The sequence below is a fragment of the Ramlibacter sp. AN1133 genome (assembly GCF_037890035.1).
In the GTDB taxonomy this organism is placed as follows: domain Bacteria; phylum Pseudomonadota; class Gammaproteobacteria; order Burkholderiales; family Burkholderiaceae_C; genus Ramlibacter.
This window is the reverse complement of the sequence record NZ_JBBKTQ010000008.1, coordinates 224476-279013: the sequence shown is the minus strand read 5'-3', so window position 1 is coordinate 279013 and position 54538 is coordinate 224476. Positions and strand designations below refer to the sequence as shown.

55 protein-coding genes and 1 tRNA gene (2 of these 56 running past the window's edge) are annotated in these 54538 nt (G+C 70.4%); 27 read left to right on the top strand and 29 right to left on the bottom strand.

Going from position 1 to position 54538, the window contains the following annotated elements; translation table 11 throughout:
- Positions 1-2082 carry the 3' portion of an ATP-dependent Clp protease ATP-binding subunit ClpA gene (gene clpA / locus WG923_RS13975; protein ID WP_340351581.1) on the top strand. The gene continues 264 nt to the left of window position 1, outside the view, so the window shows 2082 of its 2346 coding nt (coding positions 265-2346); its start codon lies off the left edge, out of view; it ends in the stop codon at positions 2080-2082.
- A gap of 78 nt (positions 2083-2160) precedes the next feature.
- Here clpA and WG923_RS13970 read toward each other — a convergent pair whose 3' ends face one another.
- Positions 2161-2613, bottom strand: a complete 453-nt coding sequence (locus WG923_RS13970) for a fasciclin domain-containing protein (RefSeq protein WP_340351580.1) — start codon at positions 2611-2613, stop codon at positions 2161-2163.
- Between the two features lie 133 nt (positions 2614-2746).
- Between WG923_RS13970 and WG923_RS13965 the strand changes: the two genes are divergently transcribed.
- Entirely contained in the window at positions 2747-3658 is a 912-nt protein-coding gene (locus tag WG923_RS13965) for a MerR family transcriptional regulator (RefSeq protein WP_340351579.1), read from the top strand.
- Between the two features lie 16 nt (positions 3659-3674).
- Here the strand turns inward: WG923_RS13965 and WG923_RS13960 are convergent, their stop codons facing one another.
- On the bottom strand, positions 3675-5726 hold the full coding sequence (locus WG923_RS13960) for a M3 family metallopeptidase (RefSeq protein WP_340351578.1): 2052 nt from the start codon (positions 5724-5726) through the stop codon (positions 3675-3677).
- A gap of 107 nt (positions 5727-5833) precedes the next feature.
- Between WG923_RS13960 and WG923_RS13955 the strand changes: the two genes are divergently transcribed.
- A complete protein-coding gene (locus WG923_RS13955) occupies positions 5834-7189 on the top strand; it encodes a DUF1800 domain-containing protein (RefSeq protein WP_340351577.1) in 1356 nt (451 codons plus the stop codon).
- Positions 7186-8340, top strand: a complete 1155-nt coding sequence (locus tag WG923_RS13950; RefSeq protein WP_340351576.1) for a DUF1501 domain-containing protein — start codon at positions 7186-7188, stop codon at positions 8338-8340. The genes WG923_RS13955 and WG923_RS13950 overlap by 4 nt, the downstream gene beginning before the upstream one ends.
- Positions 8341-8445: 105 nt before the next feature.
- Here WG923_RS13950 and WG923_RS13945 read toward each other — a convergent pair whose 3' ends face one another.
- From WG923_RS13945 to WG923_RS13930, 4 genes are read right to left on the bottom strand one after another with little or no spacing between them, the layout of a single operon-like run.
- The gene (locus WG923_RS13945) at positions 8446-9207 is read right to left on the bottom strand and encodes a TSUP family transporter (RefSeq protein ID WP_340351575.1); all 762 of its coding nucleotides are present in this window, start codon (positions 9205-9207) and stop codon (positions 8446-8448) included.
- Positions 9208-9213: 6 nt separating this feature from the next.
- Positions 9214-9672, bottom strand: a complete 459-nt coding sequence (locus WG923_RS13940; protein ID WP_340351574.1) for an EVE domain-containing protein — start codon at positions 9670-9672, stop codon at positions 9214-9216.
- Complete coding sequence (gene eno, locus WG923_RS13935; RefSeq protein WP_340351573.1) at positions 9669-10952, bottom strand: phosphopyruvate hydratase; 1284 nt, start codon at positions 10950-10952, stop codon at positions 9669-9671. Before eno ends, WG923_RS13940 begins: the two co-directional genes overlap by 4 nt.
- Positions 10949-11959, bottom strand: coding sequence for a phosphotransferase family protein (locus WG923_RS13930; protein WP_340351572.1), 1011 nt, complete (start codon positions 11957-11959; stop codon positions 10949-10951). The genes eno and WG923_RS13930 overlap by 4 nt, the downstream gene beginning before the upstream one ends.
- A 62-nt stretch (positions 11960-12021) precedes the next feature.
- On the opposite strand from WG923_RS13930, the gene WG923_RS13925 reads away from it, so the two are divergent.
- Entirely contained in the window at positions 12022-12927 is a 906-nt protein-coding gene (locus tag WG923_RS13925) for a ketopantoate reductase family protein (protein WP_340351598.1), read from the top strand.
- 45 nt (positions 12928-12972) lie between these two features.
- The gene (gene rmuC / locus WG923_RS13920) at positions 12973-14718 is read left to right on the top strand and encodes a DNA recombination protein RmuC (protein ID WP_340351571.1); all 1746 of its coding nucleotides are present in this window, start codon (positions 12973-12975) and stop codon (positions 14716-14718) included.
- On the opposite strand, the gene WG923_RS13915 is transcribed toward rmuC, so the two are convergent.
- Positions 14715-15539 carry an HAD family hydrolase gene (locus WG923_RS13915; RefSeq protein ID WP_340351570.1) on the bottom strand — a complete coding sequence of 275 codons (825 nt, stop codon included), beginning with the start codon at positions 15537-15539 and terminating at the stop codon, positions 14715-14717. The two genes, rmuC and WG923_RS13915, sit on opposite strands and share 4 nt — an antisense overlap.
- Positions 15540-15614: 75 nt before the next feature.
- Between WG923_RS13915 and WG923_RS13910 the strand changes: the two genes are divergently transcribed.
- Complete coding sequence (locus tag WG923_RS13910; RefSeq protein ID WP_340351569.1) at positions 15615-16010, top strand: hypothetical protein; 396 nt, start codon at positions 15615-15617, stop codon at positions 16008-16010.
- A 15-nt stretch (positions 16011-16025) separates the two neighbouring features.
- On the opposite strand, the gene WG923_RS13905 is transcribed toward WG923_RS13910, so the two are convergent.
- Positions 16026-16373, bottom strand: coding sequence for a nucleotide pyrophosphohydrolase (locus WG923_RS13905; RefSeq protein WP_340351568.1), 348 nt, complete (start codon positions 16371-16373; stop codon positions 16026-16028).
- A gap of 215 nt (positions 16374-16588) precedes the next feature.
- Here WG923_RS13905 and WG923_RS13900 point away from each other — a divergent pair, with 215 nt between their 5' ends.
- Positions 16589-16960, top strand: a complete 372-nt coding sequence (locus WG923_RS13900; protein ID WP_340351567.1) for a collagen-like protein — start codon at positions 16589-16591, stop codon at positions 16958-16960.
- An 11-nt stretch (positions 16961-16971) separates the two neighbouring features.
- Here the strand turns inward: WG923_RS13900 and WG923_RS13895 are convergent, their stop codons facing one another.
- From WG923_RS13895 to WG923_RS13850, 10 genes are all read right to left on the bottom strand, one after another.
- Entirely contained in the window at positions 16972-18255 is a 1284-nt protein-coding gene (locus WG923_RS13895) for an amidohydrolase family protein (protein ID WP_340351566.1), read from the bottom strand.
- Positions 18256-18266: 11 nt separating this feature from the next.
- Positions 18267-18551 (bottom strand): hypothetical protein, encoded by a 285-nt coding sequence (locus tag WG923_RS13890; RefSeq protein ID WP_340351565.1) that lies wholly within the window; start codon positions 18549-18551, stop codon positions 18267-18269.
- Complete coding sequence (locus WG923_RS13885) at positions 18511-18813, bottom strand: BrnT family toxin (RefSeq protein WP_340351564.1); 303 nt, start codon at positions 18811-18813, stop codon at positions 18511-18513. The genes WG923_RS13890 and WG923_RS13885 overlap by 41 nt, the downstream gene beginning before the upstream one ends.
- Positions 18814-18881: 68 nt before the next feature.
- Complete coding sequence (locus WG923_RS13880) at positions 18882-20108, bottom strand: HupE/UreJ family protein (protein WP_340351563.1); 1227 nt, start codon at positions 20106-20108, stop codon at positions 18882-18884.
- Positions 20105-21247: a hypothetical protein gene (locus WG923_RS13875; RefSeq protein WP_340351562.1), complete on the bottom strand. Its 1143-nt coding sequence runs from the start codon at positions 21245-21247 to the stop codon at positions 20105-20107. The genes WG923_RS13880 and WG923_RS13875 overlap by 4 nt, the downstream gene beginning before the upstream one ends.
- Positions 21248-21356: 109 nt before the next feature.
- Positions 21357-21992, bottom strand: coding sequence for a uracil phosphoribosyltransferase (upp, locus tag WG923_RS13870; protein WP_340351561.1), 636 nt, complete (start codon positions 21990-21992; stop codon positions 21357-21359).
- Positions 21993-22003: 11 nt separating this feature from the next.
- Positions 22004-23266, bottom strand: a complete 1263-nt coding sequence (locus tag WG923_RS13865) for a URC4/urg3 family protein (RefSeq protein WP_340351560.1) — start codon at positions 23264-23266, stop codon at positions 22004-22006.
- Positions 23267-23271: 5 nt separating this feature from the next.
- Positions 23272-24519, bottom strand: a complete 1248-nt coding sequence (locus WG923_RS13860) for a GTP cyclohydrolase II (RefSeq protein WP_340351559.1) — start codon at positions 24517-24519, stop codon at positions 23272-23274.
- Between the two features lie 221 nt (positions 24520-24740).
- Entirely contained in the window at positions 24741-25280 is a 540-nt protein-coding gene (locus tag WG923_RS13855) for an REP-associated tyrosine transposase (protein WP_340351558.1), read from the bottom strand.
- A gap of 181 nt (positions 25281-25461) precedes the next feature.
- Positions 25462-26985, bottom strand: a complete 1524-nt coding sequence (locus tag WG923_RS13850; protein WP_340351557.1) for a helicase HerA-like C-terminal domain-containing protein — start codon at positions 26983-26985, stop codon at positions 25462-25464.
- Positions 26986-27049: 64 nt separating this feature from the next.
- Between WG923_RS13850 and WG923_RS13845 the strand changes: the two genes are divergently transcribed.
- From WG923_RS13845 to WG923_RS13815, 7 genes are all read left to right on the top strand, one after another.
- Entirely contained in the window at positions 27050-27775 is a 726-nt protein-coding gene (locus tag WG923_RS13845; protein ID WP_340351556.1) for a YebC/PmpR family DNA-binding transcriptional regulator, read from the top strand.
- An 82-nt stretch (positions 27776-27857) separates the two neighbouring features.
- On the top strand, positions 27858-29138 hold the full coding sequence (gene purD, locus WG923_RS13840; protein ID WP_340351555.1) for a phosphoribosylamine--glycine ligase: 1281 nt from the start codon (positions 27858-27860) through the stop codon (positions 29136-29138).
- 11 nt (positions 29139-29149) lie between these two features.
- On the top strand, positions 29150-30064 hold the full coding sequence (gene hemF, locus WG923_RS13835) for an oxygen-dependent coproporphyrinogen oxidase (RefSeq protein ID WP_340351554.1): 915 nt from the start codon (positions 29150-29152) through the stop codon (positions 30062-30064).
- Positions 30061-30660, top strand: coding sequence for a nicotinate (nicotinamide) nucleotide adenylyltransferase (gene nadD, locus WG923_RS13830; RefSeq protein WP_340351553.1), 600 nt, complete (start codon positions 30061-30063; stop codon positions 30658-30660). The genes hemF and nadD overlap by 4 nt, the downstream gene beginning before the upstream one ends.
- Complete coding sequence (gene rsfS / locus WG923_RS13825) at positions 30660-31565, top strand: ribosome silencing factor (protein WP_340351552.1); 906 nt, start codon at positions 30660-30662, stop codon at positions 31563-31565. The genes nadD and rsfS overlap by 1 nt, the downstream gene beginning before the upstream one ends.
- Positions 31566-31568: 3 nt before the next feature.
- Positions 31569-32036, top strand: coding sequence for a 23S rRNA (pseudouridine(1915)-N(3))-methyltransferase RlmH (rlmH, locus tag WG923_RS13820; protein ID WP_340351551.1), 468 nt, complete (start codon positions 31569-31571; stop codon positions 32034-32036).
- Positions 32033-32638: a Maf family protein gene (locus tag WG923_RS13815; protein ID WP_340351550.1), complete on the top strand. Its 606-nt coding sequence runs from the start codon at positions 32033-32035 to the stop codon at positions 32636-32638. Before rlmH ends, WG923_RS13815 begins: the two co-directional genes overlap by 4 nt.
- Before the next feature lie 8 nt (positions 32639-32646).
- Here WG923_RS13815 and WG923_RS13810 read toward each other — a convergent pair whose 3' ends face one another.
- Positions 32647-34080: a PAS domain-containing protein gene (locus WG923_RS13810; protein WP_340351549.1), complete on the bottom strand. Its 1434-nt coding sequence runs from the start codon at positions 34078-34080 to the stop codon at positions 32647-32649.
- A gap of 103 nt (positions 34081-34183) precedes the next feature.
- On the opposite strand from WG923_RS13810, the gene rng reads away from it, so the two are divergent.
- Complete coding sequence (rng, locus tag WG923_RS13805) at positions 34184-35662, top strand: ribonuclease G (protein WP_340351548.1); 1479 nt, start codon at positions 34184-34186, stop codon at positions 35660-35662.
- Here the strand turns inward: rng and WG923_RS13800 are convergent.
- From WG923_RS13800 to msbA, 3 genes are read right to left on the bottom strand one after another with little or no spacing between them, the layout of a single operon-like run.
- A complete protein-coding gene (locus tag WG923_RS13800) occupies positions 35659-36663 on the bottom strand; it encodes a hypothetical protein (protein ID WP_340351547.1) in 1005 nt (334 codons plus the stop codon). The genes rng and WG923_RS13800 overlap by 4 nt on opposite strands.
- Positions 36663-37772, bottom strand: coding sequence for a glycosyltransferase family 9 protein (locus tag WG923_RS13795; RefSeq protein ID WP_340351546.1), 1110 nt, complete (start codon positions 37770-37772; stop codon positions 36663-36665). The genes WG923_RS13800 and WG923_RS13795 overlap by 1 nt, the downstream gene beginning before the upstream one ends.
- Positions 37769-39574 (bottom strand): lipid A export permease/ATP-binding protein MsbA, encoded by a 1806-nt coding sequence (gene msbA, locus WG923_RS13790; RefSeq protein WP_340351545.1) that lies wholly within the window; start codon positions 39572-39574, stop codon positions 37769-37771. Before msbA ends, WG923_RS13795 begins: the two co-directional genes overlap by 4 nt.
- Positions 39575-39719: 145 nt before the next feature.
- On the opposite strand from msbA, the gene WG923_RS13785 reads away from it, so the two are divergent.
- Positions 39720-40982 carry an O-antigen ligase family protein gene (locus WG923_RS13785; RefSeq protein ID WP_340351544.1) on the top strand — a complete coding sequence of 421 codons (1263 nt, stop codon included), beginning with the start codon at positions 39720-39722 and terminating at the stop codon, positions 40980-40982.
- Here the strand turns inward: WG923_RS13785 and WG923_RS13780 are convergent.
- Positions 40969-41787 (bottom strand): glycosyltransferase family 2 protein, encoded by an 819-nt coding sequence (locus tag WG923_RS13780; protein ID WP_340351543.1) that lies wholly within the window; start codon positions 41785-41787, stop codon positions 40969-40971. The genes WG923_RS13785 and WG923_RS13780 overlap by 14 nt on opposite strands.
- Positions 41788-41857: 70 nt before the next feature.
- Between WG923_RS13780 and WG923_RS13775 the strand changes: the two genes are divergently transcribed.
- The 6 genes from WG923_RS13775 (at position 41858) to WG923_RS13750 (ending at position 46267) form a co-directional block, all read left to right on the top strand.
- Entirely contained in the window at positions 41858-42622 is a 765-nt protein-coding gene (locus WG923_RS13775; RefSeq protein ID WP_340351542.1) for a glycosyltransferase family 2 protein, read from the top strand.
- A gap of 58 nt (positions 42623-42680) precedes the next feature.
- Positions 42681-43967 (top strand): Tol-Pal system beta propeller repeat protein TolB, encoded by a 1287-nt coding sequence (gene tolB, locus WG923_RS13770; protein WP_445322927.1) that lies wholly within the window; start codon positions 42681-42683, stop codon positions 43965-43967.
- Between the two features lie 31 nt (positions 43968-43998).
- A complete protein-coding gene (gene pal / locus WG923_RS13765; protein WP_340351541.1) occupies positions 43999-44544 on the top strand; it encodes a peptidoglycan-associated lipoprotein Pal in 546 nt (181 codons plus the stop codon).
- Between the two features lie 5 nt (positions 44545-44549).
- A complete protein-coding gene (gene ybgF, locus WG923_RS13760) occupies positions 44550-45344 on the top strand; it encodes a tol-pal system protein YbgF (RefSeq protein WP_340351540.1) in 795 nt (264 codons plus the stop codon).
- Positions 45345-45361: 17 nt separating this feature from the next.
- Positions 45362-46150: a tRNA threonylcarbamoyladenosine dehydratase gene (locus WG923_RS13755; protein WP_340351539.1), complete on the top strand. Its 789-nt coding sequence runs from the start codon at positions 45362-45364 to the stop codon at positions 46148-46150.
- Between the two features lie 41 nt (positions 46151-46191).
- Positions 46192-46267, top strand: a tRNA-Lys gene (locus WG923_RS13750).
- 576 nt (positions 46268-46843) lie between these two features.
- Here the strand turns inward: WG923_RS13750 and WG923_RS13745 are convergent.
- From WG923_RS13745 to WG923_RS13735, 3 genes are read right to left on the bottom strand one after another with little or no spacing between them, the layout of a single operon-like run.
- Positions 46844-47362, bottom strand: coding sequence for a DUF4148 domain-containing protein (locus WG923_RS13745; RefSeq protein WP_340351538.1), 519 nt, complete (start codon positions 47360-47362; stop codon positions 46844-46846).
- Positions 47363-47371: 9 nt separating this feature from the next.
- The gene (locus WG923_RS13740; protein WP_340351537.1) at positions 47372-47941 is read right to left on the bottom strand and encodes a DUF417 family protein; all 570 of its coding nucleotides are present in this window, start codon (positions 47939-47941) and stop codon (positions 47372-47374) included.
- The gene (locus WG923_RS13735) at positions 47931-48095 is read right to left on the bottom strand and encodes a hypothetical protein (protein WP_340351536.1); all 165 of its coding nucleotides are present in this window, start codon (positions 48093-48095) and stop codon (positions 47931-47933) included. The genes WG923_RS13740 and WG923_RS13735 overlap by 11 nt, the downstream gene beginning before the upstream one ends.
- Before the next feature lie 199 nt (positions 48096-48294).
- Between WG923_RS13735 and WG923_RS13730 the strand changes: the two genes are divergently transcribed.
- From WG923_RS13730 to WG923_RS13720, 3 genes are read left to right on the top strand one after another with little or no spacing between them, the layout of a single operon-like run.
- The gene (locus tag WG923_RS13730; RefSeq protein ID WP_340351535.1) at positions 48295-48903 is read left to right on the top strand and encodes a cytochrome b/b6 domain-containing protein; all 609 of its coding nucleotides are present in this window, start codon (positions 48295-48297) and stop codon (positions 48901-48903) included.
- Position 48904: 1 nt separating this feature from the next.
- The gene (locus WG923_RS13725) at positions 48905-49684 is read left to right on the top strand and encodes a molybdopterin-dependent oxidoreductase (protein ID WP_340351534.1); all 780 of its coding nucleotides are present in this window, start codon (positions 48905-48907) and stop codon (positions 49682-49684) included.
- Positions 49685-49740: 56 nt separating this feature from the next.
- Positions 49741-51057, top strand: coding sequence for a cytochrome c biogenesis protein DipZ (locus tag WG923_RS13720; protein WP_340351533.1), 1317 nt, complete (start codon positions 49741-49743; stop codon positions 51055-51057).
- Positions 51058-51111: 54 nt separating this feature from the next.
- Here the strand turns inward: WG923_RS13720 and WG923_RS13715 are convergent, their stop codons facing one another.
- Positions 51112-52413, bottom strand: a complete 1302-nt coding sequence (locus WG923_RS13715) for a DcaP family trimeric outer membrane transporter (RefSeq protein ID WP_340351532.1) — start codon at positions 52411-52413, stop codon at positions 51112-51114.
- Between the two features lie 173 nt (positions 52414-52586).
- Here WG923_RS13715 and WG923_RS13710 point away from each other — a divergent pair, with 173 nt between their 5' ends.
- Positions 52587-52997, top strand: coding sequence for a VOC family protein (locus tag WG923_RS13710; protein ID WP_340351531.1), 411 nt, complete (start codon positions 52587-52589; stop codon positions 52995-52997).
- A gap of 9 nt (positions 52998-53006) precedes the next feature.
- Here the strand turns inward: WG923_RS13710 and WG923_RS13705 are convergent, their stop codons facing one another.
- Together WG923_RS13705 and WG923_RS13700 are read right to left on the bottom strand one after the other, a co-directional pair.
- Positions 53007-54494, bottom strand: a complete 1488-nt coding sequence (locus WG923_RS13705; protein ID WP_340351530.1) for a sensor histidine kinase — start codon at positions 54492-54494, stop codon at positions 53007-53009.
- A protein-coding gene (locus WG923_RS13700) for a response regulator transcription factor (RefSeq protein WP_340351529.1) crosses the window boundary here: on the bottom strand, positions 54491-54538 show its end. Its footprint extends 678 nt past the window's final position; the window shows 48 of its 726 coding nt (coding positions 679-726); its start codon lies off the right edge, out of view; its stop codon occupies positions 54491-54493. The genes WG923_RS13705 and WG923_RS13700 overlap by 4 nt, the downstream gene beginning before the upstream one ends.

The window sequence follows — 54538 nt, the reverse complement described above, 5'->3', positions numbered from 1 at the left end:
CGCGCGATCATGCACGTGCAGTCCACCGGCAACGGCAAGAAGGAAGTGACCGGCGCCAACGTGCTGGTGGCGATCTTCGGCGAGAAGGATTCGCACGCCGTGTACTACCTGCACCAGCAGGGCGTCACGCGCCTGGACGTCGTGAACTACATCGCCCACGGCATCAAGAAGACCGATCCGCCGGAGCCCACCAAGAGCGGCGAGAACCAGGGCTCGGAAAGCGAGGAGGGCGGCGAGAAGAACGAGAAGGCATCGCCTCTCGAGCAGTTCACGCTCAACCTGAACCAGTCCGCCAAGGAAGGCAAGATCGATCCGCTGATCGGCCGCGAGTACGAGGTCGAGCGCGTGATCCAGATCCTGTGCCGCCGCCGCAAGAACAACCCGCTGCTGGTGGGCGAGGCGGGCGTGGGCAAGACCGCGATCGCCGAAGGCCTCGCGTGGCGCATCACGCAGAAGGAAGTGCCGGAGATCCTGGCCGACAGCACCGTCTACTCGCTGGACATGGGCGCGCTGCTGGCGGGCACCAAGTACCGCGGCGATTTCGAGCAGCGCCTCAAGGGCGTGCTGCGGTCGCTCAAGGACAAGCCCAACGCGATCCTGTTCATCGACGAGATCCACACGCTGATCGGCGCCGGCGCGGCGTCGGGCGGCACGCTGGACGCATCGAACCTGCTCAAGCCCGCGCTGTCGCAAGGCACGCTCAAGTGCATCGGCGCGACGACGTTCACCGAGTACCGCGGCATCTTCGAGAAGGACGCGGCGCTGTCCCGTCGCTTCCAGAAGGTCGACGTGGTCGAGCCGAGCGTGGAGCAGACGATCGAGATCCTCAAGGGCCTCAAGAGCCGCTTCGAGGAACACCACAGCGTGAAGTACGCCGCGGGCGCCCTGCAGGCCGCCGCGGAACTCTCCGCCAAGTACATCAACGACCGCCACCTGCCGGACAAGGCCATCGACGTGATCGACGAGGCCGGCGCCGCCCAGCGCATCCTGCCGGTGAACAAGCGCAAGAAGACGATCTCCAAGCTGGAGGTCGAGGAGATCGTGGCGAAGATCGCGCGCATTCCGCCCGCCTCCGTCTCGAGCGACGACCGCGGCAAGCTGCAGAACCTCGAACGCGACCTGAAGTCGGTGGTGTTCGGGCAGGACAAGGCGCTGGAAGTGCTGGCGGCCTCGGTGAAGATGGCGCGCAGCGGCCTGGGCCGCGGCGACAAGCCGATCGGCGCCTTCCTGTTCTCCGGCCCCACGGGCGTCGGCAAGACGGAAGCGGCCAAGCAGCTCGCCTACATCATGGGCATCGACCTGATCCGCTTCGACATGTCCGAGTACATGGAGCGCCATGCGGTGTCGCGCCTGATCGGCGCGCCTCCGGGCTATGTCGGCTTCGACCAGGGCGGCCTGCTCACCGAAGCCATCACGAAGAAGCCGCACGCGGTGCTGCTGCTCGACGAGATCGAGAAGGCGCACCCGGACATCTTCAACGTGCTGCTGCAGGTGATGGACCATGGCACGCTGACCGACAACAACGGGCGCAAGGCGGACTTCCGCAACATCATCGTCATCATGACGACGAACGCGGGCGCCGAGACCATGAACAAGTCGGTGATCGGCTTCACCAACTCGCGCGAGCAGGGCGACGAGATGGCCGACATCAAGCGCCTGTTCACGCCGGAATTCCGCAACCGCCTCGATGCGATCGTGAGCTTCCGGGCGCTCGACGAGCAGATCATCCTGCGCGTGGTCGACAAGTTCCTGCTCCAGCTCGAGCAGCAGCTGGCCGAGAAGAAGGTGGAAGTCACCTTCACGGACTCGCTGCGCAAGTACCTGGCGAAGAAGGGCTTCGATCCGCTGATGGGGGCGCGGCCGATGCAGCGCCTGATCCAGGACACGATCCGTCGCGCGCTGGCCGACGAACTGCTGTTCGGCAAGCTGACCGAAGGGGGCCGCCTCACGGTGGACATCGAGGTCAAGACCGACGAGAAGGGCACCGAAACGCCGGACGTCAAGCTGGACATCCAGCCGCTGCCGCGCAAGGAAGGCAAGGCCAAGCCGGAGCCGGAGGAAATTTCCACCGACGGCCAGTAGGCTGACGCCACGCCACGAAAAAGCCGCCCTCGGGCGGCTTTTTCTTGTCCGTCATTCCCGCCTGCGCGGGGGTGGCGATCAGCGGGGCAGCACCACGCGATCGATCACGTGGATCACGCCGTTGTCCGCGACGACATCGGCCTTCACCACCCGGGCGTCGTTCACCATCACGCCGCCGGTCGTGCGCACCGTGAGCTTGCCGCCCTGCACGGTCGCGACGTCGCCGGCCTTGACGTCCTTGGCCATCACCCTGCCGGGCACCACGTGGTAGGTGAGGACGGCGGCGAGCATCGCCGGGTCCGCCAGCAGGGCGTCCAGCTGCTCCTTCGGCAGCCGCGCGAAGGCTTCGTCGGTCGGCGCGAAGACGGTGAACGGGCCCTTGCCCTTGAGCGTGTCCACCAGCCCGGCCTTCTGCAGGGCCGTCGCGAGGGTGTTGAACTGGCCGGCGGCGACCGCCGTGTCGACGATGTCCTTGGCCTGCGCGCCGGCGGCGGCGAGCGCGAAGGCGGCGATCAGCATGGCTTTTTTCATCTGGGAGTCCTTGGGCGAAGTGAGGTTGAGGGATCACGTCGTTTCGTTCTGGAATTTTGTCCATGACAAAACCGGCGTGCAGGCAGAGAATAGAGGGGTGCGCGAGAAGTGTCAATGATTTGTCCATGACAAAATGAAAGAAACCGAACCCCAACTCACCATCGCATCCGTCGAGCGCGAGGTGGGCCTCTCCAAGGACGTGCTGCGTGTCTGGGAGCGCCGCTACGGCTTCCCGGTGCCGGTGCGGGACCGGAACGACGAGCGCCTGTACCCGGCGGAGCAGGTCCGCCGCCTGCGGCTGGTGAAGCGCCTGATGGACCAGGGCCATCGGCCGGGCCGCCTGCTGCGCCAGTCGACCGAGGATCTGGAACGCCTGGCCCTGGCACCGGCCCCCGAACCGTCCGCGCCGGGCGCCGCGGCCCCGGGCGACGCCACGACGTCCGAACTGCTGGAATGCCTGCGCTCCCACGATGCCGCCGCCCTGGAGCAGCGCCTGCGGCGGCTGCTGGCGGCCCGCGGCCTGGAGCGCTTTGTCCAGGACATCGTGGTTCCGGTGGCGGTCGCCGTCGGCGAGGAGTGGGCGCGCGGGCGGCTGCAGGTGTTCGAGGAGCACCTGTTCTCCGAGGCCTGCGCGCGCGTGCTGCGGCAGGCGATCGCGGCCCTGCCGCCGGGGATCGCGCCGCGCATCCTGCTGACCACCGCGCCCGGCGAACCGCATGCGCTCGGCCTCCTGATCGTGGAGAGCCTGCTGACGCTGCACCGGGCACGCTGCATCAGCCTCGGCGCCCAGACGCCGGTGGGCGATGTCGCGCGCGCCGCCGGCGCCTGCGGCGCCGACGTGGTGGCGCTGTCCTTCTCGGCGGCGTTTCCGGCGCGCCGCATCACGCACGTGCTGCGGGACCTGCGCGAGGCGCTGCCGACGCGCATGGCGCTGTGGGCCGGCGGGGCAGGGGTGCAGCGCCTAGGCCCGGTCGAGGGCGTGCAGGTGCTGCCGGACCTCGCCGCCGCGATCGCCGCAGTGGGGGCAGGGCAGGCGCAGCGCTGAGCGCGCGCGAGTCGCCTCAGGCCGGTTGCAGCAGGCCCTTCTGCCGCAGCAAGGGCTCGATCGCGGGGTCGCGACCGCGGAAGTTCCTGAACGCCTGCCCGGGCTCCACGCTGTTGCCCGTGCCATAGATGCAGCGCTTCAGGCGCTCGGCCACCTGCGCATCGAACGGGCTGCCCGCCTCGATGAACGCCTCCCACGCGTCCGCATCGAGCACCTCGGCCCAGAGGTACACGTAGTACCCCGCCGCGTAGCCGCCGCCGAACAGGTGCTGGAAGTGCGCCAGCCGGTGGTTGATGCCGGCGGCCTGCGGCAGCCCGCGCTCGCGCAGCAGGCCTTCCTCGACCGCGGGCCAGTCGGTCACGCCGGCTGGATCCGGATGGCGGTGCACCGCCATGTCCACGATCGCGCTGCCGCAGTAGCGCACGGCCTCGTACGCCTCGCCGAACATCTGCGCGCTGCGCAGGCGCTCGATCAGCGCCTGCGGAATGGGCTCGCCGGTTTCCACGTGGCGCGCGTGCTGCCGCAACACCTGGGGCTCCGCCATCCAGTGCTCGAACAGCTGCGACGGCAACTCCACGAAATCGCGCAGCACCTGCGTGCCCGCGAGATCGCCGTAGGTGACGTTCGACAGCAGCCCGTGCAGGCCGTGCCCGAACTCGTGGAACAGCGTGCGCACGTCGTCGAAGCCGAGGAGGGTGGGGCTGCCCGCGGCGAAGTTGTTGGTGTTCAGGATCACCGGCAGCACCTCGCCGCCATTGCGCGCCTGCACGGCCAGGCTGCTCATCCAGGCGCCGCTGCGCTTGCTCGGGCGGGCGAAGTTGTCCTGGATGAACAGGCCCACGGCGCGCCCCTGGGCGTCATGGACTTCGTAGGCGCGGGCATCGGGGTGGTGCAACGAGAGGTCGGTGCGCGGCGTGAAGCGCAGGCCGAACAGGCGCTGCGCGCAGTCGAAGGCCGCCTGCACCATGGCCTCCAGCGCGAAGTAGGGCTTGAGCTGGGCGTCGTCGAGCGCGAACTCCCGCTGCCGCACCTTCTCCGCCCAGTAGCGCCAGTCCCAGGCCTCGATCGGCGCCGTGTCGCCGTCGGCGCGCTGTGCCGCTTCCAGGCTCGCGCGCTCGCGCTCGAGGGCAGCCTTCGCGCGCTCGAAGACATCGTCGAGCAGGCCGTCGACCGCTGCCGGCGTGCCCGCCATGCGGTCCACCAGTGCGTAGTCCGCGTACGTCGCGTAGCCGTGCAGCCGTGCCTGCTCGTGCCGCAGTTGCAGGATGCGGCCGATCAGCGGCCGGTTGTCGTGCTCGCCTTCGTGCTCGCCGCGTCGGACCCACGCGCGCCAGGCCTGCTCGCGCAGGTCCCGCCGCTGCGAAAAGGTGAGGAAGGGCACGATCAGGGACCGCGACAGCGTGATCGCGTGGACATCGCCCAGGCCGCGCTGCTGCGCCGCCGCTCGCGCGGCGCAGCGCACGAACTCCGGCAGGCCTGCCAGCTCGGACTCGTCGCGCAGCACCAGTGCCCAGGTGGATTCGTCGTGCAGCACGTTCTGCGCGAAGGCGGTCTGGCACGCGGCCAGCTCCTGCACGATCTGTCCGTAGCGCTCCTGCGCTGCCGGCGCCAGCCGCGCGCCCGCGCGCACGAAGTCCAGATGCGTGCGCTCCAGCAGCCTGCGCTGTTCGGCATCCAGGTCCAGTCGCGCGCGCTGCTCGTGCAGCGCATCGACGCGGGCGAACAAGGGCCGGTTCATGAAGATCGCGTTGCCGTGCGCGGCCAGCACCGGCGCCATGCGGCGCTGGACCGCCTGCAATGCGGGCGAGGTGTGCGACGCGCACAGGTTGTGGAACACCATGCCGAGGCGGCCGAGCCGCCGGCCGCAACGATCGAAGGCTGCCAGCGTGTTCTCGAAGTCCGCGGGCCGCGGGTCGTGCGCGATGGCCTCGATTTCCTCGCGGTGTTCCTGCAGCGCCTGCGCGAACGCAGGCTCGAAGTGCGCCGGCTCGATGGCGGCGAACGGCGCCAGCCCATAGGGGGCGGTCCAGGCGGCAAGGAGGGGATTCGTCGAGGGATCGGAGGGCATGGTCCATTCTAGGAACGGGGCGGCAACCGTGCAGGCGTGGGCGCATTTACACGGCCGAAACGAAGACGACATCGGCGCCCGTGGGCGGCGGATGTCCAATCCACCGCATGACCGCCGCCATCGCCCTCAACCGCTTCGGCCTCGGCGCCCGCCCGCAGGACGCCCCGCCGGCGGACCCCCGCGGCTGGCTGCTGGGCCAGTTCGAGCGCTACGAAGCCCTTCCCGCCGCGTGGCAGGCGCTGCCGCGCACCCCTGCGCTCACGCAGGCGCTGCTGGAGCGCCAGCGGTCGCTGCGCGAGGCCGCCGAGGGCGACCGACGCGCCGCGCGCCAGGCGTACCGGCGCGAGGCGCGCGCTACCTACGTCAGCGCCGCGGGCGCGCGGGCCGACAGCGCGCTGCGGACCGGCGCGCCTTTCGTCGAGCGGCTGGTGCACTTCTGGGCCAACCATTTCGCGGTGTCCATCGACAAGGTGGCCGTCGTGGGTCTGGCGGGCGCCTTCGAGGCGGATGCGATCCGTCCGCACGTCCTGGGCCGCTTCGAGCACATGCTGCTCGCCACCGCGCGCCACCCGGCCATGCTGCTGTACCTGGACCAGGCGCGCTCGATCGGCCCGGAGAGCCCGGCGGCCGTGCGCGCCGCCGGGCGCCGGCAGCGCCGCCGCGGCCTGAACGAGAACCTCGCCCGCGAGATCCTGGAGCTGCACACGCTGGGCGTGCGCAGCGGCTACACCCAGGCCGACGTGACCGAGTTCGCGCGCGCGCTGACCGGCTGGACCCTGCCCGCGGCAGATGCAGGCGTCGCGGAACCGTTCGAGTTCCGCCGCGCGATGCACGAGCCGGGATCGCGTACGGTGCTGGGACGCACGTACGCGCAGCCGGGCGAGGAACAGGCCCGCGCCATCCTGCACGACCTGGCGAACGCGCCGGCCACGGCGCGCCATGTCGCCACCAAGCTCGCGCGCCATTTCGTCGCCGACGAGCCGCCGCCGGCACTGGTGCAACGCCTGTCCGAGACCTTCCTGCGCACCGGCGGCGACCTGCCCGCCTTGTACCGCGAGCTGGTGAACGCGCCGCAGGCCTGGACCGCCGCCGTGCCCAAGTTCAAGAGCCCGTGGGAGTGGGCGATCTCGGCCCTGCGCGCCCTCGGCCGCAGCGAGATCGCGCCTCTGCAGCTGGCCAACGTGATGAACCAGCTCGCGCAGCCCGTCTGGCGTCCCGGCTCGCCGGCCGGCTGGGACGACGTGGCGCCGGCGTGGGCCGCGCCCGATGCGCTCGTGCGGCGCGTGGAAGTGGCGCAGCGCCTGGCCGCGCAGGCCGGTGCGACCGTCGATGCGCGGGCGCTGGCCCCGCGCGTGCTGCCCGGCGCGCTCGGCGAGGCGACCGCCACCGCCATCGCCCGGGCGGAAAGCCCCGGCAGCGGCCTGGCCCTGCTGCTGGTGTCGCCCGAATTCCTGAGGAGATGAACATGTCGCTCGCCCGTCGCGGCTTCCTCGCCGCTGCCGGCGCCATGCTGGCCGCGCCGCGCGTCGTGTTCGCGCAGGCGGCCACCGAGCGCCGCTTCGTGTTCGTGATCCAGCGCGGTGCCGCCGACGGATTGAACACGGTGATCCCCCATGCCGATCCGGCCTATGCCCGCCTGCGCGGCGAGCTCGCGGTCGATCCGGCAAGCGCCACGCGCCTGGACGGCAGCTTCGCGCTGCATCCGGCGCTGAAGGCCTTCGGCGAGCTGCATGGCGCGGGGCAGGCGCTGTTCGTGCATGCCGTGGCCTCGCCGTACCGCGACCGCTCGCATTTCGACGGCCAGAACGTGCTCGAAAGCGGCGGCAGCGCGCCGTACGAGCTGAAGGACGGCTGGCTCAACCGCCTGGTCGGCCTGCTGCCCCGTCGGCCCGGCGAGGCGATCGCCCTCGCGCCTTCGGTGCCGCTGGCGCTGCGCGGCGCCTCGGAGGTCGGCTCGTATGCGCCTTCGGCGCTGGCGCCCGCGAGCGACGACCTGCTGCTGCGCGTGCAGCAGCTCTATGCGGCCGATGCGCAGCTGCATGCCTTGTGGTCCGCCGCGATGGATGCGCGCGGCCTCGCGGGTGTCGTGGGCGAGGGCGGCCGGCGCCAGGACCCCGCGGCGCTCGGCCGCCTGGCGGCGCAGTTCCTCGCGCAGCCGCAGGGGCCGCGCATCGCGATGATCGAGACCGGCGGCTGGGACACCCACAGCGCGCAGAACGCGCGCCTGGCGGCGCAGCTGCGCGGGCTCGACGCGATGGTCGCGGCGCTGAAGGAAGGATTGGGTGCGGCGTGGAAGGAGACGGTGGTCCTGGTTGCCACCGAGTTCGGGCGCACGGTGGCCGCCAACGGCACCGGCGGCACGGACCACGGCACGGGCTCGGCCGCGTTGCTGGCCGGCGGCGCGGTGCAGGGCGGACGCGTGATCGCGGACTGGCCGGGGCTCGCGGCCGCCGCCTTGTACGAAGGGCGCGACCTGCGGCCGACGCTGGGGCTGGACGCACTGATCGCCGCCGTGGCGGCGGAGACCTTCGGGCTGGATCGGGAGCGGGTCGGGCGCGCGCTGTTTCCGCGGATGCAGGGGGGCAAGGCGTTGCCGCGGTTGATCCGGGCGTGAAGCGCTGGGCTTCGCGCGCGCTGTCGCGGTTCAGCGCCAGCCTACCCGGGAGGCAGGACTTCGCAGGCTGGCGCTGAGCCGCGACAGCGCGCGAAGCCCAGCGCTTCAGTGCATCAACGCCGCCACCGCCGGCGCGATCAATCCCGCTCCCGTGATCACCAGCAAGCCGCACACCACCTTCAGCACCGTCTCCCGCCGCCACGCCGGCGGATGCGTCCTCATCCACCACGTCAGCCCCATCGCCACTGGAATCGAAGCCGCGCACAGCATCAGCGAGCGCAAGCTGAACTGCCCGGCCGGCACCACGATCGCCAGCCGGATCAGCGCACCCGTCGCGAGCGCCGCCACCAGGGTGTCGCGCACTGCGTCGAGCGACAGCGGCTGGCGGTAGTACTGGTACACGAGCGGCGGCCCCGAAGCGGAGAACAGCCCCCCGAGCACGCCGGAGAGGAAACCGAATCCGCGAAACGAGGCCGGCGACGAGCGCCGGGCCAGCGGCTCGGTCCGCAGCAGCACCACCGCCGCACAGGCGATCACGACCACGCCCAGCAGCAGACGCAGCACCACCACCACGTTGGCGTTCAGCCACGCCATCAAGGCCACGCCCGCGCCGTAGCCGAACACGCTGCCGCTCACCGTCAGCTTCCAGATCGCCCGGTCCAGCGCGCGTTGCGTGCCGCGCAACGCGATCACGGCACTGGCCAGCGACAGCACGGTGGCCACGTTGGCCACGTCGGGCAGAGGCGCGAGCTCGAACAGGCTGGCGAGGCCCAGCAGGATCAGCGCCAGCGCGAAACCCGTGATGCCCTGCGCGCAGGCGGCCAGCGCCACGCAGGCCAGGAAGGCCGCGAATTGCCAGGCGGTCATCCCGGCTCAGGCCAGTTTCTTCAGGATGCGGCGCCAGTGGGCCGGATCGACCGGCGTGATCGAGAGGCGGTTGCCTTTCTTGAGCACCAGCAGCTCCTGCAGTTCGGGATCGGCGCGCAGCGCGGGCAGCGTGAGGTTCCGGGTCTTGCGCAGCACCTGCACGTCCACCAGCATCCAGCGCGGCGCATCCGGCTTGGAGCTCGCATCGTGGTAGGGCGACTTCGCATCGAACTGCGTCGGGTCGGGGTAGGGCGTGGACGCCACCCGCCCGATGCCCACGATGCCCGGTTCGGCGCAGCTGGAGTGGTAGAACAGCACGCCGTCGTCGATGCGCATCTCGTCGCGCATGAAGTTGCGGGCCTGGTAGTTGCGCACGCCGGTCCAGGGGACGGTGGACCCGGGCGCGGCCAGCGCGTCGTCGATCGACACCTCCTCGGGCTCGGATTTCATCAGCCAGTACTTCATGCCTGCCTCCGTCCTTTCAGTGCCGCCCGGCCCGCGAAGCCGGCGGGCGCGTCCGGCCGGGTTTCCAGCCGCACGCCTTCGTTCCATTTCGCCATGCGCTCGGAACGCGCGAAGGAACCCACCTTGAGCTGCCCGGCGTTCCAGCCGGTGGCCAGGTGCACGATCGCCACGTCCTCCGTCTCGCCGGAGCGGGCGGAGACGATGGTGCCGTAGCCGAGCGCCTGGGCCGCATCGAGCGCCGCGCGCGTCTCCGTCACCGTGCCGGCCTGGTTCGGCTTGACCAGGACGCAGTTGCAGGCGCCCGCCGCGGCTGCCGCGCGCACGCGGTCGGCACTGGTCACCAGGTAGTCGTCGCCCACCACCTGCACGCGGTCGCCCACGGCCCGCGTGAAGGCGACGAGGCCGGGCTCGTCGTCCTCCGCCAGGGGGTCCTCGATGGAGACGATCGGGTAGCGCTCGACCCAGCGCACGAGGCGCTCGCACAGCGCATCGGAATCGAGCTCCTCGTTCTCCAGCGCGAGCCGGTAGCGCCCGCCGTGCCCGAATTCGGACGACGCGATGTCGAGCGCGATCGCCACCTGTTCGCCCGGCACGTAGCCGGCCCGCTCGATCGCGGCGACCAGGGTGTCGAGCGCCTCCTCGTTGCGGGTGAAGCTGGGCCACCAGCCGCCTTCGTCCGCGACACCGGCGAGGGCCCCGCGCTGCGCCATCAGCTCGCCGGCCGCGCGGTAGACCTCCGCGGTCATCTCCAGTGCCTGCGAGAAGCTGGCCGCGCCGGTGGCGATCACCATGAAGTCCTGGATGTCCACGCGCTGGCCTGCATGGGCGCCGCCGCCGAAGATCTGGATCTGCGGCAGGGGCAGGCGGACTTCGCGGCCTTGCGCGAGGTGGCGCCACAAGGGCAGGCGCGCCTGCGCCGCGGCGGCGTGCAGCACGGCCAGCGAGGTCGCGATGAGGGCATTGCCACCGAGCCGGGACTTGGCGGGCGTGCCATCCAGCGCGATCAGGAGGGCGTCGATGTCGGCCTGGTCCGCGGCGTCGCGGCCCACCAGGGCAGGCGCGATCTCGCGCGCGATGCCGGCGAGCGCCTGCTGCACGTCGCGGCCGCCGAAACGCTCGCCGCCATCGCGCAGTTCCACCGCTTCGCGGCTGCCGCGCGAGGCACCGGCCGGCGCGATGCCGAGGCCCGACGTGCCGTCGGAGTTGATCACTTCCACTTCGACGGTGGGGCGGCCGCGCGAATCCCAGATCCGGCGGGCGAGAACGCTCTGGATGGTCATGCGAATTCCCGGGCCCAGCGGCCCGCGATGAAGTCCAGCGAGGAGGGCGGCTCGCGCAGCAGTGCGATGGCGCCAGCGCGCACCGCCTGCCGTTGCGGCTCGCCGAGGTATTCGACCGGCGACTTGCCGTCGATGCGCGCGAGTGTCAGCCCCGGCAACAGGGTGGCGACGCGCTGCTCCAGCGCGCCGACCGGCTCCCAGTGCACATGCGGCCAGTAGGCCTGCACAAAGGCGCTAAAGCTCTCCATCAGCGCGCCGGTGCGCCCGGGCAGGTGCGCCGCCTTCAGCAGGAAATGGTTGAGGCAGAAGGCGAGATCGAAGGCGGGGTCGCCGAACCAGGCGCATTCGGCATCGAGCAGCACCGGTCCGTTCGGCCCCAGCAGGATGTTCTTGGGGCTCACGTCGCCGTGCACCAGCACGCGGCGGGTGCTTGCCGTGCGCTGCACGAGTTGCAGCAGGCGATCCGCCAGCTCCGGGTGCTCGCGCGCCGTCTCGACCAGGTAGGGCTCGAGCCGCAGGGCGTGGAAGTCGGCATCGTTGGCGAACTGCGTGGCCAGGCGCGCATCGTCCGCCGTCGCGGCATGGATGCGTCCCAGGATGTCGCCGGTCGCCCGCGCAATCCCGGTATCGATGCGGCCGGCCAGCAGGTCGGCCTTCCAGTTGCGGTATTCCGCCCCGAGGAAGGCCATGACGAAGCTCTTGCTCTGCGCGTCCTCGCCCAGCACGCGCGGCACGTGACCCGGCACGATCGCGGCCACCGTGCGCAGGTAGCCGATTTCGGCGAACACGCGCTCCACCGGCACCTTCCACTCCTTGGCCACCTTCAGCTGGGGCAGGGCCTGCTTGACGCAATAGCTGCCGGAGCGCAGGTCCACGCGGCAGATGCCCGAGGACACGCCGCCCGTGAGCGGGACGGCGCGCACCTCCTCGTCCGGTGCGGCGAGTCCGAGCGCGAGGAAGATGCGCCGCATCGCCGCGGGGTCGTTCGAGAGGTCGACAGGGGGCATGGCCGGCCGATTCTAGAATGCGGGTCCACTCCCCCAGAGACGCCATGGCCTCCAACGCCCCCCTGAAAGTCGCCGTCATGGGCGCCGGCGCCGTCGGCTGCTATTTCGGCGGCATGCTCGCCCGCGCCGGCCACCACGTCACGCTGATCGCGCGTGCACAGCACGTGGAAGCGATCGCGCGCGACGGCCTGCGCATGGAGACGAAGAGCTTCGACGAGCGCGTGCGGCTGGCGGCGACCACCGAAGTCGCCGGCGCCAAGGACGCGGACGTGGTCCTCTTCAGCGTGAAGTCCCCCGCCACCGAATCGGCCGGCCGCGAGCTGAAGCCCTTCCTGAAGCGCGACACCCTGGTGCTGTGCCTGCAGAACGGGGTCGACAACGCGGAACGCCTGCGCACCGTGCTGCCCGATCACGCCGTAGCCGCCGCGGTGGTCTACGTGGCGACCGAAATGGCCGGACCGGGCCACCTGAAGCACCACGGCCGCGGCGAGCTGGTGATCGAGCCGGCGGACGGGAGCGAGCGCATCGCGCAGGCGCTCGTCGCCGCCGGCGTTCCGACCGAGGTTTCCGCCAACGTGCGCGGGGCGCTGTGGCTCAAGCTGATCATCAACTGCGCCTACAACGCGGTCTCCGCCATCGCGCAGCGGCCGTACGGCGAGAACGTGGACAGCCCCGGCATCCGCGAGGTGATGCACGACGTGGTCGACGAATGCGTGGCCGTGGCCACCGCGGACGGCGTGCAGCTGCCGGCCGATCCGCACCTCACCACGCGCAAGCTGGTGGAGTCCATGCCGTCGCAGTATTCCTCCACCGCGCAGGACCTCGCGCGGGGGAAGCCCACCGAGATCGACTACCTCAATGGCTACGTGGTGCGGCGGGGCCAGGCGCTGGGGATCGCCACGCCCGCCAACCGCGTGCTGTGGGCGCTGGTGAAACTGATCGAGGGCAAGGCAGCCTCCAGGCCCTGAGGCGCGGCTCGCGCCGTGTATAAAGGGTGGAGTTGGGAGAATCTGGTGGATCCGCAGTTGTTCATGGTCCTTGTCGCCGGCGTGGCCGGCCTTCTTCTGGGCGCCGGCCTGGTCTGGCTGGCCGGCCGCCGGGCCCTGCAGGCGCAGGTCGATACCGCGGTGGCCCGCGCCGACGCCGCCTTGCAGGGCGAACTGGCCCAGGCGCGTGAACGCGCGCGGCTGCTGGAGGAAGAGCGCCGCGCCGACCAGTCCGCCCTGGCCGACAGCCGCGCGCAGGCGGACCGCTGGCGCAACGAGCTCGACCTGGTGCGCGACGAAGTCTCCAAGCTCACGGAGCGGGCCGGCCGCGTCCCGACCCTCGAGGAAGACCTGCGCCGGCTCGGCGACGACCTGCGCCTGAAGACGGCGGACGTCCTGCGCTATTCGGGCGAGGCGGCGCAGAAGGGCGCGGCGCTGGAGGAGCAATCGCAGCGCATCGCGCCGCTGGAAGCGCGCCTGCGCGCCACCGAGCAGCAACTGGCGCAGACGGCGCAGCAGCTGGCCGACCTGCGCGAAGCGTCCGGGGGCGAGCTCTCGCAGCTGCGCACCCGCCTGGAGGGCGAGCGCCGCGCCTCCGAGGAGAAACTGGCGCTGCTGGTGGAGGCGAAGAACTCGCTGACCGAGCAGTTCCGCAACCTCGCCACCGAGATCCTGGAGGAGAAGTCCAAGCGCTTCGCCGAACAGAACCAGACGGCGATCGGCCAGTTGCTCGACCCGCTGCGCACGCAGCTGAGCGAATTCAAGGGCAAGGTGGAGGAGGTGTACGTGCAGGAGGGCAAGGACCGCTCGGCCCTCTCGGAGCAGGTGCGCCAGCTCGTCTCGCTGAACCAGGCCCTGAGCCAGGACGCCCAGAACCTCACCATGGCCCTGAAGGGCAGCGCCAAGGCGCAGGGCAACTGGGGCGAGCTGGTGCTCGAACGGGTGCTCGAGGCCTCGGGCCTGCGCAAGGGCGAGGAGTACCAGGTGCAGGACAGCCAGGTGCGCGAGGACGGCAGCCGCGCGCAGCCGGACGTCGTGATCCTGCTGCCGGAGGAGCGCCGCCTGGTGGTGGACTCCAAGGTGTCGCTGATCGCCTACGAGGAAATGATCGTGGCGCAGACCGACGAGGACCGTGCGCTGGCGATCCGCCGCCACCTCGATTCGGTGCGCAACCACATCAAGGGCCTCTCGGGCAAGCAGTACCAGCACCTGTACGGCCTGAAGTCGCTGGACTTCGTGCTGATGTTCGTGCCGATCGAGCCGGCCTTCATGATGGCCGTGACGAACGACGGCAACCTGTTCATGGACGCGTGGGAGAAGAACGTGCTGCTGGTCAGCCCGTCGACCCTGCTGTTCGTGGTGCGCACCGTGGCCCACCTGTGGCGCCAGGAGGCGCAGAGCCGCAACGCGCAGGACATCGCGCGCCGCGGCGCCGAGCTGTACGACAAGCTGGCCGACTTCGTGAAGGACCTGGAGCTGGTGGGCGCGAAGCTGCGGCAGGCCCAGGACGCCTATGGCGACGCGCACAAGCGCCTGTCCACCGGGCGCGGCAACGTGATCCGGCAGGCGGAGATGCTGCGCACCCTGGGCGTGAAGCCGACCAAGAGCCTGCCGGCGCCGCTGCTCGACGCCGCCGCGGACGAAGAGGCGGCCGCGGACGAAGAGGGGGAGCCGGACGCAGAGGGCCCGCCGGACATCGCGCCGCTGGCCGCACTGGCCGCGAGCAACACCGCGCGGCTGGCGCCGGAAGAGCCCGGCGCGGGGGCGTCCTAGGACGAGGGGCCGTCCGGTTTCGGCTCCGGGCTGGCGGAGGTCCCGAGCGCATCCTCCTGCGGCTTGAGCACCGCCAGCAGGTCCGACGTGGTGCGCAGGATCAGGTTCGCCCCTGCTTCCTGGAGCTCGCGCTCGGTGCCGAAGCCGCACAGCACGCCCACCGTCTGGGCTCCGGCCAGCCGCCCGCAGCGCACGTCGATGGTGGTGTCGCCGATCATGAGGCACGCCTTCGGATCGACTTCCATGATCTTCGCCGCGTAGAGCAGCGGCTCCGGGTGCGGCTTCATGCGCCGCGTGGTCTGCGAGCCGACCACCACCTTGAACAGCTCGCGCACACCGAAGTGCGCCAGGAAGCGCTCCACCCGCGGCGCGCCGCCGGTGGTGATGGTGCACATGGGGTAGTGCGCGGCGAGCTTGTGCAGCATCTCCTGCACCCCGGCGACCATGTCGTGCGGCACTTCGTCGATCGCCTCCGGGTTGCGCGTGTGGGCCGGGTCCGCCTGGCGCGCCTTCATGGCCCGCATCTGCCTCAGCCGTTCTCGCAGGCGCTGCGCCGGCAGGTCCAGGCCGAGGCGGTCCAGCCAGGCATACGCCCCGTGCACGGGCGTCTCCATGCCCATGACGGCCTGGCGGGCCAGCTTCTCGCCGCGGCGGCCGCTCACCAGCGGCACCTTGTCCAGCAGCGCCGCGAGCTGCGCGACCAGGTGGTCGTCGGTGTCGGCCAGGGTGCCGTCGATGTCGAAGCACAGGGCCTGGATGCGGGCGAGGTCGAGGGGCATGGCGATGGTGGCGGGGAAGCTGCCAGCATAGAAGAACGCCATGGGCGCGGGGTGTCCCGCCTTGACCGGTGCGGCACCGTCCAGCAGACTCCCGCCAGAGACTCGAGGAATCCCACCATGCACAAGCTTGTCCGCCTTGCTCCGATCCTGCTGGCCGTCACCGGCGCGTTCGCGCAGGAACCGGAGTTCCCCAAGGACCTGCACGGCCGCTGGACCGCGGCGACGCAGGCCGGCCGCACCACCCCCCAGCCCTTCGACCTGGAGGGCCTGCAGCGCAAGGACGACGGGACCTTCTCGGGCCGTCTGAGCTGGACGACGCCCGATCCGAGGTGCATCGTGCGCTTCAAGCCCATCACGGGGCGGGTCACGGCCAAGGGCGGCCTGCAGTTCGAGTCGGCCACGCCCTGCGGCGAAGCCATCACCGCGGAGCTGATGCGCGGCCCCGGCGGCTGGGTAGGGCAGGCCACCAACAAGGCGACGCCGCAGGCCGTGATGGACCTGACGGCCAAGTAGCGCCCCGGCGCGCCCTCAGAGTTCGGTGTATTTGCTGCTGGAGCCCTTCGCCTTGTCGACCGGGTACTTGAGCGCGTTCTTGCGCAGCTTCGCGGCCAGGGCGGCCGAGAGGTCGATGCCGAGGTCGTGCGCCATCAGCAGGGTGTAGCAAAGCACGTCCGCGAGTTCGTCCGCCAGGTCGCCCTTGCGCGCCTGCGCGGCCTCGGCCACGCCGGCGGCGTCCTTCCACTGGAAGATCTCCAGCACCTCGCCCGCTTCGAGCAGCAGCGAGACGGCCACGTCCTTGGGGTTGTGGAACTGCTTCCAGTCGCGTTCGTCGCGGAAGCGCACGACGTCCTGCGAGAGTTGTTCCAGGCTGGTCACGGGGTTCTCCTGCTGCGGGGCTGCGTCATCCTAGCCGCGCGCGCGAGCAGCTGCCGCTCCTTGTAGGCCAAACGCCCGAATCTCCCCAACGGCGCCGCTTGCGTCTCGTACCGCACATACGGGCGGGGGCTGCAGGGATACCTTGCGCCCATGAACCGCGCCTTCTGCAAATTCCTGCCCCAGGCCGAGCGGTCTTCCCTGATCGGCATGAATCCATGAACTACGCAGCAATTTTCTCGATCGCGCTCGCCGCAACGACACTGGCCGCCTGCCAGCGCGAAGTCGTCGTCGCGCCCACTCCGCCCCCGGCGGTGGTCGCCGTCCCGGTTCCGGGCCCCGCCGGTCCGGCAGGCGCACCCGGTGAAACGGGATCGACCGGCCTGACCGGATCCACGGGCTACACCGGCAGCACCGGCAGTACCGGCGCCACCGGAGCGACGGGCGATGCCGGCCGCATGGGCAACACGGGCAATACGGGCGACACGGGCCTGACCGGCAGCACCGGCGCGACCGGTGACACCGGTGCGACGGGACAGCGCGGCAAGACCGGCGACAACATCGTCGTCGTGCCCGCACAGACTCGCTGATCTCCAGCTTCCTATGGCCGCGGCGGCATCACGAAAGTGACGCCCCGCGGCCCTTTTTCGTCCGTGAGGGTCGTCACGACCGCGGGTGTCTCGGCCAGCAGGCGCCCCTTGCGCCACACCTTCAGGCGGTTCGCGCGCAGGCGGATCGCCTCGATGGGGTCGCGCGCCTGCAGCAGCACGAAGCTGGCGTCGCAGCCGGGGGCGAGCCCGTAGCCCTGAAGGTGCATCACCTTCGCCGCGTTCACCGTGACCGCATCGAAGCAGGCGCGCATGCCCTGCCGGCTGGTCATCTGCGCGACGTGCAGCCCCATGTGCGCCACCTCGAGCATGTCGCCCGAACCCAGGCCGTACCACGGGTCCATCACGCAGTCGTGGCCGAAGGCGACGGTCACGCCGGCCGCCATCAGTTCCGGCACCCGCGTCATGCCGCGGCGCTTGGGATAGGTGTCGTGCCGGCCCTGCAGGGTGATGTTGATCAGCGGGTTGGCGACGACGCTCACGCCGCTCTCGGCGATCAGGGGCAGCAGCTTGGACACGTAGTAGTTGTCCATGCTGTGCATCGACGTGCAGTGCGAGGCGTTGACGCGCCCCTGCAGCCCGAGCCGCTGCGTCTCGAAGGCCAGCGTCTCGATGTGCCGCGACAGCGGGTCGTCGGTCTCGTCGCAGTGCATGTCCACCAGCGTGCCGCGGCGGGCGGCGGCCTCGCACAGCAGCTGGATGCTGATCGCGCCGTCGCTCATCGTGCGCTCGAAATGCGGGATGCCGCCGACGATGTCGACGCCGAGGTCCAGCGCGCGCTTCATGTTGTCGATGCCGCCGGGGGTGCGCAGCACGCCGTCCTGCGGGAAGGCCACCAGCTGCAGGTCGATAACGGGGGCCACGCGCCGCCTGACCTCCAGCAGGGCCTCCACCGCCAGCAGGCTCGCGTCGCTGGTGTCGACGTGGCTGCGGATCGCGAGCAGCCCGCGCGCGACGGCCCAGTCGCAATAGGCGAGCGCGCGCGCCACGAGGTCCTCGGCCTTCAGCAGCGGCTTGAGCTCGCCCCACAGCCGGATGCCTTCCAGCAGCGTGCCGCTCTCGTTGACGCGCGGCAGCCCGTAGCTGAGGGTCGCGTCCATGTGGAAGTGCGGGTCGCAAAAGGGCGGGGAGAGCAGTTGGCCGCCGGCGTCGACGGTCTCGTGCGCGGGTGCGGCCAGGCCGGGCGTGACCTCCGCGATGCGGCCGGACTGGACCGCGACCGACATGCCGGTGCGGCCGTCGGGGAGGGTGGCGTTGGTGACGAGGAGGTCGAGCATGCCGCGGGGGGTCAGGTAGTCCTGCGCTTGCTTGCCGCGCGCCTGGCGCCGGGGGCTGGGGCACGGCTCTGCTGCGCATCCACGTAGGCATCCAGGAGTCGCCGGATCATCCGCTGGTACTGCGTCTGGTGCCTGGAGGCCTCGGACTTGAAGAAGTCGACGCTTCGCTTGCTGAGGGCCAGTGTGACCTTCACGCCTTCTTCGCGAAACGCAAGTTCCTGCGGAGGAGGCAGGAAATCGGCGACCACTTCGATCTCACCGAGCGGCTCGTCGGTGTAGCTGATTTTCCTGCTCATAGAGGGCCTTCCCTTTGCGCCGGTAACCGGCGCCGATGATGCGGATGGAATTATGGCGATACGTGAAACGGACAGTCATCACGCCGGCCCCGACGACGCCGAAGCAATAGAAGCGCTCCTCTGCCCCGCTGTGCGCGCGATCGCGCGCGATCACGCGGTGCGGATCCGCGAACGCAAGCTGTGCCTCGAAGAAGGAAACATGGTGCTTCGCGAGATTGCCTGCGTTCTTGCGGTCATCCCACTCGAAGCGCACGGGGTCCATCGAGCTGACTGTACCACGCGACCATACTTTTGTATGGCTCCCAGGTGCTCAGCCGACCCGCGGCAGCATCAGGACGGTGCCAGGTCGAACGCCCGCTGCACGAACCACCACGTGGCCACCAGCGCCACCGCCAGCGAGCCGAAGCGCAGCACGCCGATGCGATAGAAGCTGGTGGCGCGCAGCAGGAACGCGACGGGCAGGAAGGCCGTGACGATCGCCAGCTGGCCGATTTCCACGCCGAGGTTGAAGCCGACCAGCGCCAGCGCCAGCGCGCCCTGCGGCAGGCCCAGGTCCGCCAGCACCGAGGCGAAGCCGAAGCCGTGCACCAGCCCGAACACGAAGGCCATGACCCAGCGCTTCTTGTCCACCGTGCCGCGCAGGTTGTTCAGGGCGGCCACGACGACGGAGGCCGCGATCACCGATTCGACGACGCGCGAGGGCAGGCTGACGAAGCCGAGCACGGCCAGGCTCAGCGTGATGGAGTGGGCGAGGGTGAAGGCCGTCACCACCTTCAGCACGTCGACCGCGGCGGCGCGCAGGCTGGGCGTGGGCGTCCAGCCCCGGTCGCGGCGAATGAGCACGGCCGGCAGCAGCAGGGCGACGAGGAACAGGATGTGGTCGAAGCCGATCCAGATGTGCCAGATCCCTTCGACGACGTACTGCCGCAGCGTCTCCCAGCCGCTGGGGGCGGCGAGCTTCAGGTCCTGCGTGGCGGAATCGGCGGCGAACACCAGCGGCTGCGGCGCCGAGGCGCCGGCCGGCGTCCACTGCACGAGGCCGCGGTGCGTCGGGTCGACGTCGAACAGCATCGCGTAGTGCACCTGCACCGTGCCGGCGAGCCTGTCGCAGTGCGCGCGCAGCGACAGCACGGCGTAGGTGCCGTCGCTGTGCTTGTCCAGCATGAGCGGGCCGGCGGACTGCAGCGGGCAGGAGGCGCCCTGGGAGGAGAAGGCCAGCTTGGCGATCGCCAGCTTCTCGATGTCGCCGGCGCGCTGGCGCACCTCGCCCCAGGCCAGTTCGCCGTTGCCGTCGCGATCGAGCTGCAGCACGTAGTCGAGGTCGCGCAGGGCGATGTCCCAGCGCACCGCGATGGCGTCCTGCTCGCCGCGCAGGGTGAGGTAGGAGTCGCTGGGTTTGTGGGCGAAGGCGGGGGGGCAGAGGAGGGTGAGGAGCAGGAGGCAGGCTGGTGGTGAGCTGAGCGAACCCCAGCGCTTCGCGCATCGCTGGGGTTCGCGCGCTTCGCGGCTCACCACCAGCCTACGAAGCCAGGCCACCAGCAGGCAAGGAAGATTCACCGCAGCGCCCCCAACTTGCCCGCCACGGCCTCCAGCACCGGATCCTCGTATCCGCTCGTCTTCAGCCACTCCAACGCCGGCTGCGCCGCGGCGGGATCGCGCGCGGCCAGCGCAGCGCGCAGCAGCACCTCCGCGTCGCGCGGCTCCTTCTGCTTCGTGTAGTTGCTCTTCGCGTAGGCCAGCGCCTTGGCCGCATCGTGCTCCAGCTCCAGCTCCCAGCGCGCCGCCTCCTGTTCGTGCAGGCGGTCGCCGCGCTTGGCGGCGGCCTCGAAGCGATCGCGCAGCTGCGACAGCCATTCACCGGTGCGCGGATGGTTGACCGCGCGCCCTGCCAGCGCCAGGCGCAGCAGCAGCACGTCGGAACGCTCCCAGCCATTGAGCAGCTGCAGCACCTCCTGCGGACGGCCGCGCTGCAGCAGGAAATCGGCATACGAGGCAAGCAGGAACTGGTCGGTGACGCCCTGCGCCAGCGCGCTGCGGTAATGGCGTTCGGCGTCGCCCCAGCGCTGCAGCCGCACGGCCATCTCCGCCAGGCGCGTCTGCACCCACAGCATCAGTTCGGGCGCGACGTCCCTGGCGTGGGCAACCGCATCCGACAGCATCTCGTACGCGGGAATCAGCTGCCCTGTCGTGGCGCGCACATAGGCGGTGCACCCCTGCGCGAGCAGGCCGGGTGCGATCTTCGCCAGCCGGTCGCATTCGGCCGCCGACCACGCGTACTGCGCCTGCACCATGTGGATCGCCGCGCGCCAGGCCACCGGCTCCACCGCCTGCGGATCGAGCTCGCTCGCGCGCTTGAGGCTCGCGAGCGCGCCCTCGAAGTCATGGCTGTACTGCTGCAGCTGACCGCGCACCAGCCAGTAGCGGCTGTCGTCGCCTGCGCTCTGCTCCAGCGGCGCGATGGTGGACATCGCATACCCCACGTAGCGCGGGTCGCCCTGCGCCATCGCCATGGCGAAATAGCGCTCGCCCAGGTCCAGCCGCAAGGCCTTGTCCTGCGGGCGCGAGGCGAGCTGCCGGCGCAGCGACTCGACGACCCGCAGCGCCGGATCGCTGGCCACGGGCAGCCGCTCGACGACCTCGTCGTCGCTGGCGGGCGTGTAGGGCGCGGCCAGCGCGCCGGCGGCCGACAGGGCCAACGCGGCCGCCGCCGCGAGCGCCGCGAAGCGCCGGGGTTGCCGATGCCGACGCCTCGGACTACGCGCCGCCTGCGGCGCTCGGTCGGCGCTGCGCGCGCTCACCGCCAGCCTACTTGGTGCCGAAGATGCGGTCCCCGGCGTCGCCGAGGCCCGGGAGGATGTAGCCGTGCTCGTTGAGCTCGCGGTCGATGGCCGCGGTGTAGATCGGCACGTCCGGGTGCGCCTTCTGCAGCGCCGCCACGCCCTCGGGGCAGGTGAGCAGGCAGACGAACTTGATGGAGCGCGGGTTGAGTTCCTTCAGGCGCTCCACGGCGGCGATGGCGGAGTTGCCGGTGGCGAGCATGGGGTCGACCACGACCACGTCGCGGTTCTCCATGCTCTGGGGCATCTTGAAGTAGTACTCCACCGCCATCAGCGTCTTGGGGTCGCGGTACAGGCCGATGTGGCCCACCCGCGCCCCCGGCACCACGCTCAGCATCCCGTCCAGGATGCCGCCGCCCGCGCGCAGGATCGACACGAAGACGAGCTTCTTGCCGTCGATCACCTTGGTGCGCATCTTCTCGAGCGGCGTCTCGATCTCCACTTCCTGCATCGGCACGTCGCGGGTGACCTCGTAGGCCATCAGCGTCGAGAGCTCGTTCAGGAGGCGGCGGAAGCTGTTGGTGCTGGCTTCCTTGTTCCGCATGAGCGACAGCTTGTGCTGCACCAGCGGATGGTCGATGACATGGACGTTGTTGCTTTGCATGGGTCTCGCGTTCAGAACACGGTGCCGTCGGTGGCCACCTGCAGGGGAGGCAGGCCGCCCCGGTGCCGCTGCGCGAGTTCGCGCCCGGCCGCCCAGGTGCCGCCCTCCAGCACGGAGGCCATCGACAGGTGGTTGGCATCAGTGTGCAGCAATTTGCGGACCTCCACGGCCACTTCGTCCAGAAGGGCCACCGTCAGGGCGCGCCATTCCACGATCAGCTCGTCCCCGGGCTGCCACACCTTCTTCGTCACCGATTCGTCGCGCAGGCGCAGGACGGCGGTGTCGAGCAGCAGGCCGCCGTTGCGGTACTCGGCCAGCCCCGTGAGGGCGTCGACGCCGTGCACGCGCACGCCGGCCCAGGTGAAGGGCTCCAGCAGCGAATACGTGAGCCACTGCGACAGCTTGTGGAAGGGCACCCAGCCGTCGCTGGCGCCTTCGCCGCGCACCGCCTCGTGGCGCCAGCAGTCGCCCAGGGGCACGTTGCCGATCGCGTTGTCCAGCGGCCAGATACCGGAGCAGGTGAGCAGGATCTCGGAGAGGATGTCGTGCGCGGACTCTTCGGCGGTGCGGGGCGGCACCGTGGAGCCGAAGGGCGTGAGGATCAGGTCGAACAGGCCGGAGGGGCGGCCGTCCTCGTTGAACACTTCGGGCTGCTCGGCCATCGCCTCGCCGAGGCGGCGCAGCAGGATCGCGCGGTTCTCGAGGCCGATGAGGGGGTTGTTCTCGCGCACCTGGAAGGCGCTGGCGAGGTGGTCGGTCGACAGGCCGCGCAGCCCCGCGGCGTCGACCTGGAACGGATGGCCCTTGTCGCTGGAGAACAGGCCGCTGGTGAAGGCATGGAAGCTCGCCACGGCCAGCCCCTCCGAGCGGGTGAAGGTCTTGCCGGTGGCCGCTTCGGTGTAGCTCCAGTCGGCGCCCGCGCCGCCATCGAGCAGCACGCTCACGAAGGTGAAGTCCACCAGGGCGTGCAGGCGCGTCTGGCGCGGCAGGTGCTCCATCAGGCGGTCCAGTTCGGCCTTGCGGTCGACGCCGCCGGCTTCCAGGTGGCGCCAGCGGCTGTGCAGCGGCACGTGCAGCTTGGGGTAGCGCTTCTTCGTGATCTCCGCCACCTCGCGCGCCGCGTTGGCGATGTAGCCGTCGTCCACCGTGAACCAGCGCGAATCGCCGCTGCGCGCGCGCGCCAGCAGCTGTCCGCAGCGCTCGCGGATCGCGTGGGTGCTGCGCAGCAGGCTGGCAGCGGCATCGGCTTCGCTGCTTGCTCTCGATTGTTCCATGGTGCTCATAGACTCCGCCCTTTCGTCTGTTTCAGTTGTTCTTCGTCCGGCGCGCCGCCCGGCGTGAAATAGCCGGCGGCCTTCTTGGCCTGCATCTCGACCTGCGCGTCCGCCGGGATCAGCCCCGCCGGGATGTCGACCCGCTCGCCCACCTCGATGCCCGATTGCGTGATCGCGTCGTACTTCATGTTGCTCATGGAGACGAGGCGATGGATCTTGCGCACGCCCAGCCAGTGCAGCACGTCCGGCATCAGCTCCTGGAAGCGCATGTCCTGCACGCCGGCGACGCATTCGGTGCGCGCGAAGTACTGGTCGGCCGTGTCGCCGCCCACCTGGCGCTTGCGCGCGTTGTAGACCAGGAACTTGGTCACTTCGCCGAGCGCGCGGCCTTCCTTGCGCGAATAGGAGACCAGCCCCACGCCGCCGCGCTGCGCGCCCAGGATGCATTCCTCGATCGCGTGCGTGAGGTAGGGGCGGCAGGTGCAGATGTCGGAGCCGAACACGTCGGAGCCGTTGCACTCGTCGTGCACGCGGGCGGTGAGTTCCACCTCCGGGTTGGCGAGGTCGCGCGGGTCGCCGAAGATGTAGACCGTCTGCCCGCCGATGGGAGGCAGGAACACTTCGAGGTCGCTGCGGGTGACCAGTTCGGGGTACATGCCGCCCGTTTCCTCGAACAGCACGCGGCGCAGGTCGGACTCGCTGCAGCCGAAGCGCCTGGCCACGCCGGGCAGCCACCAGACCGGCTCGATGGCCGCCTTGGTGACGCAGGCGGCGCCGCCATCCATCAGGATCCTGTGGTCGGGCGTCAGGCGCCCCTTCAGCAAGGCCTCGATCACCTCCGGCAGGATCACGTGGGCCTTGGTGATGGCGATGGTGGGGCGGATGTCGTAGCCCGCCTGCAGTTCGGCGGCGAACACGTCGGCGACCTGGGCGCCCCACGGGTCGAGGCTGACGATCTTCTCCGGGTCGGTCCACTGCGGGTAGGGGCCGATCACGTCGGTGGGGGCGGTGTTGGTGAGGTCGGCCTTGTGTTCGCGGCTCAGCGCGCCGGCGGCGACGGCGAGGGCGCGGTAGACGCTGTAGGAGCCGCTGTGCGTGCCGATCACGTTGCGGTGGGCGCGCTTGGTGGTGGTGCCCACCACGGGGCCGCGTTCGGCGGGGGTGGACGCGCCCCACGCGATCGGCAGCGCGCCGAAGCCGCCGTGGTGCGAGGTCAGCCGGATGTGGCGGGGGGCGGATGCTTCGGAGGCCATGGACGTCCTGCGGCAAAGATCCCACTCTAGCAAAGCCGCCGGGGGTTGGAGCCGCAGTGTTGGGGCGACGGCACGCGCGGGCTTGCGCGAACGCAAGGGTGCATCGGTGGGGGCTGCTGACCGTAGGCTGGCGCTGAGCCGCGCCAGCGCGCGTCCGAGCGCTGCGCTGCAGCGCGTAGTCCGAGGCGCAGCCTCGGTCAGCCCAGCGTTTGCAGCCGCAGCTATTCCCCGTACTGCCCCTCGATCGCCGCACTGATCCCCCAGTCCGCCGGCAGCGAGCCCTCCCGGATGAACCGGTGCACGCTGGAATGCGGCCACTGGGCCGCGCGCTGCACCCACCCGTGCTTGACCGGGTTGTAGTGGATGTAATCGACGTGGCGCCGGAAGTCTTCCTCGTCGCGGATCTGGTGTTCCCAGAAGCGGCGCTGCCAGAGCTTGCGCTCGCCCTTGAGGCCTCGTCCTGGTGCAAGGTCGTCGCCCAGCACACCCTGGGCGACCAGGGTTCGGGTGAACATCTGCTTGACCAGCATCCAGCGGGTGGAGAAGTCGTTGTCGTCGACCGGCAGCCGCCACAAGGCATGAAGGTGCTCGGGAAGGACCACCATGGCCTCGATGTCGAACGGGTGGCGTGCCTTCACGTGCCTGACTGCGGCACGGAGAACGTCGACGTGATCCACCAGCCAGCGGGCACCGCGGTCCTGCAGTGTCAAGGTGAAGAACCAGGTGGCGCCGGCGGCGTCGGCGCGGATGTAGGTACGCATGGTGCGCGTACAACGCGCGGGGATCCGGTCGTGCCGGTGATTCAGTACCGGAGATTCACGGTATTCGTAGGCTGGCGGTGAGCGCGCGCAGCGCCGAACCCCAGCGATGGGGGATGCAAAACGCTGGGGTTCGCGAAGCTCACCGCCAGCCTACGGGCGCACGCTCCACGCCTGCCTGCGTTCAGCGCTTGCCGCCCAGGATCCCCCCCAGCACCCCCCGCACGATCTCCCGCCCCACCGAGCTGCCGATCGTGCGGATCGCGGACTTGGCGAAGCTCTCGACGAGGCCCTCGCGCTTGCCGCCGCGCGGGCCGGTCGAGCCGAAGAGGACGTCCGAGAGGCCCCCCATCGGGCTGCCGCCGGCGCCGGCCGCGCCGCCCGCCGAAGGAGCACCACCCTGCGCCAAGGCACCTCCCTGCGCCGACGCCTCGGTGCGCCCCTTGAGCTTCTCGTACGCCGATTCCCGATCCACCACCTGTTCGTAGACCCCGGCAACCATCGAGTTGGCCATCAGCGCCTTGCGCTGTTCCGGCGTGATCACCCCGATATGGCTGCCGGGTGGCACCACGTACAAGCGCTCGGTCACGCTCGGCCGCCCCTTTTCGTCGAGGAAGCTGACCAGGGCCTCGCCCACCGCCAGCTCGGTGATGGCCGCCTCGATGTCGAGCCCCGGCTTCTGCCGCATCGTCTGCGCCGTGGCCTTCACCGCCTTCTGGTCGCGCGGCGTGAAGGCCCGCAGCGCATGCTGCACCCGGTTGCCCAGCTGGGCCAGCACGGAATCGGGGATGTCCAGCGGGTTCTGGGTCACGAAGTACACCCCGACGCCCTTGGACCGCACCAGCCGCACCACCAGTTCGATGCGCTCGACCAGCGCCCTGGGCGCGTCGTCGAACAGCAGGTGCGCCTCGTCGAAGAAGAACACCAGCTTGGGCTTGTCGAGGTCGCCCACCTCCGGCAGGCTCTCGAACAGTTCCGACAGCATCCACAGCAGGAAGGTCGCGTACAGGCGCGGCGCATTGAGCAGCTTGTCCGCGGCGAGGATGTTGACGACGCCGTGGCCGTCGGGATCCGTCTGCAGGAAGTCGGCGATGTTGAGCATCGGCTCGCCGAAGAACTTGTCGCCGCCCTGCGATTCGGTCTGCAGCAACCCGCGCTGGATCGCGCCCACGCTGGCCACGCTGATGTTGCCGTACTCCGTCGTGTACTGCTTCGCGTTGTCGCCCACATGCTGCAGCATGGCGCGCAGGTCCTTCATGTCCAGCAGCAGCAGGCCGTTCGCATCCGCGATCTTGAAGACGATCTGCAGCACGCCGGCCTGGGTGTCGTTCAGGTTCAGCATGCGGGAGATCAGCAGCGGCCCCATGTCGGAGACCGTGGCGCGCACCGGGTGGCCCTGCTCGCCGAACACGTCCCACAGCGTGGTCGGGCAGGCCTGCGGCTCGGGCTCGGGCAGGCCGCGCTCCTTGACCGCCGCCGCCACCTTGCCTTCCAGACGGCCCGCCTGGCTGATGCCCGTCAGGTCGCCCTTGATGTCCGCCAGGAACACCGGCACGCCGATCTGGCTGAAGCTTTCGGCCAGTTTCTGCAGCGTCACGGTCTTGCCGGTACCGGTGGCGCCGGTCACCAGCCCGTGCCGGTTGGCCAGGGCGGGCAGCAGGAAGGCTTCGGTATTTCCGTTCTTGGCGATCAGCAGCGGTTCGGCCATGGGGGCGAAAAGTAGAATGTTGGTCTTCCTAGAGTACAGCACACGAGCAGAAGAGGACGATTCCGTGGCCGGACACAGCAAATGGGCAAACATCCAGCACCGCAAGGGGCGCCAGGACGAGAAGCGGGGCAAGGTCTGGACGCGCGTCATCCGTGAAATCATGGTGGCGGCGCGCCAGGGCGGCGGCGACCTGTCAGCCAACCCGCGCCTGCGGCTGGCCGTGGACAAGGCCAAGGCGGCCAACATGCCCGCCGACACCATCAAGCGCAACATCGACAAGGCGACCGGCGCCCTCGAGGGCGTGAGCTACGAGGAAATCCGTTACGAGGGTTACGGCATCGGCGGCGCGGCGATCATCGTCGACACCATGACGGACAACAAGGTCCGCACCGTGGCCGAGGTGCGCCACATCTTCAGCAAGTACGGCGGCAACATGGGCACCGAAGGCTCGGTGGCCTTCCAGTTCAAGCATTGCGGCCAGCTGATCTTCGCCCCCGGCACCAGCGAGGACAAGGTGATGGAAGTGGCGCTGGAAGCCGGTGCCGACGACGTCATCACCGACGACGACGGCGCCATCGAGGTCCTGAGCGCCCCCGGCGAGTTCGAAAAGGTCAAGAATGCGCTGGAGGCCGCGGGCCTGAAGCCCGAGGTCGCGGAAGTGACCATGCGGCCCGAGAACACCATCGAACTGACCGGAGACGAAGCCGCGCGCATGCAGAAACTGCTCGACATGCTGGAAGACCTGGACGACGTGCAGAACGTCTACCACAACGCCGAGATCGACGAATGAGCCCCCACGCTCCGCACTGCGTGTCGTCGCTGCCCCCCGAGGGGGCGGTCGCCCTCCTAGGGGCGGCCCGTCGGAGGGCGATTTGAAAGTCCTGGTCATCGGCGGCGGCGGCCGCGAGCACGCGCTGGCGTGGAAACTGGCCCAGTCGCCCAAGGTGCAGGCGGTCTACGTCGCACCGGGCAACGGCGGCACCGCGCTCGATCCGCGGCTGGAGAACGTGCCCATCGCGGACCTGCGGCAGCTGCGCGACTGGGCGCTCAAGGAGCGCATCGCGCTGACCGTCGTCGGCCCGGAAGCGCCGCTGGCGGCCGGCGTGGTCGACGACTTCCGCACCCACGGCCTGCGCATCTTCGGCCCCACGCAGGCGGCCGCGCAGCTCGAAAGCTCCAAGGCCTTCGCCAAGGCCTTCATGGCGCGCCACCAGATCCCGACGGCGGAATACCAGACCTTCACCGACGCTGGCCTGGCCCACGCCTACGTGGACGAAAAGGGCGCGCCCATCGTGGTCAAGGCCGACGGCCTGGCCGCGGGCAAGGGCGTCGTCGTGGCCACGACGGCGGCCGAAGCGCACGAAGCGATCGACTTCATGCTCCTGGACAACAAGCTGGGCGTGTCGCACAACGAAGGCGGCGCCCGCGTGGTGATCGAGGAATGCCTGGTGGGCGAGGAAGCCAGCTTCATCGTGCTGTGCGACGGCCGCAACGTGGTGGCGCTGGCCACCAGCCAGGACCACAAGCGCCTGATGGATGGCGACCAGGGCCCCAACACCGGCGGCATGGGCGCGTATTCGCCCGCGCCCGTGGTCACGCCCGAAGTGCATGCGCGCGCCATGCGCGAGATCATCCTGCCCACCGTGCGCGGCATGGAAAAGGACGGCATCCCGTACGCCGGCTTCCTCTACGCCGGCCTGATGATCGACGCGCAGGGGCAGCCGAAGACGCTGGAATTCAACTGCCGCATGGGCGACCCCGAGACGCAGCCGATCATGATGCGGCTGAAGTCCGACTTCTACGACGTGATGATGGCGGCCACCTCCGGCACGCTCGACCAGGTCCACCTGGACTGGGACCGCCGCACCGCGCTGGGCGTGGTGATGGCCGCGGCCGGCTACCCCATGGATCCGCGCAAGGGCGACGTGATCCGCGGGCTGCCCAAGGAAGCCGAGGACGCCATGGTGTTCCACGCCGGCACGCTGGCGCAGGGCAACACCACCGTCACCTCCGGCGGGCGCGTGCTGTGCGTCACGGCCCTGGCGGAGACCGTCAAGGCGGCGCAGCAGCGCGCCTACGAGGTGCTGCGGGGCATCCAGTTCGATGGCGCGCAATACCGCCGCGACATCGGATTCCGGGCCATCCGGGGCTGAACGGGGCCGACATGGAAGCCAACATCACCGCCGTGCGCACCTGGCTGACCGGCCTGCAGCAGCGCATCACGCACACCATCTCGGGGATCGACGGCCAGCCTTTCCGCGCCGACACGTGGAAGAAGGAGCCCGGCGAGAAGCTGCAGGGCGAGGGCGTGACCATGATCCTGGAGCAGGGCGGGGTGTTCGAGCGCGCCGGCGTCGGCTTCTCGCACGTGCGCGGCCCGCAGCTGCCGCCCTCGGCCACGCAGCACCGGCCGGAGCTGGTCGGCGCGTCCTTCGAGGCGCTGGGCGTGTCGCTGGTGTTCCATCCGCGCAACCCGTACGCGCCCACGGTGCACATGAACGTGCGCATGCTGGCCGCGCTGCCCGGCAACGCGCCGCCCGTGTACTGGTTCGGGGGCGGCATGGACCTCACGCCCTACTACGGCTGGGAGGAGGACGCCGTCCACTTCCACTCCGTCTGCCGCGACAGCCTGCGCCCCTTCGGCGACGACCGCTACCCGCGCTTCAAGACCTGGTGCGACGAGTACTTCTTCAACAAGCACCGCAACGAGCCGCGCGGCATCGGCGGCATCTTCTTCGACGACTACTTCGAGGACGGCTTCGAGCGCAGCTTCGCCATGCTGCAGTCGGTCGGAGGCAGTTTCCTGGACGCCTACGTGCCGGTGCTGCAACGGCGCAAGGACACCCCCTGGGGCGAGCGCGAACGCGACTGGCAGCTGCTGCGCCGCGGCCGCTACGTCGAGTTCAACCTGGTGTGGGACCGCGGCACGCATTTCGGCCTGCAGTCGGGGGGCCGCACCGAATCCATCCTCATGTCGATGCCGCCCCTGGTGAGCTGGGCCTACCAGCACCACCCCGAGCCGGGCTCGCGCGAGGAAGAACTGCTGCGGCGCTTCCTCGTGCGCAGGGACTGGGTTTGAACCAGCCGATGCGCCGGGTGGGCATGTTCGGCGGGGCGTTCGATCCGCCGCACCGGGCCCACGTCGCCCTGGCGCGCGCGGCCGTGCAGCAGCTCGAACTCGAGCGGCTGTACGTCCTGCCGACCGGCGACGCCTGGCACAAGAGCCGCACGCTGTCGCCCGCGCAGGACCGGCTGGCGATGGCGCGCCTGGCTTTCGCCGCGTTGCCGGCGGTGCAGGTGGACGACCGCGAGCTCAGGCGCACCGGCCCCACGTACAGCGTCGAGACGCTGCGCGAACTGCAGGCCGAGCACCCGGGCGCGCAGCTGCACCTGCTCATGGGCGAGGATCAGGCGGCCGGCTTCAGCCGCTGGCACGCCTGGCAGGAGATCGCCGCGCTGGCCGTGCTGTGCGTGGCCGGGCGCGGCTGCGGGGAGGGCCTCGCCGCCCTGCGCGCGCTACCCGGCGTGCGCGTGGAAGTGCTGCGCTTGCCGCAGATGCCCGAGAGCGCAACGGACATCCGCGCGCGACTGACAGGCAACAAGGACGTCGGCGAGCTGGTTGGGCCAGCCGTCGCCGGTTATATTGAATCCCAACATCTTTACCAGAACACCTGATGACGCAAGAAGCCGCCGCCAAGAAGGACACGCAGAAACTCCAGCGGGCCATCGTCGATGGCCTGGAGGACGTGAAGGGGCAGGACATCCAGGTCTTCAACACCGAGCACCTGTCACCCCTCTTCGAGCGGGTCATCGTGGCGTCGGGGACCTCGAACCGCCAGACCCGGGCGCTGGCCTCCAGCGTGGTGGACGCCGTGCGTGAAGCCGGTTTCCCCAAGCCGCGCATCGAGGGCGAGGAGAACGGCGAGTGGATCATCGTGGACTGCGGCGCGGCCGTCGCCCACATCATGCAGCCCGCCATCCGCCAGTACTACCACCTGGAGGAGATCTGGGGCGAGAAGCCGGTGCGCGTGCGCGTCGGCGCACCCAAGCCCGCGATGCCGGTGAAGGCCGCCGCCGCTCCCGCGCCGGCGAAGAAGGTCGGCACCTCCTTGCGGCGCAGCAGCGCGGCCAGGACGGCGGCGCGCGATGCGGATCGCGAGGCCGCGGCGGCCAAGAAGACGCCGGCGAAGAAGACTGCGGCCAGGAGTGGCGCGAGGACGACCCCCGCCAGGGCGCCTGCCCGGTCGACTGCGAACTCGCCGGCCGGCAAGGCGGCGACCCAGCGCCCGGCCGGCAAGGCGGCGACCCAGCGCCCAGCCGGCACGGCGGCGACCAGGCGGCCGTCGGGCACGGCAGCGACCAAGCGGCCGTCGGGCACGGCAGCGACCCAGCGGTCCTCCGGCACGGCGGCGACCAAGCGCCCCTCCGGCACGGCGGCCAGGAGCACCGCGGCAAGGCCCGGCGCCCCCCGCAGCGGCGCGGCCAAGGCCAGCCCCGCGAAGAGCGCCCCCGCCAGGGGCACCTCCGCGAAGAAGGCGCCGGCCAGGACGGCGGCCAAGAAGACCTCGCCCCGTCACTGAGCGATGCGGCTGCTGGTCGTGGCCGTCGGCCAGCGCGTGCCGGACTGGGCGCAGGCGGCCTGGGACGACTACGCCAAGCGCTTCCCGCCGGAACTGCGGCTGGAGCTGAAGGCCGTCAAGACCGAACCGCGCGCCTCGAAGACGCTGCCCACGCTGCTGGCCGCCGAGCGCGAGCGCATCGAGGCCGCGATCCCGAAAGGCGCGCGCGTCGTCGCGCTGGACGAGCGCGGCACGCCGCTGACCACCATGGCCCTGGCCGGAAAGCTCAAGGACTGGCCGCTGGAAAACGACACGGTGGCCCTGGTGATCGGCGGCCCCGACGGCCTGGAACCCGCCTTCCGCCAGGCGGCGCACGAACGCATCCGCCTGTCCGACCTCACGCTGCCCCATGCCATGGTGCGGGTGCTCCTGGCCGAACAGCTCTATCGCGCCTGGTCGATCAACGCGGGCCACCCGTACCACCGGGAATGAGCAAGGCTTTCCTCTACCTCGCCTCGCAGAGCCCGCGCCGGCGCCAACTGCTCGAACAGCTCGGGGTGGCCTACGAGCTGCTCCTGCCCGAGCCGCACGAGGACAGCGAGGCGCTGGAGGAGGTCCATCCCGGCGAGGCGCCGGCACGCTACGTGAAGCGCGTCACGGCGCTCAAGCTCGATGCTGCCGTGGCCCGGATGAAGCGGCGCGGCCTGCCGACCGCGCCCGTGCTCTGCTCCGATACGACGGTGGCGATGGGTCGCACCATCTACGGCAAGCCGGCCGATGCACGCGATGCGGAGCGCATGCTGCGCGAACTGTCCGGGCACACCCACCGCGTGCTCACCGCGGTCGCAGTGCAGGCCGGGCGCCGGCGCGCCGAAACCGTGAGCGATTCGCGCGTGAGCTTCGCCGAGATGAGCGCGGCGGACATCCGCGCCTACGTGGCTAGCGGCGAGCCGATGGGCAAGGCGGGCGCGTACGCGGTGCAGGGCAGGGCCGCCGCGCACATCCGCCGCATCGACGGCTCCTACACCGGGATCATGGGCCTGCCGCTGCACGAGACGGCGACGCTGCTCAGGAGCCTGGGCTTGCGCTGGTAGGCCCGCGCTCAGGCCGCCAGCTTCACCGCCGGCTCGTCGATCTCCAGCGCCTCCGGCACCAGGCCCACCACCTCCTGCCGGCCGTTGAACACCGGCCGCAGCGAAAAGAGGAAGCTGCGCAGGCCGTCCGGCAGGTTCACGCGGATCATCGTGCGCACCACCTCGCCCCTGGCCGCGGTTTCGACGGCGGCGCGCACGCGCTGCGCCGCGTCGGGCGTGGCGCTGAACCAGGGAGTCTCCCAGAACGGGCGCCCCATGACCTGGTCGAGCGTGCAGCGGATCGCGGCCAGCGAAGCCGGGTTCGCATCGAGCAGCGTGCCCTGCGTGTCGAGGAAGCCCTGGAAGATCAGGTCGGTGGCGAAGGTGGCGCGCAGCCGGTCGGCCACCGCGTTCTGCGCGGCCAGGGCGCGCGAGAGTTCCGCGGTGCGCGTCTTCACGTGCCCCTCGAGCGCCTCGTTGAAGCGCCGCAGCGCCTGCTGCGCCCGCTGCTCCGCCTCGATCAGGGCCGCGAGCCGGGCGCGTTCCTCCCCGAGCTGCCAGTTGGTCAGGCGCAGCGCCGTTTCCGCCCGCGCGCGCTCGGTCACGTCGGTCGCCAGCACGAAGATGCCGTCGACCACGCCCGCAGCGTCGCGCGTCGGCTGGTACACGAAGTCCAGCACGCATTCCTCCGCCGGCACGTCGGGGGTGCGGTGCAGCGTGACCTTCGCGCCGGTGCCCAGGTAGGCCTCGCCGCTGCCGTACACGCCATCGAGCAGTTCGATGAAGCCTTGCGCGCGCACCTCGGGAATCGCTTCGGCCACCGGCTTGCCGACGATGTCGCGGCCCGCCACCAGCCGCAGGTAGGCGTCGTTGGCGAACTCGAACACGTGCCGCGGCCCGCGCAGCAGCGCGACGGGCGCCGGCGCCTGCCGGAACATCTCGCGCCAGCGGTCGATCTCCGCCTGCCGCTCGCGCCGCGCGTGCACGATGGCCGTGACCTCGTTGCCCTGGTTGAAGATGCCGCCGATGCCGTGCTCGGCGTCGCGGATGGCCGTGAGGCTGTAGTTCCACCAGGTCTCGCAGGGGCGGCCGCCGCGCACCATGGGCAGCATCTGCTCGTACAGGGCCATGCCTTCGCCGGTGGCGAACACGTGCTGGAACTGCGGACCGACGATGTCCCAGATATCGCTCCAGCCCTCGCGCGCCGGCATGCCGAGGATGGCCGGATGCTTCTCGGCGGGGATCTCCGACCAGGCATCGTTGTAGAGGACGTGGAACGCCGGCCCCCAGTAGATGGCGGTGGGAAAGCTGGAATTGAGGCACAGGCTCATCGCCATGCGCAGCGCCGGGGGCCACTGCGCGGGCGGCCCGAGCGGATGCGAGCCCCAATCGAAGGCGCGGATGCGTTCGCCCATGGCGCCACCGCCCTGGAGGAAGGCCGGAGCGGCCGGAACAAGTTTCATGGGTGCGGCCCCCGGCGAGGGGAGCATCACGCCGTCGTTGGCGTGCGAAAGAACTCTAGCAGGCCCCTGCGCGGGCAGGAGCGTGAGGTATCCTTTCCCTTACATGCAGCAGGACATCCTGGTCAACTGGTCGCCGCAGGAGACGCGCGTGGCCATCGTCGAAAGCGGCGCCGTGCAGGAGCTGCACGTCGAACGCACGCTCGAGCGCGGGCTGGTGGGCAACGTCTACCTGGGCAAGGTCGCGCGCGTGCTTCCGGGCATGCAGTCGGCCTTCATCGACATCGGCCTGGAACGCGCGGCCTTCCTGCACGTGGCGGACGTCTGGCAGCGCCAGCCCGATGGCGAGCCGCCGGCGGCCGTGCGCGGGACGGCGGCGCAGCAGGTGCCGATCGAAAAGCAGGTGTTCGAAGGCCAGGCGCTGATGGTGCAGGTGATCAAGGATCCGATCGGCACCAAGGGCGCGCGCCTGTCCACGCAGATCAGCATCGCCGGGCGGCTGCTGGTGTTCCTGCCGCAGGACGACCACGTCGGCGTCTCGCAGAAGATCCCTTCCGACCAGCGCGACGCATTGCGCCGGCGCCTGAACAAGCTGGTGGGCGAGGCGGGCGGCGGCTTCATCCTGCGCACCAACGGCGAGGACGCCAGCGACGCCGAACTGGCCGAAGACATCGCCTACCTGCGCAAGACCTGGGCGCGCATCCGCGAGTCGGCCACGCGCGTGCCGCCCCCGGCATTGCTGCACCAGGACCTGAACCTGCTGCAGCGCGTGCTGCGGGACCTGGTCACCGACCAGACCACGGCGATCCGCATCGATTCGCGCGAGCAGTTCGCGCTGCTGCAGGCCTTCGGCCAGGAATTCATGCCGGCGGCGGCCGCCAAGCTGCAGCTGTACAAGGGCGAGCGGCCGATCTTCGACCTGTATTCGGTCGACGACGAAATCGCCAAGGCCCTCGGGCGGCGCGTGGAGCTGAAGTCCGGCGGCTACCTGATCGTGGACCAGACCGAGGCGCTGACCACCATCGACGTCAACACGGGCGGCTACGTCGGCTCGCGCAACTTCGACGAGACGATCTTCAAGACCAACCTCGAGGCCGCGCAGGCCATCGCGCGGCAACTGCGGCTGCGCAACCTGGGCGGCATCATCATCGTCGACTTCATCGACATGCAGCGCGAGGACCACCGCGAGGCGGTGCTGGCGGAATTCCGCAAGCAGCTCGCGCGCGACCGCGTCAAGACGATGTCGGGCGGCTTCTCGCAGCTCGGGCTGGTGGAGATGACGCGCAAGCGCACGCGCGAATCGCTGGCCCACCTGCTGTGCGAGCCTTGCCCGCTCTGCCAGGGCAAGGGCACGGTGCGCACGCCGCGCACGGTGGCCTACGACATCCTGCGCGAGATCCTGCGCGAGGCCCGCCAGTTCAATCCGCGCGAATACCGCGTGATCGCCGCGCCCAAGGTGATCGAGCTGTTCCTCGACGAGGAGAGCCAGCACCTGGCGGGGCTGTCGGATTTCATCGGCAAGCCGATCTCGCTGCAGGCCGAGTCGGCGATGGGCCAGGAGCAGTACGACATCGTGCTGCTCTAGGAGGCGGGGCCCTGCAGCCGGAACGCCGCGGCGACCTGGCGGCGAAAGGCCTGCGGCTCCTGCGCGATGACCTCGCGGTAGCCGGCCAGCTCGCGCGCGCAGGCCTCGAACTGCCCCAGCACCTCGTTCACGCGCTCGCCGAAGGCCCGCACGAAAGCCGCATCCTTGACGTCCAGCTTGAACCGCTCCGGGATCGGGACGTCCACCTGATTGGCCGCCGAGCCGTGGCGGGCCGTGATCACGCAGCAGCCGTGGAGCGCCGCCTCGCGCGGCAGGCGGTCCTTGCCGGGGTGGTGGCCGAAATCGATGTACAGCTTCGCATCGAGGAAGGCCTGCGCGAGCTGCTCGCGGTCCAGCCCGCGCAAGGGCCGGAAGCGCCACTGCGGGTAGGCCGCCATCAGGCGCGCGGTGATGGGCGCGCCCTTGGTGGGGTTGTACAGGATGGTGTCGGTGCGCTGCGCGCTGGCCAGCCGGGGCGGCAGCGACGCGACGTACGCCGGCTCGGTGTAGACGGGGATCGGGTCGGAGAGCGGCTCGGATGCGAGGCCGTGGCCCGCCAGGAATGCGCGCGCGTAGTCGCTCTGCGCGAACTGCCGCAGGTGCGCCAGGGCCCGCACGCCGCCCCAGGGCCGCTGCCCCTTCAGCACGTACTTCCAGTACCGCAGCCGGTCGCGCCAGGGCCGCCCGTAGCGCACGCCGGTGAAGTTGTTGACGGACATCCACCACAGTGCCGCTTCCGCCTGCCGTACGCGCAAGGCGAGGGGCGTGAAGATCTCGGGAAAGACGACCAGCGTGCCGGGCTCGTCCGCATAGCGGCCCACCGGGGCGCCATGCTTTCGATACGGGCCGGGCGTCTCGAACGTGCGGTGGAACGGGTGGTAGACGATCTGCGCCGGCTGGCCCAGGGCATTCGCCTCGGCCACCAGCTGGTGCAGGGCCTCCGGTCCCGCCGTCATGGCGTTGCCGGGGCAGATCACGAGGACATTGGAATAGGCGGGCATCAGGAAGGAACCTGGCTTGCGGCGGGCGCGCGCAGGATGCGCAGGGCCTCCTGCGCGACGCGCTCGGGGCGGATGGCCGGCAGGCAGTCGGTGCGGCTCATGCGGTGGTCCTCGCAGCCCGCCTTGCCGCAAGGCACGCAGGGCAGTTCCGCCTGCAGCAGGGTCACCTGGCCGACGGATTGAACGCTGCTGCGACGCTGCCAGCGCACGACCTGTTCGCGCGGCACGGCGGGCCACGGGGCCCAGCGTTGCGGGTTGGTGGGCCCGAAGATCGCGAGCACGGGAATGGCGCAGGCGGCCGCCAGGTGCGACACGGACGTGTCCGGGCCGATGTAGAGGGCGGCGCCGCGCAGCAGGCCCGCGAGCTGGGCGAAGTCCAGCAGGCCGGCATCGAGCAGCCGGTCCTCGGGCGCCGCGCCGCGCATCGCATCCACCGTGGCGCGGTCTTCCGCCGCGGGCCCGCCGGTCAGGACCACCTGGTGTCCGGCTGCGGCCAGCAGGCCCACCAGCGTGCGGAAATGCTCGAGGGGCCACTGCTTGTACGGCCACATCGAGGGCGTGTGCACGACCACGTAGCCGCGCGCCAGCCGCTGCGCGAGCGCTGTCGGCAGCGGCTGCGAAGGAGGGGCCACCAGCTTCGCTTCGAGCGCCCCGGCCTGCCAGGGCGCGAGCAACTGCAGCTTCTCCTGCACCACGTGCACCTCGCCCAGGTCGCCCGACAGCGTGACGGCGTGATCCAGCAGCCGCCTCTTCCAGCTGTTGCTGCCGCCGCGCGCGGGCACCAATCCGGCACGGTGGCGGGAGGCGAGGGCGCCCATCAGGTGGGCGCGGTCGCTGCCCTCCGCCACCAGGGCGAGGTCATAGCGATGCCACAGCCGGCGCGCCAGCCGCAGGCCGCCACGCCAGCCCAGGCGCGCGGGCGTCGCGATCAACTCGCGGATGTCGGGGTTGCCGCGCAGCATGCCGAGGGTGCCTTCGAAGCCGAGGACGTCCACCGCCGCTTCGGGCCAGCGCTGCCGGGCCGCGTGGATCAGGGGCGTGGTGAGCAGCACGTCCCCGATCTGCCGCGTGACGATCACGAGCACCGACTCCACGCGCGCGGGCTTCACAGCTCCGGTCCGCCGGCGATCCCGCTGAACGCATGCAGGCGCGCATACAGGCCGCCGCGGGCGAGCAGTTCCGCGTGGCCGCCGAGTTCCAGCAGGCGCCCGCGTTCCAGCACCGCGACGCGGTCCGCGTGCTCGATGGTCGAGAGGCGGTGCGCGATGATCAGCGTGGTGCGGCCGGCCATCAGGCGCCGCAGGGCGTCCTGCACCAGGCGTTCGGATTCGTTGTCGAGCGCGGAGGTGGCCTCGTCCAGGATCAGGATGGGTGCGTCCTTGTAGAGGGCGCGGGCGATCGCGAGGCGCTGCCGCTGGCCACCGGACAGCGCCGTGGCGTTGTGCCCGACGCCCGTATCGAGGCCCTGCGGCAGCACGGACACCAGCTCGCCCAGGTTCGCCGCCTCCAGGGCGGCGCGCACCCGGTCGCGGTCCATCTCGTGGCCCAGGGCGACGTTGGCCGCCAGCGTGTCGTTGAACATCACCACGTCCTGGCTGACCATCGCGAACTGGCGGCGCAGGGCATGCAGGTCCCATTCCGGCAGCGGCACGCCGTCCAGGCGGAGGGTGCCGGCGGACGGCTCCACGAAGCGGGGCAGCAGGTTGGCCAGCGTGGTCTTGCCCGAGCCGGAGGGGCCGACCAGCGCGATGGTTTCGCCCGGCCGGATGTCCAGCGTGAACCGGTCGAGGGCCGGCGCGGTGGCGCCCGGGTAGCGCACGGTCACCTGCTCCAGCGCGATGCGGCCCTGCGCCCGGGCCGGCGCGTGGCTGCCGCCGCGCTCGGCCGGCGTGTGTTCCACCAGGTCGAAGGAGCGCTCCAGCACCGCCAGCGCCCGCGTGATCGGGCTCGTGGCTTCCGACAGCCGCTTCACCGGTGCGATCAGCATCATGAGGGCGGCGATGAACGAGGCGAAGGTGCCCACCGTCATGCCTTCGCCGGTCTGCCACAGGGCGATCGAGATCACCACCGACAGGGCCGCCGCCGCCAGCATGTGCATCAGCGGCGTGATCGCCGCCGAGGCCACGGCGGACTTCATGGCCAGCCGCCGCAAGGCCAGGCTCAGCACGCTGAAGCGTTCCGCCTGGGCCTGCTGGGCGCCGTGCAGCCGCACCACGCGGGTGGCCAGCACGTTCTCTTCCACCGCATAGGCGAGTTCCACCGTGGCGGCCTGGCTGGTCTTGGCCAGCCGGTGCAGGCGCCGCGACGCGGTGCGCATGAGCCACGCGACGGCCGGCGCCAGGAAGGTGACCACGAGCGTGAGCTGCCAGTTCACGTAGATCAGGTACAGCAGCAGCGCCACCAGCGCGAGGCCGTCCTTGACCAGCCCCGTGAGCGCGTTCACCAGCATGAAGATCGCGTTCTGCACCTCGTGCACGATGCTGTTCGACAGCGAGCTGGCGGACTCGGAGCGGAACAGGTCCATGCGCGCGTCCAGCATGCGGCCGAACAGCGCCCGGCGCAGCATGAACATGCCTTCGTTGGCGATCTTGGCCAGCGCGATGTCCGCGATGAACCCGGCAGCGCCACGGATGGCGAACAGCAGCAGCAGGGCCGCGGGCACCAGCCAGGGATTGAAGCTGCCCGGGCGGAATCCGCGATCCAGCAGGGCTTTCAGCAAGGCCGGCGCGGCCGGCTCGGTCGCCGCGCCGACGATGGTGGCGAGCAGCACCACGACCCAGTAGCGCCGGACGTCGCGGATGTAGGGAAAGAAGCGGCGCACGCGCGCCACGAGCCCCTCCGGCCCCGCGGTGCCGGGGGCGTTCGCGGGAGCTCCGGGAGCGTCAGGCACAATGGGCGAAGCGGACTGCATGCAGCCCGCCATTATCCAACCAAACGGCTGGGCGAGGCGCTGCGCGGCAGCGGCAGGGGGCCCGCCACTTCTCCGATCGATGTTGTCTCCGTTCGATTCCCGCCGCGACTTCACCGGCGTTGCGCCCGCTGGCGGCCTTGTGTCGGTGACTGGTCTGCTGCTCTGTTGCGCGCCCCTGTTCGTCCTCACGCTGCGCGGCTGGGCCAACGCGGTGCTGTTCGTCGGCGCCCTCCTGGCGATGCTGCTGCTGGCGAGCCGTGGACTGCCGCGCGCGGCACTGGCGCGCGAAGATCGCCGCTGGGCCGCGGCCCTGGTCCTGGCGTACCTGGCGCCCCTGCTGTCGGTGGCGGTCGCCGCCGCCCTGCGGCACGATGCGGACATCACCCAGTTCGACGCGCCGTCGCGTTTCCTGCTCGCCATCCCGGTCTTCCTGTTCGTGCTGCGTTCGGGATGGCCGGCCGGCAGCCTCCTGCAGTGGGTGCTGCCCGCGGCGCTCGCCGTCGTCCTCGGCTACCTGCAGATCGTTGGACAGGATCCGTATTGGCCGTCGGTGCGCGTCACCACGCACGTCGTCGATCCGCTCGTGTTCGGCTACTTCAACCTGGCGTTCGGCCTGATGTGCTTCGCTTCGATCACGCCGGCCGACTGGCGCGAGGGCCGGCGCTGGGGCATCCTGCTGCGCCTGGCGGCGACCGGGCTGGGCCTGTACTTCTCGCTGCTGTCCTGGTCGCGAACGGGCTGGCTGGCGTTGCCGGTGGTGGTGGGCCTCTGGCTGTACCACCACTGGGGACGCACACACCGGTTGGCTGCGGCGGGGGCGCTGGCCGCCGCGCTGCTGCTTCCGGTCCTGGCCTACTTCGCGGTACCGGTGGTGCAACTGCGCGTCGACGAGGCCTTCACCCAACTGTCGCAGTATCCCTGGCACGGTGGCGTCGAACGGCGGGAGACTTCCGCCGGATACCGCATCACCTACCTGCGCATCGCGGCCGACATGTTTGCCATGAATCCGTGGGCTGGGGTAGGGCTCACGGCGCATGCGGCGCCGTACCCCGCCAATGCCTTCGCCTATGCGGCGCCGGACGCCGTTGCCGCCGCGTTCGCCTCCGGCTTCCACAACCAGATCGTCACCAATGCCATTCGCAGCGGGCTCGGTGGCCTGCTGGCGACCGCGGCCCTGCTGTTCGTGCCGCTGCTGCTGTGCCTGCGCGGACTGCGCGGCGCGGCGCCGGGCGAGGGCCGGCAGGCCCTGATCGGAGTTGCCTACTGCACCTGCCTGGTCGTGAGCAGCCTGAGCACGGAAGTGGTGGACCTGAAGTTCGCAGCCAGCTTCTATGCGACCATGACCGCGATCCTGTGCGGGGCGGTGCTCGGCGAGCGGCGCCAGGCCGCGGCTCTCAGCGCCAGATGAACTGCCCGTCCCTGCGTTCGCCGTGCAGCGTCTGGCCGAAGCGCGCCAGTTCCTCGGCGCGCCAGCGCTGTTCCTGGCGCCTGCGCAGCATCTTGTGCCACTTGCGCTGCAGCGTGGACTTGCCCAGCAGCCGGTAGTTGTTGCGCGCGCTCAGCCCCTCGCGGGCGGACAGGCCGCGCTCCTGCTTCATCGCGCTGACGGTGATCGAGCCGTAGTGATGCAGCCAGGAGGCGCCGACCATCGCGGTGCCTATGCCGGCCTGTTCCAGCGTGTTGAAGAAGAGGGTGTCCTCGTAGCCCCACAGGCTCGGCGTGGCCTGGAAGTAGCCCACCTGCTCCCACACCGAGCGGTGCACGCACATGCACACCGCATGGCGCGCGCCCATGCGGGCGACCTCGCGCATGCGGGTGGAGGACTGCAGCGCGAAGGCGTCGAAATCGTAGTCGAGGGCGCCCTCGACGAGTGCCGGCGAAACGACCTTCACCCCGCGCGCCTGCGCCGCGCCGATGAGGCTTTCGAGCCAGCCGGCGGAGACGAGCACGTCGTTGTTCATCACGACCGTCCACTCGGACTGGAAGGCGAGCACTCCCTGGTTCCAGGCGACGCCGCAGCCGAGGTTCTGCCGGTTCAGGATGCGGCCGCCCAGCGGCAGCGCCTGCAGGTAGTCGCGCGTCTCGTCGCTGGAGCCGTTGTCGACCGCCACCACGCGCCCCAGGTCGTACCCGTGCCGCACCAGGCTGTCCACGCACTGGCGCGTGTAGCCGACCTGGTTGTAGCAGGCGAAGGTGATCGCATAGTCGGGCATCCCTCAGACCCGGGTATCATCGACATTCATGCTCGGATTATCCAGTGAATCCGGGGGGCACCCGGGCACGGTGGCACTCAGCATCATCGTGATCACCCGGGATGAGGAGGCCAACATCGCCGCCTGCCTCGCCTCCGTTTCCTTCGCGCGCGAACTCGTGGTGGTGGATTCCGGCAGCCGCGACCGCACCGTCGAACTCGCCCGCGCCGCCGGCGCGCGCGTGCAGCAGACGCAGGACTGGCCCGGCTTCGGTGCGCAGAAGAACCGCGCGCTCGACCTCGCCACGCAGCCCTGGGTGCTCTCCATCGATGCCGACGAGCGCGTCACGCCGCCACTGCGCGACGCGATCGTTCAGGCCGTGCAGGGCACGGCAGGCCCCGACGCGTATTCGATGCCGCGCCGCTCCAGTTACTGCGGCCAGTTCATCGCGCATTCCGGCTGGTATCCCGATCGCGTGGTGCGCCTGTTCCGCCGCGGCAGCGCCCGCTTTTCCGCCGACGCGGTGCACGAGCGCCTCGTCACGCAGGGCGCCGTCGGCCGCCTGCAGGGCGACCTGCTGCACACCACTTATCCGGACCTGGAAACCATGCTGGAGAAGCTGAACCGCTACTCCACCGCCTCCGCCGGCATGCTGCATGCCGAGGGCCGGCGCTCGTCGCTCGCCGGTGCCGTGGCGCGCGGGCTGTGGGCGTTCTTCCGCACCTACGTGCTGCGCTCGGGGTGGCTCGACGGCCGCATGGGTTTCGTGCTGGCGGTCTCGGTGGCGGAAGGAACTTATTACAAGTACCTCAAACTCTGGCACCTGGGTCACCGGACCGATACATGGCGGGGATAACATCGCCGGGTCCGGTCGGGAGCCGGGCCTGAAAGATACCAAGGAGAAAAGACGCAGCATGGACCTTCGTGCACTCTGGCGACGCCGCGAACTCATGGCCCTGCTCGGGGCCGCTGCCGCCGGCCCGGCGCTGGCGCAATTCCGGGTCGAAGTCACCGGCGTGGGACTGACGCAGTTGCCCATCGCGATCGCGCCGTTCCGCGGCGAGGCCGAACTGCCGCAGAAGATCGCCTCCATCGTCCAGGCCGACCTCGAGCGCAGCGGCCAGTTCCGCGGCATCGATCCCGCGGGCAGCGCCGCGCTGGACGAAACGAGCCGGCCCGACCTGAGCCCCTGGCGCCAGAAGAGCGCCGACTCGCTCGCGGTGGGCAGCGTCTCGCGGCTGGCCGACGGCCGCTACGACGTGCGCTACCGCCTGTGGGACGTGGTGAAGGGACAGGACCTCGGGGGCCAGAGCTTCGTGGTGCCGGCGCTCGACCTGCGCCTGGCCGCCCACCACATCGCCGACGCCATCTACGAGAAGCTCACGGGCGACAAGGGCGTGTTCTCCACCCGCATCGCCTACGTCACCAAGGCCGGCACGCGCTACAACCTGTGGGTGGCCGATGCGGACGGCGAGAACGCGCAGTCGGCCCTCGCGAGTCCCGAGCCGATCATCTCGCCGGCGTGGTCCGCCAGCGGCGCGCAGCTCGCCTACGTGTCGTTCGAGTCGCGCAAGCCGGTGGTGTACGTGCACGAGATCGCCACGGGGCAAAGGCGCCTGATCGCCAACTTCCGCGGCTCCAACAGCGCGCCGGCCTGGGCCCCGGACGGCCGCTCGCTGGCCGTGACGCTCACCCGCGAAGGCGGCTCGCAGCTCTACACGATCCCCGCCACCGGCGGCGAGCCGCGCCGCCTGACGCAATCGGGCAGCATCGACACCGAGCCGGTCTACTCCGCCGACGGCCGCAGCATCTACTTCGTGAGCGACCGCGGCGGTTCGCCGCAGATCTATCGGATGGCGGGCACGGGCGGCGATCCCCAGCGGGTCACCTTTACAGGCACTTACAACATTTCGCCGGCGCTCAGTCCCGACGGAAAATGGCTCGCCTACATTTCCCGCATCAACGGCGCCTTCAAGCTGCAGGTGATGGAACTCGCCACCGGCAATGTGCAGTCGCTCACCGAGACCACTGCCGACGAAAGCCCGAGCTTCGCGCCCAACGGCCGGCTGATCATCTATGCCACCCGGCAGGGCGGGGCCGAAGCCTTGATGACCACCACCCTCGACGGCAAGATCAAGGCCCGACTGCCGGGCCGGGGCGGTGACATCCGCGAGCCCGACTGGGGCCCCTTCCGCCGTTGACGAACCCATCAAACATCAGGAGGTTTCCGGAATGAACAAGCGTGTGTTCCTGGCCGTTGCCCTGGCGGCAGCGCTCGCCGGCTGCGCCAGTGGGGTGAAGCTCGACGACGTGCCGGTGGAGGACAAGCAAGGCACCGCAGTCACCACCCCGACGCCCGGGACCGGCACGACGCCGTCCACCGGCGCCACCTCGCGCGTGGAACCGGTGGACGCCACCCGCGGCGCCACCGACATCGCGGGGCCGAACGGCGTGGGGCGCATCGTGTACTTCGACTACGACAGCAACGTCATCAAGCCGGAGTTCCAGAACGTGATCGAGGCGCATGCGCGCTTCCTCAAGGCCAACGGCAGCCGCCACGTGGTGATCGAAGGCCACACCGACGAGCGCGGCGGCCGCGAGTACAACCTCGCGCTCGGCCAGCGCCGCTCGGAAGCCGTGCGCCGCGCGCTCGAGCTGCTGGGCGTGAAGGACTCGCAGGTCGAAGCGGTGAGCTTCGGCAAGGAAAAGCCCGCGGTTCCGGGCAACGACGAAACCGCCTTTGCGCGCAACCGCCGCGCCGAGATCGCGTACCGATGATGACCATGAAACGTTCCGCGCTCGCCGCGGCCCTGGCCGCGCTCACGCTGTTCACGGCTTCCGCGCAGGCCGCGCTGTTCGAGGACGACGAGGCCCGCCGCGCCATCCTCGACCTGCGCCAGCGCGTGGAGCAGCAGCGCCAGGCCGCGGCCGCGCAGCAGCAGGCGCAGCAGCAGCTGGCCGACGACCTCAAGCGCGCCAACGACGAGAACGCGAACCTGCGCCGCGCCCTGCTGGAACTGCAGAACCAGATCGAGTCGCTGCGGACCGACCTCGCGCGCCTGCGCGGCAGCGACGAACAGCTCGCGCGCGACCTCGCCGACGTGCAGCGCCGCCAGAAGGACATCGCCGCCGGCGTGGAAGAGCGCCTGCGCAAGTTCGAGCCGGTGCAGGTGACGGTGGATGGCCGCGAGTTCAGCGCCGATCCCGCCGAGCAGCGCGAATTCGAGTCCGCGCTGGCCGCCTTCCGCAAGGGCGACTTCCTGGCCGCCCAGGGCGCGTTCTCCGATTTCCTGCGCAAATACCCGAGCAGCGGCTACCGTCCCAGCGCCCTGTTCTGGGTGGGCAATGCGCAGTACGCCAACCGCGACTACAAGGGCGCGATCGCGAACTTCCGCGCGCTGCTGCAGCAGGCGCCGGACCATCCGCGCGCACCCGAGGCCGTGCTGTCCATCGCCAACTGCCAGATCGAGCTGAAGGAAAACGCCAACGCGCGCCGCACGCTCGACGAGCTGGTCAAGGCCTACCCGCAGTCGGAAGCGGCCGTGGCCGCGCGCGAGCGGCTGGCGCGCCTGCGCTAGCGGCGCGCAGCGGGCGCATGACGCACCTGGACGAAGCGGCGGACCTGCAGCGGCGCTTCGGCGGGCTCGAGCGGCTCTACGGCATGGCAGGCGCTGCGGCGATCCGCCGCGCGCACGTCGCCGTGGTCGGCATCGGCGGCGTCGGCTCCTGGGCGGCCGAGGCGCTGGCGCGCAGCGGCGTCGGCGCGCTGACGCTGATCGACCTGGACCACGTCGCCGAGTCCAACATCAACCGCCAGGTCCACGCGCTGGAAAGCACGCTGGGGCAGGCCAAGGTGCTCGCCATGCGCGAGCGCATCGCGCAGATCCATCCCCGCTGCACCGTGCATGCGGTGGAGGAGTTCGTCGAGCCGGGGAACTGGCCGCAACTGCTGCCCGAAGGCGTGGATGCGGTGATCGATGCCTGCGACGAAGTCAAGGCGAAGACGGCGATGGCGGTGTGGGCGCGCGAGCGCAAGGGCCTGTTCATCTCCTGCGGCGCCGCGGGCGGCAAGCGCCTGGCGCACCAGGTGGACGTGGACGACCTCGCCGCCACCACGCACGACCCGCTGCTCGCGCAACTGCGCTACCGCCTGCGCAGGTTCCATGGCGCGCCGAAGGAGGGCAAGCGCATCGGCATTGCGTGCGTGTTCAGCCGCGAAGCCGTCGCGCCGCCGGATCCTTCGTGCGCGATCGAAGGCGACGGTTCGCTCAACTGCCACGGCTACGGATCGGTGGTGAGCGTGACGGCGACCTTCGGCCAATGCGCGGCAGGTTGGGTGCTGGATCGCATCGCCTCCGGGAAGGCCCCGAAGAGCACGCTATAATCGCCGACTTTGCTGTTGCGCAATGCAACGGCAGGCAGGTCGGGACGTTAGCTCAGTTGGTAGAGCAGCGGACTTTTAATCCGTTGGTCGCAGGTTCGAATCCTGCACGTCCTACCAGTGAAATTCCGCGCCGCGACGCACTCGCGTTGCGCTCTCTGACGAGAAGTAGTCGCCATACGGGTCGCCATAGTGGTCCCGCTGGCCAGGTGGGCGGGCGTCCATTCGCCACCCCGATGTGCCCGACTGTGCTCCAGACCCGGAACTCAGAGCTGCCCTGATAGTACGGGGCTTGTCGTCTTCACCCAACGGTATCTGGGCCTCTGGACGCCGAGGCACTCGCGCGCGAGCTCACCCAGCTGCCGCCTTTGCGCGCCTGAGGACTCCCGCGCGATCTATTCGGCGCGAGATCGAAGGCCGACCGCTGATCTCCAGACCCGCCTCCCCAAGACCTGAAGGGCGAGCCTTCAACAGAATCGGCCAGCAAGGCCGAAGGAACCTGGCCGCTCCGCTTCACCGGCGTGCATACGCAACGCATGTTCCCGTATGGCACGTTGCAGTCGAAGACTCGCTTCTCGCCCTCTGGAACTCGCAGTGGTGAACGACCGCCTTTCCTTGTGTCTCTCCGGAAGCCGCCGAAGAACCAGGAAGAAAGGGGCGCCTGCGCGCCCCTGAAGCCTCACCCACGATCACCGCTCAGCGTACAGTGGCGTCCGGCATTTCCGTGCCGGCCATCATGTGCTTCGGAAGCGGAGCACCGTACTGCGACGGATTCAGCTGGTTGCGCAACTGCCCGGATTCACCCGCGGCCAGGATGTTGCCCGTGCGGATCGCCTCGGCGAGTTCGGCCTTCACCTCGGCACGGGTGCGCTGGCCGACTTGCAGCTCGCGGGGAAACGCGCCCGGCAGGCCGTCGGCGGCGCGCTGCGCGATCTCGCCGCCGGAGACCAGTTCACCATCGCGGATCGCCTGCGCAAGTTCGGCCTGCACCTGGGCGCGCGACAGCCCCGGCGCCTTCGGTACCGCCGGATAGCGTCCCGGGAACTGCTCGCGCAGCGTGAGCCCGCTCTCGCCGGAGATGATGTCGCCGCTGCGGATCGCTTCTGCCAGTTCGCTCCTGACCTGTTCACGGGTCTTGGCGGTCTGCGCGGAAGCGGTGGCGCCGAGGGCGGCGAGAGCCACAAGGAATGCGGCCTGGCGGATGATGTCTTTCATGGTGTCCTTTCAGTCGGTCAGGCGCTTGGCCTGCAGGTCCCCGGCCTCGCTGCCGGTCCCATGCCATACCGCGGGGGCAGTACTTTCATTCCCGCGCCGCCGCGGCAGCGACGCGACGAAGAGGACCGTGCACACGCACAGCAGAACGACGTCCTTGAAGACGAATGCGCCCGCCACGTTCCACGCCATCGGATGGGTGGAGAGACTCCACTTCACCAGGCCCGGCGTCGTGAAGAAGAACGACCACGTGATCGCGAACGTCACGATGCCCATGAAGGCGCCGAGCGCCGACAAGACCGGAACGAAAGCGCCTGCCGCCAGCAGCGCCGCGATGAGGAGTTCGACGGCGCCCAGCACGTAGGCCTCGCCACGCACGCCGAACACCGACAGCCACGAGATGAAAGGGCTGTGGCTGATGAACTGCACGATCCCCTGGGCCGACTGCAGCGTGAACTTCTGGATGCCGAAGGAGATGAAGATCGCGACCATCACCCATCTCAGCAGCGCGAGCGGGCGGTAGGGGCCGTCGCCGTGCTCCGCGACATGGAAGCGCTTCAGGATCGATGCATCAGTGCGCATGGTGTTCGGTCTTCGATGGTGGGTTGGTGGAGGCCGGCACCTGCGCCGCTGTCGCGGCGGCGGGCAGGCCGACGTGCAAGTCGCACGAGGCGACGGGGATCGCAGCCAGGCAGGCCGCGACGGCGACGGCGGTGAACTTCGCGTAGGCATTCATGGCGGGCGGGCAATGGCGTGCCGATGGGACCTTCGGCGACGGCCGAAGTGCCCGCGCGAAGTTCAATGATTCGTGACAACTGCACCCGCACCCGCCGAGGGCGCGTCCGGCGGCATCCGTCACTTTTCCGTGAACACCCCGGGAGGACTCCGCAACCGGTGGCGCGGAACACTCGCGGCATTGCCCTTCACCCGCCCACATGACCGACATGCGCCCTCGCTCCCCCGCCCCCCGACCGCGCCCCGCATGGCTGCGCGCCACACACTGGATCAACGCCGGATGCCTCTTCGCGATGCTGGCGAGCGGCTGGCGCGTGTACAACGCGGCGCCCCTTCATGCGTTCCGCTTCCCACGCGAGCTCACGCTCGGTGGCTGGCTGGGGGGCGCCCTGCAGTGGCACTTCGCGCTGATGTGGGTGCTGGTGGCCAACGGCCTGTGCTACGTGGCCGTCAACGTTTGCACGGGTCGGCTGCTGCGGGGACTGGGTGCGCTCGACCCGCGCGCGCTCGCGACCGACCTGCGGGCAGCGCTGCGCGGGCGGCTGGCGCATGAGCGCGCCGGGTACAACGCGGTCCAGGTGTTCGCCTATGCAGCCGTGATGCTCGCGCTCGTCATGCTGGTCCTGTCCGGCCTGGTGCTTTGGAAATCCGTGCAGTTTCCGCTGCTGCGGCAGGCTCTCGGCGGCTATGAAAACGCGCGCCACGTTCATTTCCTGGCGATGGCCTTCGTCGGCCTGTTCGCGATCGGGCACGTCGCGCTGGCCGCGCTCTTCCCGCGCACCCTTCTATCCATGATCCGGGGGCGATGACATGGTGCTGCACCTTTCCGGCACGGACGCGGAGCTCGCCGCGCGCGAGGCGCGCGAGCGCATCGCCGCGAACCTCGACGCCACGACGCGACGCAGCTTCCTGCGGCGCTCCTTCACGCTCGGAGGGCTGTCGCTGCTGAGCGGCTGCAGCCTCACCGACGGCGCTTCCATCGAGTTGGCGCTTTCGCGCGTCTCCCGCTTCAACGACCGCGTGCAGGCGTGGCTGTTCGACCCCGCCCGCCTGGCGCCGACCTATCCCGAGGCGATGATTTCCCGGCCGTTCCCGTTCAACGCCTACTATGGCGAGGACGAGATCCGCGAGCTCGATGCCGCTGCGTGGCGGCTGGAGGTGGCCGGCCGCGTCACGGACCGGCGCCCGTGGTCGCTGCGCCGCCTCGCCGGCTTGCCGCAGCAGAGCCAGATCACGCGCCACATCTGCGTGGAAGGCTGGAGTGCGATCGGCCACTGGGGCGGTGTACCGCTGCGGACCTTCCTCGCGCACGTCGGGGCCGACCTGAGCGCGAAGTACGTCGGGTTCCGCTGTGCCGACGACTATGCGACGAGCATCGACATGGCCACTGCGCTGCACCCGCAGACGCTGATTGCGCTGAGCTTCGACGGAGCACCCCTGCCACCGAAGTACGGAATGCCGGCGAAGGTGCGCATCCCGACCAAGCTGGGCTACAAGAACCCCAAGCACATCACCGCCCTGTTCGTCACCAACACCTACCCCGGGGGGTACTGGGAAGACCAGGGCTACAACTGGTTCGGCGGCAGCTGAATTCCGCAACCCTTGCGGCGAGGCCGCCGCTTCGCGCGCATTCCGGAGGTTCCATCATGCTGCTGCTCCTGCTCTCCTTTGTGGCCGGCACGCTGACCATCCTCGGTCCCTGCATCCTGCCGGTCGTCCCCTTCGTGTTCACCCGCGTGGACCGGCCGTTCCTGCAGAACGGCCTGCCGATGCTGGTGGGCCTGGCGTTCAGTTTCGCGGTCGTCGGCACGCTGGCGAGCGTCGGCGGCAGCTGGGTCGTGGAGGCCAACGAGGCGGCGCGGCAAGTGGCGCTGCTCGTGCTCGCCCTGGTCGGCGTGTCGCTGCTGGTGCCGCGGCTGGCCAGCCGCTGGATGCGGCCGCTGGTCAGCGCGGGCGAGCGCCTCGCGGAGAGCGCCCAACGCGCCGGTGCGCGCAGGGGCAACTCCATCCTGCAGTCCTTCCTGCTCGGCGCCGCAACGGGCCTGCTGTGGGCGCCGTGCGCGGGGCCGGTGCTCGGACTCGTGCTCACGGCTGCCGTGCTGCACGGCGTCACTCCGTACACGGCCGGCCTGCTCGCCGCCTATGCCGCCGGTGCGGCGACGTCACTCGCACTGGTGCTGTGGGCCGGCGGGCGCGCGTTCGCGCTCCTGCGGCGCTCGATGGGTGCGGTGGAGGTCCTGCGCCGGGCCATCGGTGCCGCGGTGCTCCTGGGCGTCGGAACCATCGCCCTCGGCCTCGACACCGGCCTGCTGGCACGGCTCTCCGGCAGCAGCGGCGCGACCCGGCTGGAGCAGCACCTGCTGGAGCGCTTCAGCCCGCAGCGCCTGCCGCACCCGGGCGCGAGCCTGATTCCGGATCCGGCCGCTTTCGAGCCGGACGCCCTGCTTCGGACCGGGTTGGCCAAGCCGGCGGCGCCGCTCCCCGTGGAGGGCATGCTGCCCGATCTGGAGGGCGCGACCACCTGGCTGAACTCCCCCCCGCTCACGCGCGAGGCGCTCAAGGGCAAGGTGGTGCTGGTCGACTTCTGGACCTTCGCATGCATCAACTGCCAGCACGCGCTGCCCTACGTGCGCGCCTGGCACGAGAAGTACAAGGACCAGGGCCTCGTCGTCATTGGCGTGCACTCGCCCGAGTTCGCCTTCGAGCGGCGCATCGAGAACGTCCGGCGCGCGGCGCGGGACCTGGGCCTGGGCTTTCCCATCGCCGTGGACAACAACTTCGCGATCTGGCGCTCGTTTTCCAACCAGTACTGGCCGGCGCACTACTTCGTCGACGCGCAGGGCCGCATCCGCTTCCATCACTTCGGTGAGGGCGAGTACGAACGCTCGGAACAGGTGATCCGGCAACTGCTGGAGGAAGCCCGCGGGGGCCAGCCGCCGGCGCCCGCCGGGCGGCGCAGCTAGGGCGCTGGGCGTCGGGGGGAAGAGGCGCTCTGGACGCCCCTTCGCACGCACGCCTCAGAACAGGTACTGGGCCGAAGCCTGCAGGCGGTGCAGCGATCCCGATTGGCCGTCCTGCGTCTCGCGTCGCGCGGCGATGAGTTCGAGCCCGAAGTTGGTCTGCGGCACCGGGCTCCAGATCAGGTTCAGGTGCGCAGACCGGGCGCTGCGGTTCACCGTGCCGCCGGTGCCTTCCGCATTCGCGGATTGCGCCTGCGACAGCGCGAGCGTCGAGCGCAGACCGGGCGCCCAGAAGTGCCGGTACGCGGCGAAGGCCACCCACTGCCGCGCCAGCGAGAGGTGGCCGTCGGCAGCGACGAACGCATCGTTGAAGAAGCCGTTGGCATAGCGGCCGATCGCGTTGCCGACGTAGGCCGAGGCGCGCAGGTCATCGGCCCCGAAGGGCACGACCGCATTGACGCCGACGGTGCCCCCGAACTTGTGGGCGACGCTGGCGGGGGCGCTCGCGGAATCCAGGCGCAACTGCCGCACGCCAGCAGCGATGGTGTACTTGCCGAAACGGGTCTGGAACTTCGCGTTCGCCGCCAGATCCGGCAGGCGGTCATCGTCGGCCGCGAGGCTGGCGCCTGTCGACGCGGCCACCACCGTTTCGGGGTTCTCCACCGCGACGGACCACTCGCCGCCGGCGAACGGCTGCGTCCACCGCAGCTGCGCCTGGCGCGCGAAGATCACGCCGGCGGCGCCGCCGAAGTCCAGCGTCTCGGGGTAGGCCGCCGGCTCCGACAAGGTGGTCCAGGTCTGCCCCGCCAGCAGGTGCCCCAGCGAGCCGTACAGGTGGCGCGCGCGCAGCCCATTGCTGTTGGTGACGTTCTCGGTGCCCGCGGCGCCGAACAGGTCGTACTCCTGGTAGGTGGTGAGTTCGCCCCATGCCGTCGGTGTCGCGGTCCTGAAGAAGATCCGCGACTGCCGTGCGTGGACCTTGAGCTGGTTGCGCTCGTTGGCGCCTGCGTCCGGACCCACGGGGATGCTGCCCGGCGACAGCTGCTGGTCGGCGACATTGCCGGCGCCCGCGCTCCTGTCGCTGAAGATCGCGTCCAGCTTGACGTAGCCGCCGATCGTGACCGAGGTGCTGGCGCCGGGGAGCCGGAACGAGCCCGGCGTGGGTCCCGCCGTCACCGTCGCCGGTTTCGGTTCGGACGCTGCCGCCTCCAGCGCGGTGACCTTCTTCTGCAGCGTGTCCAGCTGCGCCTTCAGGTCGCCCAGCTCGTCGGCGCGGGTGCCGCCGGCGGCGAAGGCGCCGAGCAGGGCGGCGGCGAGCGCGGTTCGCCTCGGCGCGAAGCAATGGCAGGTGGTGTCCATGGGGCAGTGTCTCCTCGTGAGCGGCGGGCGCACGGCGCGCCCGTATCGCACTACTGCCCGCGCGGAGTGCGGATTCCCGCCGGCGGCGCATGGCCGGTGGCTGCGTCCGGCTTTCGAGGTGGCGGGAATGGATCCGGCCGCGCCGCGGTAATTGTGTGCAGGAGGTGAACGCGATGCCCGATGTTTCCGAATCCGCCACGATGCTGCGCCTGGCGCGTCCCAGCGACGACCTCGACGCCTTGCTGGCGTTCTACCGCGAGGGGTTGGGGCTGGAATTGCTCGCATCCTTCAGCGGCCACCAAGGCTTCGACGGCGTGATCCTCGGCGGCCACGGCCTGCCCTGGCAGCTCGAGTTCACGCATCAGCAAGGCCACCCGGCTGGCCGGGCGCCCTCGCGCGACCACCTGCTCGTCTTCTACCTGCCGCAACGCGAGGCGTGGCAGGCGGCGGTGGCCTCGATGCAACGGGCGGGCTTCGCGCCCGTGCCGGCGTGGAACCCGTATTGGGATCGCCAGGGCCTCACGTACGAGGACCCCGACGGCTATCGCGTCGTGCTGCAGAACGCTGTCTGGAATGCCGCCTGAGGGGTGGAATCAGAGCGGCTGTGGCTCGCGCCAGGTCCCGACCCGGAACTCGAAGACGGCGCCCTGGCCAGCCGCCGTCACCAGCTGGATGTCGCTGCCATGCAGCTGCAGGATGCGCCGCACGATCAGCAGCCCGAGGCCACCACCGGTGCGCCGGCCGGAGGCGATCGGCGGCCGGTCGAACAGGCCTTCGCGCAGGCTTTCGGGCACGCCCGGGCCGGTGTCGGCGACCTGCACCCGGACCGCGTCGGCCTCGCGTCCGAGCAGGACGCGCACCATCCCGCCGGCGGGCGTGTGGCGGATCGCGTTGTCCAGGAGGTTGGTGAGCACGCGTTCGATCATGCCGATGTCGCCGGCAACCGGCGGCAGGTCGGGCGCGATCTCCAGCAGCAGGCGCTGGCTGCGTGCCTGCGCCGGCAGCTCGAACTTCTGCACCACGTCCTGCAGCAGCTCCGGCAGCGAGAATCTTTCCGTCGCCGGCTTCACGCCGCCATGTTCGAGCCGGGCCAGCTCGAACAGCTCCTCCGCGAGGCGGTTCACCTTCCGGCTCTGCCCCAGCGCGATGTCGAGGTAACGTTCCTGGTCGGCCCGTGACAGGTGATCGGCCTTGACGCGCAGCGTTTCCAGGTAGCCGTGCAGGGAGGTGAGCGGCGTGCGCAGGTCGTGCGAGATGTTCGCCACCAGCTCGCGCCGCTGCCGGTCCTGCGCGCTCAGCTCGCCCCACTGCGTCGCGATGCGGTGGGCCATCTGCTCGAAGGCTCGGCGCAGGGTGCGGATCTCGTCGCCATCCGCTTCGGTCGCGCGGCGCCCGGGCGCACCATCGCCCGCCACGGCCACCGTGCCATTGGCCTGCAGCTGGTGGACCGCGCGCGTCAGCTGCCGCAACGGCCGGGTGACCCAGCGGAACGCCACCAGGCCGGCCAGCAGCCCGCCCACGCCGACCAGGCCGATGGACCACAAGGTGGAGCGCAGGACGTCGTCGCCGTTGGCGCGGCGGGCCAGCGCCGCGTGCTGCTCGCCAAGGAGCACCACGTACACGTAGCCTGCTTCGCGTCCGTTCACCTTCAGGGGGGCGGCGCTGAACACGTTGCGCGCGGCGGGCGTGCGCGGATCATCGCCCAGCACCGGGAGCGCGGCGCCGGCGATGAATTCCCGCACCGGCTTCAGGTCCACGGTGCGGCGCCGCAGGTGCCCGGGCGGCGCAGCGTCCGCCAGGATGTGGCCGTCGAGATCCAGGAGGTACACCTCCACGCTGGGGTTGACGTCCATCAGCTTGGAGAACAGCTCGCGCACGGCGGCGGCATTCAGGCCGGCCGGATCCATGAGCGTCGTGTGCTGCGCGATGTGCGAAGCGAGGTCCATGGAAAGCCGCTGCACCACTTCGCGCTCGCGCTGCTCGTTGGCGCGCAGTTGCAGCCAGCCCGAGGCGATGCACGATGCCACGAGCAGGAGCACGAAGACCGCGCCCAGGCGCTGCGACAGTGACAACCTGTTCACGGTGGCGTGCCGGTGTCGTCCGGCAGTGCGAACTTGTAGCCGCG

What these genes read in the sequence shown, in the direction of transcription:
- rsfS (WP_340351552.1), top strand. Translation starts at nt 30,660, where the DNA reads ATGACGCAAGAAGCCGCCGCCAAGAAGGACACGCAGAAACTCCAGCGG.
- WG923_RS13710 (WP_340351531.1), top strand. Translation starts at nt 52,587, where the DNA reads ATGCCCGATGTTTCCGAATCCGCCACGATGCTGCGCCTGGCGCGTCCC.
- WG923_RS13955 (WP_340351577.1), top strand. Translation starts at nt 5,834, where the DNA reads ATGACCGCCGCCATCGCCCTCAACCGCTTCGGCCTCGGCGCCCGCCCG.
- WG923_RS13910 (WP_340351569.1), top strand. Translation starts at nt 15,615, where the DNA reads ATGCACAAGCTTGTCCGCCTTGCTCCGATCCTGCTGGCCGTCACCGGC.
- WG923_RS13940 (WP_340351574.1), bottom strand. Translation starts at nt 9,672, where the DNA reads ATGAAGTACTGGCTGATGAAATCCGAGCCCGAGGAGGTGTCGATCGAC.
- WG923_RS13970 (WP_340351580.1), bottom strand. Translation starts at nt 2,613, where the DNA reads ATGAAAAAAGCCATGCTGATCGCCGCCTTCGCGCTCGCCGCCGCCGGC.
- eno (WP_340351573.1), bottom strand. Translation starts at nt 10,952, where the DNA reads ATGACCATCCAGAGCGTTCTCGCCCGCCGGATCTGGGATTCGCGCGGC.
- tolB (WP_445322927.1), top strand. Translation starts at nt 42,681, where the DNA reads ATGGACCTTCGTGCACTCTGGCGACGCCGCGAACTCATGGCCCTGCTC.
- WG923_RS13735 (WP_340351536.1), bottom strand. Translation starts at nt 48,095, where the DNA reads ATGAATGCCTACGCGAAGTTCACCGCCGTCGCCGTCGCGGCCTGCCTG.
- WG923_RS13720 (WP_340351533.1), top strand. Translation starts at nt 49,741, where the DNA reads ATGCTGCTGCTCCTGCTCTCCTTTGTGGCCGGCACGCTGACCATCCTC.
- WG923_RS13895 (WP_340351566.1), bottom strand. Translation starts at nt 18,255, where the DNA reads ATGCTCGACCTCCTCGTCACCAACGCCACCCTCCCCGACGGCCGCACC.
- rlmH (WP_340351551.1), top strand. Translation starts at nt 31,569, where the DNA reads ATGCGGCTGCTGGTCGTGGCCGTCGGCCAGCGCGTGCCGGACTGGGCG.
- WG923_RS13755 (WP_340351539.1), top strand. Translation starts at nt 45,362, where the DNA reads ATGACGCACCTGGACGAAGCGGCGGACCTGCAGCGGCGCTTCGGCGGG.
- rng (WP_340351548.1), top strand. Translation starts at nt 34,184, where the DNA reads ATGCAGCAGGACATCCTGGTCAACTGGTCGCCGCAGGAGACGCGCGTG.
- WG923_RS13865 (WP_340351560.1), bottom strand. Translation starts at nt 23,266, where the DNA reads ATGGAACAATCGAGAGCAAGCAGCGAAGCCGATGCCGCTGCCAGCCTG.
- upp (WP_340351561.1), bottom strand. Translation starts at nt 21,992, where the DNA reads ATGCAAAGCAACAACGTCCATGTCATCGACCATCCGCTGGTGCAGCAC.
- WG923_RS13885 (WP_340351564.1), bottom strand. Translation starts at nt 18,813, where the DNA reads ATGGACCCCGTGCGCTTCGAGTGGGATGACCGCAAGAACGCAGGCAAT.
- WG923_RS13900 (WP_340351567.1), top strand. Translation starts at nt 16,589, where the DNA reads ATGAACTACGCAGCAATTTTCTCGATCGCGCTCGCCGCAACGACACTG.
- WG923_RS13730 (WP_340351535.1), top strand. Translation starts at nt 48,295, where the DNA reads ATGACCGACATGCGCCCTCGCTCCCCCGCCCCCCGACCGCGCCCCGCA.
- WG923_RS13850 (WP_340351557.1), bottom strand. Translation starts at nt 26,985, where the DNA reads ATGGCCGAACCGCTGCTGATCGCCAAGAACGGAAATACCGAAGCCTTC.
- msbA (WP_340351545.1), bottom strand. Translation starts at nt 39,574, where the DNA reads ATGCAGTCCGCTTCGCCCATTGTGCCTGACGCTCCCGGAGCTCCCGCG.
- WG923_RS13915 (WP_340351570.1), bottom strand. Translation starts at nt 15,539, where the DNA reads ATGGCGTTCTTCTATGCTGGCAGCTTCCCCGCCACCATCGCCATGCCC.
- WG923_RS13740 (WP_340351537.1), bottom strand. Translation starts at nt 47,941, where the DNA reads ATGCGCACTGATGCATCGATCCTGAAGCGCTTCCATGTCGCGGAGCAC.
- ybgF (WP_340351540.1), top strand. Translation starts at nt 44,550, where the DNA reads ATGAAACGTTCCGCGCTCGCCGCGGCCCTGGCCGCGCTCACGCTGTTC.
- WG923_RS13890 (WP_340351565.1), bottom strand. Translation starts at nt 18,551, where the DNA reads ATGAGCAGGAAAATCAGCTACACCGACGAGCCGCTCGGTGAGATCGAA.
- WG923_RS13855 (WP_340351558.1), bottom strand. Translation starts at nt 25,280, where the DNA reads ATGCGTACCTACATCCGCGCCGACGCCGCCGGCGCCACCTGGTTCTTC.
- WG923_RS13780 (WP_340351543.1), bottom strand. Translation starts at nt 41,787, where the DNA reads ATGCCCGACTATGCGATCACCTTCGCCTGCTACAACCAGGTCGGCTAC.
- WG923_RS13945 (WP_340351575.1), bottom strand. Translation starts at nt 9,207, where the DNA reads ATGACCGCCTGGCAATTCGCGGCCTTCCTGGCCTGCGTGGCGCTGGCC.
- pal (WP_340351541.1), top strand. Translation starts at nt 43,999, where the DNA reads ATGAACAAGCGTGTGTTCCTGGCCGTTGCCCTGGCGGCAGCGCTCGCC.
- WG923_RS13810 (WP_340351549.1), bottom strand. Translation starts at nt 34,080, where the DNA reads ATGAAACTTGTTCCGGCCGCTCCGGCCTTCCTCCAGGGCGGTGGCGCC.
- WG923_RS13745 (WP_340351538.1), bottom strand. Translation starts at nt 47,362, where the DNA reads ATGAAAGACATCATCCGCCAGGCCGCATTCCTTGTGGCTCTCGCCGCC.
- WG923_RS13725 (WP_340351534.1), top strand. Translation starts at nt 48,905, where the DNA reads ATGGTGCTGCACCTTTCCGGCACGGACGCGGAGCTCGCCGCGCGCGAG.
- WG923_RS13950 (WP_340351576.1), top strand. Translation starts at nt 7,186, where the DNA reads ATGAACATGTCGCTCGCCCGTCGCGGCTTCCTCGCCGCTGCCGGCGCC.
- WG923_RS13965 (WP_340351579.1), top strand. Translation starts at nt 2,747, where the DNA reads ATGAAAGAAACCGAACCCCAACTCACCATCGCATCCGTCGAGCGCGAG.
- WG923_RS13815 (WP_340351550.1), top strand. Translation starts at nt 32,033, where the DNA reads ATGAGCAAGGCTTTCCTCTACCTCGCCTCGCAGAGCCCGCGCCGGCGC.
- WG923_RS13930 (WP_340351572.1), bottom strand. Translation starts at nt 11,959, where the DNA reads ATGCCCCCTGTCGACCTCTCGAACGACCCCGCGGCGATGCGGCGCATC.
- WG923_RS13715 (WP_340351532.1), bottom strand. Translation starts at nt 52,413, where the DNA reads ATGGACACCACCTGCCATTGCTTCGCGCCGAGGCGAACCGCGCTCGCC.
- hemF (WP_340351554.1), top strand. Translation starts at nt 29,150, where the DNA reads ATGGAAGCCAACATCACCGCCGTGCGCACCTGGCTGACCGGCCTGCAG.
- WG923_RS13960 (WP_340351578.1), bottom strand. Translation starts at nt 5,726, where the DNA reads ATGCCCTCCGATCCCTCGACGAATCCCCTCCTTGCCGCCTGGACCGCC.
- WG923_RS13860 (WP_340351559.1), bottom strand. Translation starts at nt 24,519, where the DNA reads ATGGCCTCCGAAGCATCCGCCCCCCGCCACATCCGGCTGACCTCGCAC.
- WG923_RS13800 (WP_340351547.1), bottom strand. Translation starts at nt 36,663, where the DNA reads ATGCCCGCCTATTCCAATGTCCTCGTGATCTGCCCCGGCAACGCCATG.